Source organism: Pseudonocardia wallangbongensis, from assembly GCF_054486945.1.
In genome coordinates this window covers 222,834-278,589 of sequence record NZ_JBRERS010000008.1, presented here as the reverse complement: position 1 = coordinate 278,589, position 55,756 = coordinate 222,834, and the positions used below count along the sequence as shown (strand labels likewise).

At 73.5% G+C, this 55,756-nt stretch carries 56 protein-coding genes and 1 pseudogene (2 of these 57 only partly in view); 35 read left to right on the top strand and 22 right to left on the bottom strand.

The window, feature by feature from the left end:
- Window positions 1-646, top strand: the 3' portion of a protein-coding gene (locus ACU436_RS27805) for a sensor histidine kinase (RefSeq protein WP_459029910.1). 644 nt of this gene lie to the left of the window's left edge; only the last 646 of its 1,290 coding nucleotides appear in the window; the start codon falls outside the window, past its left edge; it ends in the stop codon at window positions 644-646.
- Window positions 646-1,275, top strand: a complete 630-nt coding sequence (locus ACU436_RS27800; RefSeq protein WP_459029909.1) for a response regulator — start codon at window positions 646-648, stop codon at window positions 1,273-1,275. Before ACU436_RS27805 ends, ACU436_RS27800 begins: the two co-directional genes overlap by 1 nt.
- On the opposite strand, the gene ACU436_RS27795 is transcribed toward ACU436_RS27800, so the two are convergent.
- The gene (locus tag ACU436_RS27795; RefSeq protein ID WP_459029908.1) at window positions 1,272-2,015 is read right to left on the bottom strand and encodes a GNAT family N-acetyltransferase; all 744 of its coding nucleotides are present in this window, start codon (window positions 2,013-2,015) and stop codon (window positions 1,272-1,274) included. The genes ACU436_RS27800 and ACU436_RS27795 overlap by 4 nt on opposite strands.
- A gap of 59 nt (window positions 2,016-2,074) precedes the next feature.
- Between ACU436_RS27795 and ACU436_RS27790 the strand changes: the two genes are divergently transcribed.
- Together ACU436_RS27790 and yidC are read left to right on the top strand one after the other, a co-directional pair.
- Window positions 2,075-2,368, top strand: a complete 294-nt coding sequence (locus ACU436_RS27790; RefSeq protein WP_459029907.1) for a DUF6412 domain-containing protein — start codon at window positions 2,075-2,077, stop codon at window positions 2,366-2,368.
- A 96-nt stretch (window positions 2,369-2,464) separates the two neighbouring features.
- Window positions 2,465-3,154: pseudogene (gene yidC, locus ACU436_RS27785) on the top strand (membrane protein insertase YidC); the annotation flags it as partial.
- Window positions 3,155-3,173: 19 nt separating this feature from the next.
- Here the strand turns inward: yidC and ACU436_RS27780 are convergent.
- From ACU436_RS27780 to ACU436_RS27770, 3 genes are all read right to left on the bottom strand, one after another.
- A complete protein-coding gene (locus ACU436_RS27780) occupies window positions 3,174-4,115 on the bottom strand; it encodes an alpha/beta hydrolase (protein WP_459029906.1) in 942 nt (313 codons plus the stop codon).
- A gap of 115 nt (window positions 4,116-4,230) precedes the next feature.
- Window positions 4,231-5,397 (bottom strand): mandelate racemase/muconate lactonizing enzyme family protein, encoded by a 1,167-nt coding sequence (locus ACU436_RS27775; protein ID WP_459029905.1) that lies wholly within the window; start codon window positions 5,395-5,397, stop codon window positions 4,231-4,233.
- The gene (locus ACU436_RS27770) at window positions 5,394-6,497 is read right to left on the bottom strand and encodes a tartrate dehydrogenase (protein ID WP_459029904.1); all 1,104 of its coding nucleotides are present in this window, start codon (window positions 6,495-6,497) and stop codon (window positions 5,394-5,396) included. Before ACU436_RS27770 ends, ACU436_RS27775 begins: the two co-directional genes overlap by 4 nt.
- A gap of 185 nt (window positions 6,498-6,682) precedes the next feature.
- Between ACU436_RS27770 and ACU436_RS27765 the strand changes: the two genes are divergently transcribed.
- Window positions 6,683-7,594, top strand: a complete 912-nt coding sequence (locus tag ACU436_RS27765; protein WP_459029903.1) for a LysR family transcriptional regulator — start codon at window positions 6,683-6,685, stop codon at window positions 7,592-7,594.
- A 58-nt stretch (window positions 7,595-7,652) separates the two neighbouring features.
- Here the strand turns inward: ACU436_RS27765 and ACU436_RS27760 are convergent, their stop codons facing one another.
- Both ACU436_RS27760 and ACU436_RS27755 read right to left on the bottom strand, forming a co-directional pair.
- Window positions 7,653-12,335, bottom strand: a complete 4,683-nt coding sequence (locus ACU436_RS27760) for an ATP-dependent helicase (protein WP_459030002.1) — start codon at window positions 12,333-12,335, stop codon at window positions 7,653-7,655.
- Window positions 12,336-12,862: 527 nt separating this feature from the next.
- Complete coding sequence (locus ACU436_RS27755; RefSeq protein ID WP_459029902.1) at window positions 12,863-13,765, bottom strand: DMT family transporter; 903 nt, start codon at window positions 13,763-13,765, stop codon at window positions 12,863-12,865.
- Between the two features lie 40 nt (window positions 13,766-13,805).
- Here ACU436_RS27755 and ACU436_RS27750 point away from each other — a divergent pair, with 40 nt between their 5' ends.
- Entirely contained in the window at window positions 13,806-14,363 is a 558-nt protein-coding gene (locus ACU436_RS27750) for a TetR/AcrR family transcriptional regulator (protein ID WP_459029901.1), read from the top strand.
- Here ACU436_RS27750 and ACU436_RS27745 read toward each other — a convergent pair.
- Window positions 14,349-15,089: an arginase family protein gene (locus ACU436_RS27745; RefSeq protein ID WP_459029900.1), complete on the bottom strand. Its 741-nt coding sequence runs from the start codon at window positions 15,087-15,089 to the stop codon at window positions 14,349-14,351. The genes ACU436_RS27750 and ACU436_RS27745 overlap by 15 nt on opposite strands.
- Window positions 15,090-15,180: 91 nt before the next feature.
- On the opposite strand from ACU436_RS27745, the gene ACU436_RS27740 reads away from it, so the two are divergent.
- From ACU436_RS27740 to ACU436_RS27720, 5 genes are all read left to right on the top strand, one after another.
- Window positions 15,181-15,987: an ArsR/SmtB family transcription factor gene (locus ACU436_RS27740; protein WP_459030001.1), complete on the top strand. Its 807-nt coding sequence runs from the start codon at window positions 15,181-15,183 to the stop codon at window positions 15,985-15,987.
- A gap of 28 nt (window positions 15,988-16,015) precedes the next feature.
- Window positions 16,016-16,330 (top strand): SRPBCC family protein, encoded by a 315-nt coding sequence (locus ACU436_RS27735; RefSeq protein ID WP_459029899.1) that lies wholly within the window; start codon window positions 16,016-16,018, stop codon window positions 16,328-16,330.
- A gap of 153 nt (window positions 16,331-16,483) precedes the next feature.
- The gene (locus tag ACU436_RS27730; RefSeq protein ID WP_459029898.1) at window positions 16,484-17,860 is read left to right on the top strand and encodes a hypothetical protein; all 1,377 of its coding nucleotides are present in this window, start codon (window positions 16,484-16,486) and stop codon (window positions 17,858-17,860) included.
- Window positions 17,861-17,940: 80 nt separating this feature from the next.
- Window positions 17,941-18,741, top strand: a complete 801-nt coding sequence (locus ACU436_RS27725) for an SDR family NAD(P)-dependent oxidoreductase (protein WP_459030000.1) — start codon at window positions 17,941-17,943, stop codon at window positions 18,739-18,741.
- A gap of 53 nt (window positions 18,742-18,794) precedes the next feature.
- Complete coding sequence (locus ACU436_RS27720; RefSeq protein WP_459029897.1) at window positions 18,795-20,027, top strand: MFS transporter; 1,233 nt, start codon at window positions 18,795-18,797, stop codon at window positions 20,025-20,027.
- A gap of 10 nt (window positions 20,028-20,037) precedes the next feature.
- Here the strand turns inward: ACU436_RS27720 and ACU436_RS27715 are convergent, their stop codons facing one another.
- Both ACU436_RS27715 and ACU436_RS27710 read right to left on the bottom strand, forming a co-directional pair.
- A complete protein-coding gene (locus ACU436_RS27715; protein ID WP_459030004.1) occupies window positions 20,038-20,166 on the bottom strand; it encodes a hypothetical protein in 129 nt (42 codons plus the stop codon).
- A gap of 342 nt (window positions 20,167-20,508) precedes the next feature.
- Complete coding sequence (locus ACU436_RS27710; protein WP_459029896.1) at window positions 20,509-21,816, bottom strand: CoA transferase; 1,308 nt, start codon at window positions 21,814-21,816, stop codon at window positions 20,509-20,511.
- 29 nt (window positions 21,817-21,845) lie between these two features.
- Here ACU436_RS27710 and ACU436_RS27705 point away from each other — a divergent pair, with 29 nt between their 5' ends.
- A complete protein-coding gene (locus ACU436_RS27705; RefSeq protein WP_459029895.1) occupies window positions 21,846-22,040 on the top strand; it encodes a DUF3046 domain-containing protein in 195 nt (64 codons plus the stop codon).
- Window positions 22,041-22,046: 6 nt separating this feature from the next.
- Here the strand turns inward: ACU436_RS27705 and ACU436_RS27700 are convergent, their stop codons facing one another.
- Window positions 22,047-22,433, bottom strand: a complete 387-nt coding sequence (locus ACU436_RS27700; RefSeq protein WP_459029894.1) for a VOC family protein — start codon at window positions 22,431-22,433, stop codon at window positions 22,047-22,049.
- 44 nt (window positions 22,434-22,477) lie between these two features.
- Window positions 22,478-23,185: a helix-turn-helix transcriptional regulator gene (locus ACU436_RS27695; protein ID WP_459029893.1), complete on the bottom strand. Its 708-nt coding sequence runs from the start codon at window positions 23,183-23,185 to the stop codon at window positions 22,478-22,480.
- 969 nt (window positions 23,186-24,154) lie between these two features.
- On the opposite strand from ACU436_RS27695, the gene recA reads away from it, so the two are divergent.
- Both recA and ACU436_RS27685 read left to right on the top strand, forming a co-directional pair.
- Window positions 24,155-25,195, top strand: a complete 1,041-nt coding sequence (recA, locus tag ACU436_RS27690; RefSeq protein ID WP_459029892.1) for a recombinase RecA — start codon at window positions 24,155-24,157, stop codon at window positions 25,193-25,195.
- Between the two features lie 2 nt (window positions 25,196-25,197).
- On the top strand, window positions 25,198-26,136 hold the full coding sequence (locus ACU436_RS27685) for a regulatory protein RecX (RefSeq protein ID WP_459029891.1): 939 nt from the start codon (window positions 25,198-25,200) through the stop codon (window positions 26,134-26,136).
- 116 nt (window positions 26,137-26,252) lie between these two features.
- On the opposite strand, the gene ACU436_RS27680 is transcribed toward ACU436_RS27685, so the two are convergent.
- Genes ACU436_RS27680 through ACU436_RS27670 form a run of 3 tightly spaced genes read right to left on the bottom strand, consistent with a single transcriptional unit; the run spans window position 26,253 to window position 28,587 of the window.
- A complete protein-coding gene (locus tag ACU436_RS27680; RefSeq protein WP_459029890.1) occupies window positions 26,253-26,981 on the bottom strand; it encodes a mycothiol-dependent nitroreductase Rv2466c family protein in 729 nt (242 codons plus the stop codon).
- A 20-nt stretch (window positions 26,982-27,001) separates the two neighbouring features.
- Window positions 27,002-28,087, bottom strand: a complete 1,086-nt coding sequence (locus ACU436_RS27675) for an SDR family oxidoreductase (RefSeq protein WP_459029889.1) — start codon at window positions 28,085-28,087, stop codon at window positions 27,002-27,004.
- Complete coding sequence (locus ACU436_RS27670; protein ID WP_459029888.1) at window positions 28,087-28,587, bottom strand: nuclear transport factor 2 family protein; 501 nt, start codon at window positions 28,585-28,587, stop codon at window positions 28,087-28,089. The genes ACU436_RS27675 and ACU436_RS27670 overlap by 1 nt, the downstream gene beginning before the upstream one ends.
- A 146-nt stretch (window positions 28,588-28,733) precedes the next feature.
- Here ACU436_RS27670 and ACU436_RS27665 point away from each other — a divergent pair, with 146 nt between their 5' ends.
- Genes ACU436_RS27665 through ACU436_RS27605 form a run of 13 tightly spaced genes read left to right on the top strand, consistent with a single transcriptional unit; the run spans window position 28,734 to window position 40,673 of the window.
- The gene (locus ACU436_RS27665; RefSeq protein ID WP_459029887.1) at window positions 28,734-29,945 is read left to right on the top strand and encodes an ABC transporter substrate-binding protein; all 1,212 of its coding nucleotides are present in this window, start codon (window positions 28,734-28,736) and stop codon (window positions 29,943-29,945) included.
- Window positions 29,942-30,709 carry an ABC transporter ATP-binding protein gene (locus ACU436_RS27660; protein ID WP_459029886.1) on the top strand — a complete coding sequence of 256 codons (768 nt, stop codon included), beginning with the start codon at window positions 29,942-29,944 and terminating at the stop codon, window positions 30,707-30,709. Before ACU436_RS27665 ends, ACU436_RS27660 begins: the two co-directional genes overlap by 4 nt.
- Window positions 30,706-31,434: an ABC transporter ATP-binding protein gene (locus ACU436_RS27655; protein WP_459029885.1), complete on the top strand. Its 729-nt coding sequence runs from the start codon at window positions 30,706-30,708 to the stop codon at window positions 31,432-31,434. The genes ACU436_RS27660 and ACU436_RS27655 overlap by 4 nt, the downstream gene beginning before the upstream one ends.
- The gene (locus ACU436_RS27650; RefSeq protein ID WP_459029884.1) at window positions 31,431-32,285 is read left to right on the top strand and encodes a branched-chain amino acid ABC transporter permease; all 855 of its coding nucleotides are present in this window, start codon (window positions 31,431-31,433) and stop codon (window positions 32,283-32,285) included. Before ACU436_RS27655 ends, ACU436_RS27650 begins: the two co-directional genes overlap by 4 nt.
- A complete protein-coding gene (locus tag ACU436_RS27645) occupies window positions 32,282-33,313 on the top strand; it encodes a branched-chain amino acid ABC transporter permease (protein ID WP_459029883.1) in 1,032 nt (343 codons plus the stop codon). The genes ACU436_RS27650 and ACU436_RS27645 overlap by 4 nt, the downstream gene beginning before the upstream one ends.
- Window positions 33,314-33,315: 2 nt before the next feature.
- Window positions 33,316-33,945 (top strand): TetR/AcrR family transcriptional regulator, encoded by a 630-nt coding sequence (locus tag ACU436_RS27640; protein ID WP_459029999.1) that lies wholly within the window; start codon window positions 33,316-33,318, stop codon window positions 33,943-33,945.
- Window positions 33,946-33,974: 29 nt separating this feature from the next.
- Entirely contained in the window at window positions 33,975-35,129 is a 1,155-nt protein-coding gene (locus ACU436_RS27635; protein WP_459029882.1) for an acyl-CoA dehydrogenase family protein, read from the top strand.
- The gene (locus tag ACU436_RS27630; RefSeq protein ID WP_459029881.1) at window positions 35,126-35,944 is read left to right on the top strand and encodes a cyclase family protein; all 819 of its coding nucleotides are present in this window, start codon (window positions 35,126-35,128) and stop codon (window positions 35,942-35,944) included. The genes ACU436_RS27635 and ACU436_RS27630 overlap by 4 nt, the downstream gene beginning before the upstream one ends.
- On the top strand, window positions 35,941-37,272 hold the full coding sequence (locus ACU436_RS27625) for a phenylacetate--CoA ligase family protein (RefSeq protein ID WP_459029880.1): 1,332 nt from the start codon (window positions 35,941-35,943) through the stop codon (window positions 37,270-37,272). The genes ACU436_RS27630 and ACU436_RS27625 overlap by 4 nt, the downstream gene beginning before the upstream one ends.
- Window positions 37,269-38,339, top strand: coding sequence for a CoA transferase (locus ACU436_RS27620; protein WP_459029879.1), 1,071 nt, complete (start codon window positions 37,269-37,271; stop codon window positions 38,337-38,339). Before ACU436_RS27625 ends, ACU436_RS27620 begins: the two co-directional genes overlap by 4 nt.
- Entirely contained in the window at window positions 38,339-39,136 is a 798-nt protein-coding gene (locus tag ACU436_RS27615; RefSeq protein WP_459029878.1) for an SDR family NAD(P)-dependent oxidoreductase, read from the top strand. Before ACU436_RS27620 ends, ACU436_RS27615 begins: the two co-directional genes overlap by 1 nt.
- Complete coding sequence (locus ACU436_RS27610) at window positions 39,133-39,936, top strand: CoA transferase subunit A (RefSeq protein ID WP_459029877.1); 804 nt, start codon at window positions 39,133-39,135, stop codon at window positions 39,934-39,936. The genes ACU436_RS27615 and ACU436_RS27610 overlap by 4 nt, the downstream gene beginning before the upstream one ends.
- Entirely contained in the window at window positions 39,933-40,673 is a 741-nt protein-coding gene (locus ACU436_RS27605) for a hypothetical protein (RefSeq protein WP_459029876.1), read from the top strand. Before ACU436_RS27610 ends, ACU436_RS27605 begins: the two co-directional genes overlap by 4 nt.
- A 36-nt stretch (window positions 40,674-40,709) precedes the next feature.
- Here ACU436_RS27605 and ACU436_RS27600 read toward each other — a convergent pair whose 3' ends face one another.
- Both ACU436_RS27600 and ACU436_RS27595 read right to left on the bottom strand, forming a co-directional pair.
- Window positions 40,710-41,195 carry a DUF1269 domain-containing protein gene (locus ACU436_RS27600; protein ID WP_459029875.1) on the bottom strand — a complete coding sequence of 162 codons (486 nt, stop codon included), beginning with the start codon at window positions 41,193-41,195 and terminating at the stop codon, window positions 40,710-40,712.
- 46 nt (window positions 41,196-41,241) lie between these two features.
- Complete coding sequence (locus ACU436_RS27595) at window positions 41,242-41,442, bottom strand: hypothetical protein (protein ID WP_459029874.1); 201 nt, start codon at window positions 41,440-41,442, stop codon at window positions 41,242-41,244.
- A gap of 145 nt (window positions 41,443-41,587) precedes the next feature.
- Here ACU436_RS27595 and ACU436_RS27590 point away from each other — a divergent pair, with 145 nt between their 5' ends.
- The 3 genes from ACU436_RS27590 to ACU436_RS27580 all read left to right on the top strand — a co-directional run bounded on the left by ACU436_RS27590 (window position 41,588) and on the right by ACU436_RS27580 (window position 44,222).
- The gene (locus ACU436_RS27590; protein WP_459029873.1) at window positions 41,588-43,354 is read left to right on the top strand and encodes a SulP family inorganic anion transporter; all 1,767 of its coding nucleotides are present in this window, start codon (window positions 41,588-41,590) and stop codon (window positions 43,352-43,354) included.
- Window positions 43,355-43,446: 92 nt separating this feature from the next.
- Window positions 43,447-43,860, top strand: coding sequence for a DUF6325 family protein (locus ACU436_RS27585; RefSeq protein ID WP_459029872.1), 414 nt, complete (start codon window positions 43,447-43,449; stop codon window positions 43,858-43,860).
- Window positions 43,861-43,907: 47 nt separating this feature from the next.
- Window positions 43,908-44,222, top strand: coding sequence for an SHOCT domain-containing protein (locus ACU436_RS27580; RefSeq protein ID WP_459029871.1), 315 nt, complete (start codon window positions 43,908-43,910; stop codon window positions 44,220-44,222).
- A gap of 80 nt (window positions 44,223-44,302) precedes the next feature.
- Here the strand turns inward: ACU436_RS27580 and ACU436_RS27575 are convergent, their stop codons facing one another.
- The 4 genes from ACU436_RS27575 to ACU436_RS27560 all read right to left on the bottom strand — a co-directional run bounded on the left by ACU436_RS27575 (window position 44,303) and on the right by ACU436_RS27560 (window position 49,191).
- Window positions 44,303-44,722 carry a DUF7144 family membrane protein gene (locus ACU436_RS27575; protein ID WP_459029870.1) on the bottom strand — a complete coding sequence of 140 codons (420 nt, stop codon included), beginning with the start codon at window positions 44,720-44,722 and terminating at the stop codon, window positions 44,303-44,305.
- A 116-nt stretch (window positions 44,723-44,838) separates the two neighbouring features.
- A complete protein-coding gene (locus ACU436_RS27570) occupies window positions 44,839-47,595 on the bottom strand; it encodes a LuxR C-terminal-related transcriptional regulator (RefSeq protein WP_459029869.1) in 2,757 nt (918 codons plus the stop codon).
- Window positions 47,596-47,655: 60 nt separating this feature from the next.
- A complete protein-coding gene (locus ACU436_RS27565; RefSeq protein ID WP_459029868.1) occupies window positions 47,656-48,132 on the bottom strand; it encodes a DUF6069 family protein in 477 nt (158 codons plus the stop codon).
- A gap of 108 nt (window positions 48,133-48,240) precedes the next feature.
- A complete protein-coding gene (locus ACU436_RS27560; RefSeq protein WP_459029867.1) occupies window positions 48,241-49,191 on the bottom strand; it encodes a LysR family transcriptional regulator in 951 nt (316 codons plus the stop codon).
- A gap of 71 nt (window positions 49,192-49,262) precedes the next feature.
- Here ACU436_RS27560 and ACU436_RS27555 point away from each other — a divergent pair, with 71 nt between their 5' ends.
- The 3 genes from ACU436_RS27555 to ACU436_RS27545 are packed head-to-tail and all read left to right on the top strand — an operon-like array spanning window position 49,263 to window position 52,661.
- Window positions 49,263-49,973 (top strand): succinate dehydrogenase cytochrome b subunit, encoded by a 711-nt coding sequence (locus ACU436_RS27555; RefSeq protein ID WP_459029866.1) that lies wholly within the window; start codon window positions 49,263-49,265, stop codon window positions 49,971-49,973.
- 1 nt (window position 49,974) lies between these two features.
- Complete coding sequence (locus ACU436_RS27550) at window positions 49,975-51,918, top strand: fumarate reductase/succinate dehydrogenase flavoprotein subunit (protein ID WP_459029865.1); 1,944 nt, start codon at window positions 49,975-49,977, stop codon at window positions 51,916-51,918.
- The gene (locus ACU436_RS27545; RefSeq protein ID WP_459029864.1) at window positions 51,915-52,661 is read left to right on the top strand and encodes a succinate dehydrogenase/fumarate reductase iron-sulfur subunit; all 747 of its coding nucleotides are present in this window, start codon (window positions 51,915-51,917) and stop codon (window positions 52,659-52,661) included. The genes ACU436_RS27550 and ACU436_RS27545 overlap by 4 nt, the downstream gene beginning before the upstream one ends.
- Here the strand turns inward: ACU436_RS27545 and ACU436_RS27540 are convergent.
- Window positions 52,631-52,837 (bottom strand): hypothetical protein, encoded by a 207-nt coding sequence (locus tag ACU436_RS27540; protein ID WP_459029863.1) that lies wholly within the window; start codon window positions 52,835-52,837, stop codon window positions 52,631-52,633. The two genes, ACU436_RS27545 and ACU436_RS27540, sit on opposite strands and share 31 nt — an antisense overlap.
- Window positions 52,838-53,018: 181 nt before the next feature.
- On the bottom strand, window positions 53,019-53,795 hold the full coding sequence (locus tag ACU436_RS27535; RefSeq protein WP_459029862.1) for a hypothetical protein: 777 nt from the start codon (window positions 53,793-53,795) through the stop codon (window positions 53,019-53,021).
- A 183-nt stretch (window positions 53,796-53,978) separates the two neighbouring features.
- On the opposite strand from ACU436_RS27535, the gene ACU436_RS27530 reads away from it, so the two are divergent.
- Together ACU436_RS27530 and ACU436_RS27525 are read left to right on the top strand one after the other, a co-directional pair.
- Window positions 53,979-54,779, top strand: a complete 801-nt coding sequence (locus tag ACU436_RS27530; protein ID WP_459029861.1) for a hypothetical protein — start codon at window positions 53,979-53,981, stop codon at window positions 54,777-54,779.
- A 12-nt stretch (window positions 54,780-54,791) separates the two neighbouring features.
- On the top strand, window positions 54,792-55,756 hold the 5' portion of the coding sequence (locus ACU436_RS27525; RefSeq protein ID WP_459029860.1) for a fumarate reductase/succinate dehydrogenase flavoprotein subunit. It continues 949 nt past the right edge of the window; the window shows 965 of its 1,914 coding nt (coding positions 1-965); it begins with the start codon at window positions 54,792-54,794; its stop codon lies off the right edge, out of view.

Below are 55,756 nucleotides of genomic sequence, written 5' to 3'. Positions count from 1 at the left end.
GGCGCGGGAGGCCGGGGTCCTCGACGAGCGGTCCCGGCTCGCGCGGGAGATCCACGACACGATCGCCCAGGGCCTCACCGGCATCGTCACCCAGCTGGAGGCGGCCGGCGCGTCCGGCGGTGATCCGGACGTGCGGCGCCGGCACATCGACACGGCGCGGGCGCTCGCCCGGGACAGCCTCACGGAGGCCCGCCGCTCGGTGGACGCGCTCGGGCCGCGCCAGCTCGCGGACGCTCAGCTGCCCGACGCGATCGCCGACATGGCGAAGCGGTGGGCCGAGACGACCGGTGCCGAGCTCGTCGTCGACCCCACCGGCGATCCGCGCCGGTTGTTGCCGGAGCTGGAGGTCACGCTGTTCCGGGTGGCGCAGGAGGCGCTGGCGAACGTGGGCAAGCACGCGAACGCCGACCGCGCCGGGCTCACTTTGTCCTACATGGACGACGTGGTGGTGCTCGACGTCCGCGACGACGGGCGCGGGTTCCGGCCCGGCGCGACGCCCGGCGCGGTGCACGGATCCGGGTTCGGGTTGGTGGCGATGGAGCAGCGGGTGCGCCGGGTGGCCGGCACCTTCAGCGTCGAGAGCGCACCGGGCGAGGGCGTGGCGCTCTCCGCGAGCGTGCCGGCGATCCCGGCGGAGGTCAGGTGATGGATCCGATCCGGGTGCTGATCGTCGACGACCACCCCGTGGTCCGCGACGGCCTGCGCGGCGTGCTGGAGGGGGAGCCGGACATGCAGGTGGTCGCCGAGGCGGGCCACGGCGCGGAGGCGCTCGCGCGGGCGCGGGCCATGCCGGTCGACGTGGTGCTGATGGACCTGCGGATGCCGGTCATGGGCGGCGTCGAGGCGATCGGGGAGCTGCGCCGCGGGGCACCGGCCGCGCGGGTGCTGGTGCTCACGACCTACGACACCGACCGCGACGTGCTCCCCGCGATCGAGGCGGGCGCCACGGGCTACCTGCTCAAGGACACCCCGCGCGACGAGCTGCTGCGCGCCGTGCGGGCCGCCCACCGCGGCGAGGCCGTGCTGTCCCCGGCCGTGGCGGGACGGCTGATGGGCCAGGTCCGCGCACCCGCGCAGGAGGCGTTGTCGGCGCGGGAGGTGGAGGTGCTGTGGCTGGTCGCGGAGGGCTCGACCAACCGGGAGACGGCGCGGCGGCTGTTCATCAGCGAGGCGACGGTCAAGACGCACCTGCTGCACATCTACGCCAAGCTCGAGGTGCGCGACCGCGCGTCCGCGGTGGCGGCCGGGTACCAGCGCGGCCTCCTGACCTCCTAGGAGGACGTCGGGATCGCGCTGCGGAGGGCGTACAGGACGTCGTCGCGCTGGTGGACGAACCCGAGCCGGGCCGCGACGCCGCGGCTGGCGGTGTTGTCCGGTGACGTGGACCAGGTGGGCACGTGGCCCCGCGCCCGGATGTCGGCGATCAGCGCGCCCGCGCACGCCGTGGACAGCCCCTTCCTCCGGTGGTCCGGCTCGGTGACCACGCCGATGTCCTCGTAGCTCCCGCCGACGTAGAACGGCACGGCGATCGCGGCGACCCGGCCGTCCACCAGCGCGCCGCGCGCGGTGCCGGCCGCGAGCATGCCGGGCACCCCGCCCCAGGTCTCCGCGATCCACGCGCTGTCGGTGCTGAGCTCGGCGAGCGCTGGCGCGTCGTCCGGGGTGAGCAGCCCGATGCCCGGATCGGGTGCCGGGGCCGGTGCGGTGGGCGGCAGCACGGCGATCAGCCGGTGCCACGGGGCGACCCGGGGGTCGGAGGCGCGGAGGGCGGGCAACCACTCCGGCGGGGCGTCGACGAAACCGGAGAGCTCCGCCAGCTCCGCGGGCGGGACGTGGTCCGGGTCGCCGCGCATCGAGAGGTTGCCGGGCAGCTCGGCGATCACCACGCGGGGGCCGGGCCAGCGGTCCACCCGCACCCGGCCGTGCCCGGTGCGCGCGACGTGCTCGAAGACCAGCGGGCCGGGCCGCTCGGGCGTGAACCAGGGGCGCAGCGGGTCGGGCGCGACGGTGAGCACGCCGTGGAGCCTGCCGCGATGCGGGGCGGGGCGCCACCGGATACCGGTAAGGTGGGGTCGTGGCTCCGATCCTGCGACTCGTCGCTCTCGCCGGAGCCGTCTTCGCGATGCTGGCCGGCACCGCGGTCGAGCCCGCCGTCCTCGTCGGTGCCCTCGGCACCCTCGTCGTCGCGTGGGCCATCGCCTCCGAGGTCGCCACCGTCCTGCCCGCGCTCAGCGGGTCCGGGCCGGTCATCGCCGCCCGCGACCACCACCGGGCCCTCGCCCGCAGGCCCGTGCCCCGCCATCGCGACCCGGACGCCCCCGGGCACACCCGCTCCCGAGCGCCGTCGGAGATCCTCCCGGCGGTGTAGGCACATTTCCACGCCGCCGGTCGACGCGTCCCCCGACCCGGCTTCCCGTGGAGTGCTGCCTTGTTCGATCCTCTCTATTACGCCGTCTCCGGTGTCATGTGGTGCTGGCACCAGCTGTTCGGATCCGTCTTCGGCCCGGCGAGCGGCGCCACCTGGGCCCTGTCCGTCGTGTTCCTCGTGCTCACGCTGCGCGCGCTGCTGATCCGGCCGTTCCTGGCCCAGGTGCGGTCCGGCCGGGTGCTGCGCGAGCTGGCACCACAGCTCGCCGAGCTGCGCACCCGCCATGCCGACGACCCCGCCCGGATGCTGCGGGAGACGGGCGACCTGCAACGCCAGCACGGCGTGGGAGCGGGAAGCATGCTCCTGCCGATGCTGCTGCAGGTACCGGTGTTCTTCGGCCTGCTGCACGTGCTGACCGGCTTCCACACGGGGCTGGCCAACTACGCGTTCGGTCCCGACGAGGTCGGCTCGTTCCTCGATGCCCGGCTGTTCGACGTCCCGCTCTCGGCGTACCTGAGCATGCCGCTCGACGCGCTGGGCGGGCTCGCCGACCGCTGGGACATCGCGATCGTCACCGTGCCGCTGATCCTGCTCGCCGGCCTGGCCACACACCTCACGGCCCGGCTGTCGGTGCGCCAGCAGCCGGCCGACGGCCCGCTCGCCGGCATCATGCGGTGGACGCCCTGGGTGTTCCCGCTCGGCGTCCTGGTCGGCGGGGCCTTCTTCCCGTTCCCGGTGGCGATCCTCCTCTACTGGCTCACGAACAGCGCGTGGACGCTCGGACAGCAGTGGCTGGTCCTCGGGGCTACAGCCCCAGCGCCCGGCGCAGCACCACCAGCTGCTCGTCCAGCTGGCGGCGGCTCACCGCGGCCTGCTCCACCATCGACGAACCGTGGAACGTCCCGGGGTACGCGTGCAGCTCGACGGAGACGCCGGCCTGCATGAGCCCCTGGGCGTAGGCGATGCCCTCGTCGCGCAGCGGGTCGAACTCCATCACCGAGACGTAGGCGGGCGGCAGCCCGGCCAGGTCGGTGGCCCGGGCCGGGGCGGCGTAGAACGGCACGTCCGGGCCACCCCGCTTCCCCGCGCCGAGGTAGGAGTCCCAGCTGACGACCGCGTTCGGCCGGTTCCAGATGGGCGTGTCGGTGAACGCCTGCATGCTCGGGGTGCCGAGGCGGTCGTCCAGCTCGGGGATGCCGAGGTACTGGAACGCGACCCGCGGGCCGCCCCGGTCGCGGGCGAGCAGCGCCAGCCCCGCGCACAGCCCACCGCCCGCGCTCTCGCCGTGGATCACGATGCGGTCCGGGTCGACGCCGAGCGCGTCGGCGTTCTTCGTCGTCCACACGAGCCCCGCGTAGCAGTCCTCGAGGGGAGCGGGATAGGGGTGCTCGGGAGCGAGCCGGTACTCCACGGTGACGACCACGACGCCGAGCTCGCGGGCGAGCCGCACGTTGATGGTGTCGAAGATGTCGATGGTCCCGACGATGAAGCCGCCGCCGTGGACGTCGTAGATCGCGGCCGGCGCCGCCACCCGGTCCGGCGTGAAGATCCGCAGCCGGACGTCCGGCGCGCCGTCCGGGCCGGGGACGAGCTCGTCGCGGACCTGCACGCCCGACCGGTCGGGCTCGCCGAACACGGCCGCGAACGTCTCGGCCATCTGTACCCGGGCGCTCGGGATGTCGGCCATCTCGGTGGGTGGCATCGCCGCCACGGCCTCGGCGAGCTCGGGGTCGAACGGGTAGCTCATGGGTTCCTCCGCATCGACGGCGGTCACGGCGCCGTGCCACCGATCTTCCCCGGCGAAGCGGCTGCCGTCATCCGACGAGTTGGCCGAACCCCCGGCCCGCATGGCGGCGCGCTCCTCAGCCGGCCAGGTCGGCCATGAGCGAGTACAGGTCGGCCTTGCCCTCGAACCCGATGCCGGGCAGGTCCGGCATCGTGATGCATCCGTCCTCGACCACGACACCGTCGGGGAACCCGCCGAAGGGCCGGAAGAGGTCCGGGTAGGACTCGTTCCCACCCAGGCCGAGGCCCGCGGCGATGTTGAGCGACATCTGGTGCCCGCCGTGCGGGATGCACCGGGTCGGCGACCAGTCGTTCTCCCGGAGCATGTCGAGGGTGCGCAGGTACTCGACGAGCCCGTAGCTCAGCGCGCAGTCGAACTGCAGCCAGTCCTCGTCCCGGCGCAGCCCGCCGTAGCGGATGAGGTTGCGGGCGTCCTGCATGGAGAACAGGTCCTCTCCCGTCGCGAGCGGCGGGCCGTAGGCGGCCGCGACCTCGGCCTGGAGCTCGAAGTCGAGCGGGTCGCCCGGCTCCTCGTACCAGAACAGGTCGTACGGGGCGAGCGCCTCGGCATAGCGCAGGGCGGTGTCCCGGTCGAACCGGCCGTTGGCGTCCACGGCGAGGCGCTGGCCGGGCTCCAGGACGTCGAGGACGGCCTCGATCCGCCGCCGGTCGGTGTCGAGGTCGGCGCCACCGATCTTCTGCTTGACGACCGTGTACCCGCGGTCGGTGTAGCTGCGCATCTCGTCCTGCAGCGCCGTGAGGTCCTGGCCCGGGTAGTAGTACCCGCCCGCGGCGTAGACGAAGATCCGCCGGTCGGGCTCCCCGCTCCCGTACCGCTGCGCGAGCAGCTGGAACAGGGGCTTGCCCTCGATCTTCGCGACGGCGTCCCACACCGCCATGTCGATCGTGCCCACGGCGACCGAGCGCTCGCCGTGCCCACCGGGCTTCTCGTTCGTCATCATCGCCGCCCACACGGCGGCGGGGTCGAGGTTGCCCCCGGTGTCGTCGAGCAGGGTCGACGGTTCGGCCTCCAGCACGCGCGGGACGAAGCGCTCGCGCATCATCGCGCCCTGGCCGTAGCGCCCGTTGGAGTTGAACCCGTACCCGACGACCGGCCTGCCGTCCCGGACGACGTCGGTGACGACGGCGACGAGGCTGAGCGTCATCCGGCTGAAGTCGATGTAGGCGTTGCGGATCGGGGAGCTGATCGGGAACGTTCGCTCCCGGATGTCGACGATCCTCATCGGACCGCCACTTCCCGCTCGTCGAGCAGGGCTGAGACCAGCGCAGATGTGACGTCCTCGGTCGTGGCCGACCCACCGAGGTCCTTCGTCCGGGTGCCTGCGGCGGTGGTGACGTCGATCGCGGCGCGCACGGCGTCGGCCGCCTCGGGGTGGCCGAGGTGGTCGAGCATCAGTGCGCCGCTGGCGACGGCGCCGATCGGGTTGGCGACACCGCGCCCGGCGATGTCGGGAGCCGAGCCGTGGACGGGCTCGAACATCGAGGGGTAGCGCCGCTCGGGGTTGAGGTTGGCGCTGGCGGCGATCCCGAGGCTGCCGGCGAGGGCACTGCCGAGGTCGGACAGGATGTCGGCGTTGAGGTTCGAGGCGACGACCACGGACAGGCTCTCCGGGTCGAGGACGAACCGGGCGGCCATCGCGTCGACGAGCACGGACTCCGTCTCGACGTCCGGGTAGTCGGCGGCCACGCGGCGGAAGACGTCGTCCCACAGGACCATGCCGTACTGCTGGGCGTTGGACTTCGTCACGCTCGCGACCTTCTTGCGGTCGCGGGTGCGGGCCAGGTCGAACGAGAACCGCATGATCCGCTCGCAGCCCGTCTCGGTGAACAACGAGCTCTGGACCGCGACCTCGCCGCCCTCGCGGGCGGAGAAGTTGCGCCCCCCGAGCCCGGCGTACTCGCCCTCGCTGTTCTCACGGACGACCACCCAGTCGAGGTCGGCCGCGTCGGCCTTGCGCAGCGGGGAGGTCACCCCGGGGTGGAAGACGACCGGACGGACGTTCGCCCACTGGTCGAAGCCCTGGCAGATCGCCAGGCGCAGGCCCCAGAGGCTCACGTGGTCGGGCACGCCGGGCCAGCCGACGGCGCCGAAGTAGATCGCGTCGAAGTCCTCGAGGGTCTGCAGGCCGTCCTCGGGCATCATCCGGCCGGTCTCGCCGTAGTGGCGCGACCCCCAGGGGAACTCGGTCCACTCGAACACGAAGTCCTCGCCGACGCTGCGGACGGCCGCGTCGAGGACGACGCGCCCGGCGTCGACGACCTCGCGGCCGACACCGTCGCCCGGGATCGTCGCGATGCGGTAGGTGCGTGCGGTGCTGGGCATCGTGTCTCCGGTTCGGAAGGGGCGGTCCGGAACGGAGTGAACCGCCGGCGGCGCGGCGGTGTCCAAGACCAACATCCGATAGCATTGATAATCGGTGCTTATCCGTTGGCGCCGACACGGCGCCTGTCGCCCGAACGGGCGGCATATCACATAGGTTGCACCGCATCGACCGGTAGCGTGCCGCTGTGGACGTCCGGCAGCTCCAGTACTTCCTCGCCGTCGTCGACGAGGGCGGTGTCCACGCCGCCGCGGAGAAGCTCTTCGTCGCCCAGCCGTCGGTCTCGCAGGCGCTGCGCTCGCTCCAGCGCGACCTCGACGCCGAGCTGTTCACCCGGACCGGCCGCCGGCTGCAGCTGACCGCCGCCGGCCAGGCGCTCATCGCCCCGGCCCGCCAGGTCCTGCACTGGATGGAGCTCTCCCGCGCCCACGTCGAGGCCGTCAACGGGCTGCGAACCGGGCGCCTGCTCATCGCGACGATGCCGTCGCAGGCGGTCGACCCGCTGCCGGCCGTCATCGACCGGTTCGTGCGCAGGTACCCGATGGTGCAGATCTCGATCCGGGCGGCCGGGACCCCGCAGACCGTGATGTCCCTCGTGCGCTCCGGTGGCGTCGAACTCGGGATCATGGCCGTGACGGCCACACCGGACGCCCAGGACCTCGTCGTGCACCCGCTGACCCGGCAGGGCTTCATCGTCGTCTCCTGCCGGGAGGCGAACCTGCCCGCGCGCGGCCCGCTGACCTACGACCAGCTCGAGGGCCACCGGCTCGTCATCGGCCAGCCGGGCACCGGGATGCGCCGGGTGGCGGACCAGGTCATCGCGGCGAACCGGTCGACGATCGCCGTCGTCGAGACCGAGCACCGGGAGGCGATCCTGCCGATGGTGCTGGGCGGCACCGGAATAGCGATCATGGCCGAGGCGTGGCGGGCCCTGGCCCGGGAGGCCGGGCTCGTCGTCCACGACCTCGTCACCGACGAGCGGCTCGAGGCCTCGATCGTCCACCGCGACGTCGACCTCTCTCCCGCCGCCCGAGCGTTCCTCCTCGTCGCCGCCCCCGCCCCCGCCCCCGCCGCCGCCCCGCAGCAGGCCGGCGGCTGACGGCAGTCCGCTCGGACGGCGAGCGGAGATGACCGCCAACGCCGAAGCCCGCGGCCGGTCACGCCCGCAGCCGCAGCCCCTTCGGCGTGACCCGGAACCCCGCCTCGGTGAGCACCTCGGCCAGGTCGGAACCGAGCGAGCCGACCCCGTCGGCACGCTCGACCGCGAGGCTCCCGAGCCAGCCCTCGTGCACGGCGCCGGCGAGGGCGTGGGCGGCCGCGACGAGCTCCTCCCGATCCGTGGAGAACGACAGCAGCGACCGGCCGCCCCGCTCGACGTACAGCACCGGGGCACCCTCGACCAGCACGACCAGCGCCCCCGCCTTGCGGCCGGGCCGGTGCTTGCTCTCGCCCACCGTGGCCGGCCAGGCCAGCGCCGCCCCGTAGGGTTGCGCCGGGTCGGCGGCGGCGAGCACCACGCCGGCCCGCTCGCCCCCGGACGCGCCGTCGGGACGCGACAGCGCCCGGAGCCGGTCGATCGCCCCCGGCACCGCGAACTGGGCGGCCCCGAGCCCCTCGACGACGTACCCGCGGCGGGCCCGGCCGGAGTCCTCCATGGCCCGCAGCACCCGGTACACGCCGGCGAACCCGCCGCTGACCCGCTCGGTGCCGAGCGCGCCGCGGGTGAGCACACCGTGGCGCTCCAGGAACGCCTCGGCGCGGGCGTGGGCGCGGCGGGTGGGGTCGGGCTCCCGCTGGACGGCGAGCGACCAGCGCCCGCCGACCGACGGCGGCCCGGTGCGGCTCGGCATGGCCGGGCGCCCCGCCCGCAGCTGGGCGTACCGGCCACGGCCCGCGGTGCGCCGCGTGCGGTGGACCGGCGCGGACCGGCCACTGCCGGACAGGCGCGCCCGCAGCGGGGCGAGCGTGTCGTTGGTGAGCAGCCCGGCCCAGACCAGGTCCCAGACCGCGGCGACCACGGCGTCGTCGGCCGGCGCCTGCGCACCGGCGTCCAGCAGGGTGCGGCCGGTGCGGTCGGTGAGCTCGCGGAAGAACAGGGCGCCCCCGCCGACTGGCGGCGCGTCGAGGTCGGGCAGGCCCAGCGCCGTGAGGACCGCCCGGTGCAGCGGGGTGGTGGCGGGGTCGGCCTCGGGTTCCGGCAGCAGCAGGTCGGCGACGTCGGCCGGGGCCACGGCGAGCCAGCCGTCGGTGCCGCCCAGCGGGCCGCACCCGGACCAGGTGACCTCGCCCGCCGCGGTGAGCTCGTCGAGGAGCGCGGGCGTGTAGCCGGGCAGGCGGGCGGGCAGGACGAGCGACTCCAGCGCGCTCGCCGGCAGCGGGGCCCCGGCGAGCTGCTCGACCACCCCGAGCACGTCCTCCGCCCCGGGCGCGCGGCGCATCCGGCCGCGGCGCTCCCCGCCCGGTGCGGCCTGCACGCCCTGCCACGCCGGCAGGAACCGCCCGAGCGCCTGCTGCTCCACGGGCTCGACCTCGGCCCGCAGCCGGGCGAGCGACGCCCGCCGCAGCCGGCGCAGCACCTCGGCGTCGCAGTACTCGACGGGGTCGGCACCGTGGGTGGTGTCCGGCTGCAGCGCGAGGGGCCGCAGCTCGCCGCGGACCAGCCGGCCCGACCCGACGAGCCGGTCGAGCATGCCGGCCACGACCGCGACGCCCAGCCCGAAGCGGGCCGCGCACTCGCTCGCGGCGAACGGCCCGTGGGTGCGGGCGTAGCGCAGCACGAGATCCCCGAGGGGATCGGCCACCGGCTCGGTGAACGTCTCCGGTACCCCGACCGGGAGCGCGGCGCCGAGCGCGTCGCGCACCCGGCCGGCGTCCTCGATGGCGATGAAGCGTTCCTCGCCCGCGATGCGCACCCGGATGGCCCGCCGGGCGGCCTCCAGCTCGTGCAGCCACTCCTCGCGGACGCCGCGGGCCCCGGCCTCGGCGATGCCGAGGTCGCCGAGGAACCGCAGGAGGTCGGCGGCCCCCTCGGCGTCGCGGGCGTGCCGGTCGGGGGCGAGCCGCTGCAGCTGCGCCTCGACCTCGGCCACCACTTCCGGCTCCAGCAGCTCGCGGATGGCCTCGGAGCCGAGCAGCTCGGCGAGCAGCGTGGAGTCGAGCGAGAGGGCGGCGGCCCGGCGCTCGGCGAGCGGCGCGTCGGACTCGTACAGGAACATCCCGACGTAGCCGAACAGCAGGCTGCGCGCGAACGGCGACGGGGACGGCGTGGTCATCTCGACCACCCGCACCTTGCGCCCCTGCACGTCGGCCATGAGCTCCCGCAGGCCGGGCAGGTCGTACACGTCCTGCACGCACTCGCGCATCGCCTCGAGGGTGACCGGGAACTGCTCGTAGCGCCCGGCCACCGTGAGCAGCTGCGACGCCCGCTGCCGCTGCTGCCACAGCGGGGTGCGGCGGCGCGGGTCGCGGCGGGGGAGCAGCAGCGACCGGGCGGCGCACTCCCGGAACCGGGACGCGTAGAGCGACGACCCGCCCAGCTCGGCGACGACGACCTGCTCCACCTCCGCCGGGTCGAGCAGCACGTCCTCGGCGGTGGGCATGACCTCGGCGCCGGAGTCGTCGAAGGCCTCGGGCAGCCGCAGCACGATCCCGTCGTCGGCCGCGGAGGCGTGGACCTCCACCCCGCGCCGCTCCCGCATCCGGGCCGCGATCGCCAGCGCCCACGGCCCGTTGACCTTGGACCCGAACGGCGAGTGCACGACCAGCCGCCAGTCGCCCAGCTCGTCGCGGAAGCGTTCGACGAGGACGGTGCGGTCGCTCGGCACGTGGCGGGTGGCCTCGCGCTGCTCGTGCAGGTAGGCGAGGAGGTTGTCGATCGCCCACTCGTCGAGGCCGGCCGCCGCGGCCCGCTCGCGCGCGGCGTCGGTGGACAGGCCCGCCATCTCGCGCACGAACGCCCCGACCGCCCGCCCGAGTTCGAGGGGCCGCCCGACCTGCTCGCCCTTCCAGAACGGCATCCGCGCGGGCTGCCCCGGCGCGGGGGTGACGATCACGCGGTCGTGGGTGATGTCCTGGACCGTCCAGCTGGAGGTGCCGAGCAGGAACGTGTCGCCCACCCGGGACTCGTAGACCATCTCCTCGTCGAGCTCGCCCACCCGCGAGCCGCGGCCGTCGGCCCCGCCGGGCGTCATCACGGTGAACAGGCCGCGGTCGGGGATGGTGCCGCCGGAGGTGACGGCGAGCCGCTGCGCGCCGGGACGGCCGTTGAGGGTGTCGGTGACGCGGTCCCACGTGATGCGGGCGCGCAGCTCGCCGAACTCCTCCGACGGGTAGCGCCCGGCCAGCATGTCGAGCACGGACTGCAGCGCCGACTCGGGCAGCGCCGCGAACGGCGCCGCCCGCCGGACGACCCGGGCGAGGTCGTCGAGCTGCCACGGCTCGAGGGCCGTCATCGCGACGACGTGCTGGGCGAGCACGTCCAGGGGGTTGCGCGGGTAGCGCATCGACTCGATGGCGCCCGCCGTCATCCGTTCGGCGACGACCGCGCAGGACACGAGGTCGCCCCGGTACTTGGGGAACACCACGCCGCGGGAGACGGCGCCGACCTGGTGGCCCGCCCGGCCGACCCGCTGCAGCCCGGACGCCACGCTCGGGGGCGCCTCCACCTGCACGACCAGGTCGACCGCGCCCATGTCGATGCCCAGCTCCAGGCTGGAGGTGGCCACGACGCAGGGCAGCCGGCCGCTCTTGAGCTCCTCCTCCACGAGCGTGCGCTGCTCGCGCGACATCGACCCGTGGTGGGCCTTCGCGACGGTGGGCAGCGCACCGCCCCCGATGCCGGACTGCCCGATCGCCTCGGCCGGGAAGGCATCGAGATCGACCGCCTCCTCCGCCTCCTCGGCCGCCAGCTCGTTGAGCCGGGCCGTGAGCCGCTCGGCCAGCCGCCGCGAGTTGGAGAACACGATCGTGGACCGGTGCTCCCGCACCAGCCCCAGCAGCCGCCGCTCCACCGCGGGCCAGATCGACGGCCGCTGCGCGGTGCCCGCCGCGGACCCGACGACCTCCTCGTCGGAGCTGCCCACCGCGGGCTGCTCGTCGAGCGCGGCGAGGTCGGGCACCGGCACCTGGACGGCCACCTCGATCGTCTTCGGGATCGGCGGCTGGATCACCTCCACCGGGCGCGCGCCCGCGAGGAACGTGGAGACCTCGTCGACGGGGCGCACGGTGGCCGAGAGCCCGATCCGCTGCGGCGCCTCCGGCAACAGCTCCTCGAGCCGTTCGAGCGACAGCGCGAGGTGGGCGCCGCGCTTGGTGCCGGCGACGGCGTGCACCTCGTCGACGATCACGGTCTGCACACCCCGCAACGACTCCCGCGCCGCCGAGGTGAGCAGCAGGAACAGCGACTCCGGCGTGGTGACGAGCACATCCGGCGGCGTGCGGGCGAACTGGCGGCGCTCGTCGGCCGGGGTGTCGCCGGTGCGCATGCCCACCGTGATGTCGGGCACCGGCAGGCCCAGCCTCGTGGCGGCCTGGCGGATGCCGGCGAGCGGCGAGCGCAGGTTGCGCTGCACGTCGACGGCGAGGGCCTTGAGCGGGGACACGTACAGCACCCGGCAGCGGTGGGCGGCCTCGGCCGGCGGCCCGGCGGCGAGCCGGTCGAGCGCCCACAGGAACGCGGCCAGGGTCTTGCCCGAACCGGTGGGCGCGACGACCAGCGCGTGCCGCCCCGCCTGGGCGGCCGCCCACGCCCCCTCCTGCGCGGCCGTGGGCGCGGCGAAGGCCCCCCGGAACCAGTCCGAGGTGGCGGGGGAGAACCGGTCGAGCGCGCTCACGGACTCCATCATGCGCTCGGGGTCCGACAATCCGGGGCGCGCCGGATTGCCGTTCCGCCGAGACGAACTGGTAGATCATGGTGGCTGATCGTCAGGATCGGGACATCAGCTGCGACCCGTGATCGATGCGGGCAGCACCCCGCTGCGGCCGCGACCACGCTGAGGTGCGACTCGCAGCGCGTGATCAGCCCGAGCAGCGCGCCAGCGCGAGGACCGCGACCGTGAGGTGTTGCTAGGCCGGTCGGCCCGGCGGGCGCGGGCGCCACGTTCCGCGGAACACTCCGGCGTCCATCCCGCGGCAACCATGATCGTCGAGTGCGGTCACAGAGCCGCACGGGTGCACTGCACGGGTGCGGCCTGAGAACCGCATGCGCTGATCAAGCCCGGGCAGCGCGCCCCGATTCGGCAACACCCTCCTCACGCAGTGGTGAGCGCAGCGGATCGCTGATCGAGGGCAGATGGCGGTCTCCGATGGCGACCATCTGCCGTTGGTCACCGACCCGCCCGGGTGCACCGATCAGTTCGGGACCACTCGCCTATCCCACGAACGCGCCGCTCGTCGGATCCGCGGCCCGCCTCCGCGGGGGCCTCAGGGTGAGGGCCACTCCCACCGCGCAGAGCGCCACCCCGGGCAGGGCGAGCGGGCCGGGCCACTCGCCGAACATGAGCAGCGCCCACACCATCGTCGTCGGCGGGGTGAGGTAGAGCAGCGTGCTGACGCGCAGGGCGCCGCTGCGCCGCAGCACCAGCAGGTAGGCGCCGTAACCGCCGAAGGACGAGAGCACCACCACCCACGCGACGGCCCACCAGAACGCGGGGTCGGCGGGCGGCTGCAGGTGCCCGCCCGCCCCGGCCGCCGCGACGAAGACGCCCGCCGCGAAGACCGTCTGGAGCGTGAGGGCCTGCAGCGGCGACTCGGCGGGCCGCCACCGCCGCTCCAGGAGCGTGCCCGTGGTGAGCGCGGCCATCCCGCCGATGGGGAGCAGGAACGCCCACCACGGGGCGTTGCCCGGGCCGATGTCCCCCGCGACGACGAGGGCGACCCCGACCAGGCCGAGCACGAGCCCGGCGCGTTGGCGCGGCGCGATGTGCTCGCCGAGGACGGGACCTGCCGCGGCGGCCACGAGCAGCGGCTGCACCGAGGCGATCAGGGCGGCGGTGCCGGCGGGAACGCCCAGCCCGACGCCCGTCACGACCCCGCCCAGATACAGGCACTGGCACAGCAGACCGAGCGTGCCCTGGCGCAGCAGGGCCCGCGGCCGCAGCCGGGTGCCGAGCGCGACGGCGAGCCCACCCAGCAGGGCTGCTGCCACTACGTATCGCCAGGCCAGCAGCGTGTCGGCGGGGGCGTACCGGGTGCCGAGCTCCGCCCCGACGAAGCCGGAGCTCCACAGCACGACGAGTGCCGCGCCCGCCGTTGCGTCCGCGCGTCTTTCCATGCCGGCGAGATAACCACACCGGTCTGTATACTCGCAGTGGATGACCACCGAGTTCTACGTCGCACCGCTCACGCCCGCCGGGGAGCGGCTCCTGGATGCGGCGGCCGACCTGTTCTACCGGCGGGGGATCCGGGCCGTCGGCGTCGACCTGATCGCCGACGTCGCGGGCACCACGAAGAAGACCCTCTACGACCGGTTCGGGAGCAAGGACGCGCTGGTCGCGCTGTACCTGCGGCGGAGGGCGCAGCGGTGGCAGGCGTTCGTCCACGACCGCATCGAGCGGGTTCCCGCCGGCCCGGGGCGTGCGCTCGCCGTCTTCGACGCGCTCGAGGAGTGGCTCGCCGAGCAGGACCGCGGCTGCGCGTTCGTCAACGCCAACGCCGAGATCGGCGGCACCGGCCACCCCGGCGAGGCGGTGATCCGCGCCGAGAAGGCGGCGATGCGGGCGCTGCTCACCGAGCTGGTGGACGGCGACGGGGACATCGGCGCGCAGTTGCACCTGCTCTACGAGGGGGCGAACGTCGTCGTGACGGCGGGCGGGCAGGCGGACGGGATCGAGCAGGCGCGCCGGGCCGCCGCGCGGCTACTGCGCGGCTGACAGCTCCGCCACGAGGCCGGCGAGCCGGTGAGCGGCCCCGCTGCCCTGCCGGTAGGTGCACGCGATGCCGACCGCGGCCACGCCGCCCGCGGCGACGACGGTGCGGACGGCGGTCGTCACCGCCGCGAGCCCCGGCCCGCCGGCCGCCGGGAACAGCAGTCCCGGGAGGTCGTCGGGGTTCGTGACGTCCACGTCGACGTGCAGGTAGACCGGTTCTTCGACGGCGCCCACCCGATCGACCGGCACCCGTTGGATGCCCGACCGCGCGAGGTACTCGACCTCCGGCGGGTCCAGGTCCCGGGCGTCGACCAGCACCACGTCCCGCTCGGGCACCGGGCGCAGCCCGAGCCGCTGCGGTGCGGTGCGGTCCGATCCGCCCACGAGCTGGCGCACCGGGAACCCGCCCAGGTATCCCGACGACGACGTCTGCGGCGTCTGCACGTCCCCGTGGCCGTCGAACCAGACGACGCGCGGGTCGCGGCCGGCCCGCTGGAGTCCGGCGACGACGCCGAGCGAGGTCGTGCAGTCGCCCGAGATCACGACCGGGACCCGGCCGGCGCGGGTCTCGGCGGCCACCGCCTCGGCGACCTCCTCGTAGAGCGCCGCCATCCGCTCCCGCGGGGTGCCGGGCGGGAGGTCCGGGGCGATCGTGCGGTCGGCGACGAGCGGGAGCTGCAGGCCGGGCAGGTGCTCGTCGAGGTGGAACGGGACGGCGATCACGGTCACGCCGCCAGTCTCGCGGCGCGGTTGACATGCAGCCAACCGGCTGCCTATCGTGAAAGGCAGCCGGACGGCTGCATGAATGACCGGGGTGGGGATGGACGAGATCTTCAAGGCGCTGGCCGACCCGAGCCGCCGCCGGCTCCTCGACGGCCTGAACGCCCGCAACGGGCAGCGGCTCAACGAGCTGTGTGCGGGCCTGGACATGGCCCGGCAGTCCGTCAGCAAGCACCTCGCGGTGCTCGAGGAGGCGAACCTCGTGACCACGGTCCGGCGCGGCCGGGAGAAGTGGCACTACCTCAACGCGGTGCCGATCCACGCGATCGCCGACCGCTGGATCAACCGGTACGACCGGCGGCGGGTGGAGGCGCTCGCCGACCTCAAGCAGGCATTGGAGGCCCCGATGGGGGAGCCCGCGTTCGTCTACACGACGTTCATCACCACCACGCCGGAGCGGCTGTGGCAGGCGCTCACGGACCCGGCGTTCACCCGCCGGTACTGGGGCGTCACGTTCGAGACCGACTGGCGACCGGGATCGGCCATGGTCTGGGAGCAGGACGGCCACCGCGTCGTCGATCCCGAGCAGGTCGTGCTGGAGGCCGAGCCGTACCGCAGGCTCGCCTACACCTGGCACACCCCCACGCCGGGATGGGCCACCGCCAACGGCATCGACGAGGAGGTCCGCGCCACGCTCGCCGCCGAGAGCCGGTCGAAGGTGACGTTCGAGATCGAGCCGTTCGGCGAGACGGTCAAGCTCACCGTGGTCCACGACGACTTCCCCGCCGGCAGCACCATGCGCGCGATGGTCGGCACGGGCTGGCCGCACCTGCTCTCCGACCTCAAGACGCTGATGGAGACCGGACAGCCGATGCCGGCGGTGCCGGCCGAGGCGTGGCGGAGCTGACCGTGATGCCGAACGTCGAGGCGTCACGGTGCGCCGGGAGTGGGAGATGTACGGGGTCGGGGACACCGTGCGGGTCAAGGATTTCGAGGAGCCGGAACGGCTCGTACTGGAAATGGGTGTCGGCGGTGGGACGATTGCGGAGTTCCGGTTCGTCCGACGGGAGGAAGGGGCCGTGATCACGGTCGTCGAATCGGGCTTCTCCGGTCCGGCCGACGAGGCGATCGCCTATGTCGCGGGCTCGACGGGTGGCTACACCACGGCCCTGTGCGCGGCGAAGGCCCTGCTCGAGCACGGGGTCGAGCTCGGGGCCGTCCGCGACGAGTTCCCGGACAGCTGGGTGTAGGACTCGCCGGAATTCGCATTCATGAACGACACGCGAATTTGGTGACGCCCGCCTGTCGCGGATCGTCGACGCCGTCTGGCAGCCTCGCCTTGCTGAGGCGAGGAGTCGGCAATGATCTATCGCTCACCATTCCGGCCGGTCGGTCATGTCCTGGTGATCTCGACGGTCCTCGTCGCGATGAGTTTCGCCGTCGCGATCACGAATCCGGACCCGGACGCGCGCAACGAGCTCGCCCGCTGGCTCGACGCGCTCGGCGGGAACAGCCTGCCGGCCTGGTGGAGCAGCGCGCTGCTGCTCACGGTGGCGCTCGCGTTCGCGGTGACCGGCGCCGCCGCCCGCGCCGGACGCGCGGCCGGGGCGGGCGCCTGGTTCACGGCCGCGGGGATCGTCGCGGCGTTCTCGATGGCCGACCTCACCGGCGTGCACCGCAGGCTCGGCGGGATCGGCCGGCTCGTGTTCGGGGACGGCGTGCTCACCCGGAACTGGTTCGCGATGGCTGCCGTCCTCGTGCCGGCGCTCGTCGCGGTGCTGGTCGTGCTGGCGGCCCGGATCGGCGCCCCGTCGAGCGGCCCGCTCGTGGGCGGCGGGGTGCTGCTCGTGGTGTCGGCGGTCGGCGGGCCGGTCGCGGCCGCGTTGCTCGGCGGGCGCACCGCGGGCGTCCTCGTCGCGCACCTCGGGCAGCTGGGCGGGAACGCCGGTGCCGCACTGATGCTGGTCGCGGCCCTGCGTGCGCTGGTGCTGTCCGGTGCCGGGAACGCGCTGCAGGTGCGGCACCGCGCGGCGATCCGCGGCGGCGACGGCGTGCCGGTACGCCGCACGGCCGTCTGGTGGTGGCTCGGCGGGGTGAGCGTGGCGCTGGCGTTGCTCAGCCTCGGGTTCGTGCTCGCCGACCCCGCGCAGCCGGTGCTGCGCGACGTGCGCCTGTTCGTGGACCTGCTCGTCGAGCACAACCTGCCCACCTGGTGGAGCGTGGCCCTGCTCACCACCGCGGCGCTCGTCCACCTCGCGGCGTTCGCGGCGGCGCGGAGCGCAGGAGCGCCCGAGGCTCGGTACTGGATGGTCACCGCGGCCGTCCTCGCCGTCCTCTCGCTCGACGACCAGAGCCAGCTGCACGAGCGCTCCGAGCAGCTGGGCCGCCTCCTGGTCCCGGAGACCGGTGACTTCCCCTTCTACTGGCTGATCCCCGGGGCCGTCGCCGGCGTGGGCGTCGCCGCCGCGGTGGTGGCGCTCGCCGCCCGGGTCCATGCCCGCGCCCGCGCGCTGCTCGTCGGTGGCATCGCCCTGCTGCTCGCCACCGGGCTGGGGCTCGAGGCCGTGCAGGGGCTGTTCATGGCCGCGGGGAACGAGGGGATCGGCTTCGTGATCGGCTACCACGTCGAGGAGCTCGGCGAGGACGTCGGGGTGATCCTCCTGGTCGCGGCGGCGGCCGCCATGACCCGGGTGTCGGGCGACGGCCGTCTCGCGCTGGTGTACGCGGACCGGCCCGCCCTGCTGCCGGACCCGGTTCGGGCCCCGGCCCGCTCGGGATAACGGGAATCGGCCGTCGGCATGCGCCGTCCGATCACCGCCAGATCGGCCGCCCCCGGGGCCGCAGTCTCGACGGCGTGGACATGAAACTGATCGACAAGGTCGCCGTCGTCACCGGCGGCAGCAAGGGCATCGGGCTCGCGACCGTGCGGACGCTGCGGGCCGAGGGCGCCCACGTGGTCGTGGCGTCCCGCAAGAGCAGCGCCGAACTCGACGCGCTCGCCGGGCCCGGTCTCGTGCACGTGCCCGCCGACCTCACCGACCCGGACGCGCCGGCCGCCGTCGTCGCGCGGGCCGTCGACGTCTTCGGCGGGCTGGACATCCTCGTCAACAACGCCGGCGGGCCGCCGCCCGGCGTGTCCCTGCCCCGCTTCTCCTTCCTCCCGCTCACCGACGCCGACTGGCGGGACATGTTCGAGTTCAACCTGTTCTCCGCGGTACGGGCGACGCGGGCGGCCATCCCCGTGATGGTGGAGCGCGGTGGCGGCGCGATCGTCAACGTGTCGTCGTCGAACGCGCGCCAGCCCGGTGCGATGAACGCCGACTACGCCGCGGCGAAGGCGGCGCTCACCAACCTGACGAAGGCCCTTTCCGAGGAGTTCGCGCCCCAGGGCGTGCGGGTGAACACGATCTCCCCGGGCCCGGTCCGCACACCCTGGTGGACCGACGAGGGCGGTGCCGCGGACGTCCTCGCCGCCGCGTTCGGCGCCGATCGCGACGAGGTGCTGGAGCGGGTGGCGCCGGAGGCCATGGCCCTGAAGACGGGTCGGCTGCTCGACCCGCAGGAGGTCGCCGACGTGATCGTCCTGCTCGCCTCCCCGCGCTCGGCGAGCACGACCGGCGCGGACGTGATCGTGGACGGGGGCTTCCACAAGGCGGTGTAGACCGCTTCCGGAACCCACTGGCGTCGCCGGCCGGGGGACATCAGGATCGGTCCGTGCCCGTCGAGATCGCTGTCCAGCGCCGGATCCTGCTCGTGCTCGCCGCCGCCCAGGTGCTGGGTGGGGTCGGGGTGTCCGGTGCGATCGCCGTCAGCTCGCTCGTGGCCAGCCGGCTGTCCGGGTCGGAGGCGGTGGGCGGGCTCGCGCAGACCGGCACGGTGCTCGGCGCGGCGGCCGCGTCGTTCGTCGTCGCCCGGGTGGCCGCGCGGGCGGGCCGGCGGCCCTCGCTGAGCCTCGGCTACGGCGTGGCGGCGCTCGGCGGGGCGGGTGCGGTGGTGGCCGTGTCGATCGGGAGCGCGCCGGCGCTGCTCGTCGCGTTGGTGCTGGTCGGGGCGGCCACGGCGGCGGGCCTCGCCGCCCGCTTCGCCGCCACCGACCTCGCGGCCCCCGACCGCAGGGCCCGGGCACTCTCGATGGTCGTCTGGGCGACCACGGTGGGGGCGGTCGCGGGCCCGAACCTCGCCGCCCCGGTACAGGCCGCGGCCGGGGGTCTCGGCCTGGAGCCGGCCACCGGCCCGTACCTGCTCTGCACCGGAGCGTTCGCGGTGGCCGCCCTCGGCACCTGGGCCGGCCTGCGGCCGGACCCGCTGCTCGCCGCCCGGGCCGCGGCGGAGCCCGAGCCCGGCAGGCCGCCCGGGGCGCCGGAGGTGCGGGCTGCGCTCCTGTCCTCGCCCGCCGCGCTGCTCGGGCTCGGCGGGATCGTCGTGGGCCACCTGCTGATGGTCGGCCTGATGTCGATGACGCCGGTGCACATGGACCACGGCGGTGCCACCCTCGCGATCGTCGGCCTGGTGATCAGCCTGCACGTCGCGGGGATGTACGCGTTCAGCCCGCTCTTTGGCTGGCTCGCCGACCGCGCCGGACGCCCCCGCGTCCTCGCGCTGGCCGCCGTGTTCCTGCTCGCGGCCGGGATCCTGTGCGCGCTGGCCGGACCGCACGACACGGGGATGCTCTCCGCCGGGCTCGTGCTGCTCGGCCTCGGCTGGTCGGGCGGCCTGGTAGCCGGGTCGGCGCTGCTCACCGAGTCGGTGCCGGCCCGGGTGCGCACCGGTGTGCAGGGCCTGTCCGATGTCGCGATGAACGTGAGCGGTGCCGTCGGGGGCATCACGGCCGGGCTCGTGTTCGCCGGGGCGTCCTACGCGACGCTCGGCGTGGCGGCCGCGGTGCTGGCCGTGCCCTACCTGGTGGCGGCCGGGTCGGCCGGGCTGCGGACGCGCCCGGCCACCTGACGTCCGGTCGTCAGCGGCGGCGGTTGTACCACCACCAGCGCAGCATCACGACCAGCGCCGCCAACAGGCCGAACAGGACCACCAGCCGGCCGACCGGTGACGAGAGGCCGGTGGGGTCCTGGGCGATAACGGACATCACGGACGTCGACGCTACCGGTAGAACGCCCGAAACGGGGTGGTGGTCGCCGCGGCTCCCCGGACAGTGATCACGGGTTCGGAGCTGAGGCGGCCGGATGCGCCGGGCAGGCCGGGGCCTGCCCGGTGGGGCGCGCGGCGCCACCGGAGGCGGCTTTCCATGATCACCTGGGCGTGGCTGCCCTTGGGTGGGCGCTGTGGCGGATGTCGGTCCGATCGTGATGCGTTGATCGTTGCGATATCCCGCGCAGCGTCCTCCGGGTGGCGGGTGCGCACAGCTCGGATCGATCGACACGGAGGGGTGCGGGACCGGCCGGATGTGGCCGGCCGCGCACCGAGCCGATGCTCACGGCCGGGAAGCGCCGTCCCAGGACGGCCGCGCCGTGCCGTACGACGGGGCCGGGGCGGGCCAGGTCAGGGCCCGGCCGTCGACCGTGCCGGGCGGGAGGGCGAGGGTCAGGCGGCCGCCCGGGGCGTCGAGGTCGACCAGGTGCGGTGCCGGGTCGGCGTCGGGAACGTCCTGCGGCGCCGCGCGGGGGAGGGACTGCAGCCACGCCGCCGTGCCGGCCAACGCGAGGCGGACGTGGTGACTCCCGCCGGCCCGGCGCTGCTCGGCGAGCGCGAGGAGGGCCCCGGCGGCCGCGAGGTAGCCGGTGGCGTGGTCGAGCACCTGGGCGGGCAGGGCGCCGGGCACGCCGTCGGCGCCCTCGGCCTCGGCGATCCCGCACGCGGCCTGCACGATGCTGTCGAAGCCGCGCCGGTGCGCCCAGGGTCCCTCGTGCCCCCACGCCGACAGCGTGACGACCACCAACCCGGGGTGCCGGCGCGCCAGCTCGGCGGGGGCGAGCCCGAACCGGTCGAGCGCGCCGGGGCGGTAGCCGGTGACCACTACGTCGGCGCCGGCCAGGAGCTCCTCGAGAACCCGGTCGTCGGCGGCGAGGTCGAGCAGGGCGCTGCGCTTGCCCGGCAGCGTGTCGTAGGCATGGAGCGGGATCTCGGGCCGGGCGGGTGCGTCCAGGCGCAGGACGTCGGCGCCGTGGGCGGCGAGGGTGCGCGTCGCGACGGGCCCGGCGATCACGCGGGTGAGGTCGAGCACGCGCGGCCGACGTGCCGGGCGCGGCGGGGCGGCACCCAGCACGCGCCGCTCGACGAGCGGTGGCGGTGGTCCCGCCGCCGCGCGCCAGGCCTCCCGGGTACGCACCGCTGCCCCGATGCCGCCCGCCTCGTGCAGCGCGTTCTCCAGCTCGAATGCGCCGCGCTCCGCGATCGCCGCCGGCACGTCGGCTTCCGCGCAGCCCAGCACGCGCAGGGCCGCGGCCCGGTGCCACGGGTAGTTGGCGTGCAGCCGAAGCCAGCCGTCGGCCGTGCGGTGGAAGGCCGACAGCGGGTCGAACGGGCTGCCGACCGCCCGGCCGTCGAGCCGGACGTGGCGCTCGCTGCGCAGGCTCACCGCGAGCGCGCCGGTGTCGACCGCGACCGGCACGCCCGTGCCCGCGGTGGCCGCCAGCAGGCTCGCGCCCACCGCGGCGGCGCCCACGTCGGTGACCGGGAACGTCGAGCGCAGCACCGCGGGAGGCCCGCTGATCGTGATGCGGTCGAGCTCGTCGGGAATGCCTCCGAGGGACGCCCACACGGCGGGCAGCAGGTCCGGCACACCCGAAGCGTGCCACTACCGTTGGTCGGGTGCGACTGACCTACTTCCGGGAGTTGATGGAGACCGAGTTCGGCGTGGCCCGCGCCGGGGCCCTGGCGCGCGACCACGTGTTCTCCGAGCTCGGCGGCCGCACCGTGGAGGATGCGCTCGAGGCAGGGATCGAGCCGCGCGCGGTGTGGCTCGCCGTCTGCGACGCCTACGACGTGCCACCCGCGCGCCGCTGACGCCCCTCAGGCCGACGGTGGGCTGAACACGCCGAACCGGTTGCCGGACCGGTCGAGCAGGTGGGCGAAGACGAGCCCGTTCTGCGTGGTGACGGCGGGACCGAGGCTCTTGCCGCCGAGCTGTTCCGCCTGGGCGCGCGCGGCCGCGACGTCCTCGACGAGCACGAAGAACGTGGCGTGGTTCTCCGCACCTCCGTCGGTGTGTGCGATGCCGCCCGTCGGCCCCTCGGCTCCGGCGTAGCTGACGAGGTCGTAGCCGGGCAGGTCCGGGTCCTCGGCGACGTTCCAGCCGAACAGGCCGCCGTAGAACTCCTGGGCGGCCGCCGGATCGTCCGTGCCGATCTGGAACCAGGCGACGGTGTTCGGTGCGGGGGCGGTGGTGTCGTTCGTCATGGCGCCACCGTGGACCCGCCCCGCGACAACCCCCTGTCGGTGTTTCAGACCAGGTTCAGGGAGCGGACCACGATGTCGTCCGGAAGGTCGTGCTTGAGCTCCTCGAAGCTGCGGTGCGGAGCCGTGTCGTCGAGCAGGACGGCGTCCCGGATCCGGTCGGTGCGGAACACCCGGCCCTCCCCGCGCAGGCGGCACCAGCCGATGAAGTACCAGCAGCGGTTCCCCGCGGTGAACGCGACGGGTTCCACCTCGCGTTCGGTGACCGCGCCGGAGCGGTCGACGTATCCGAGCCGCACCACGCGGCGCGCGGCCACGGCCTCCTCCAGCACCGCGGGCACCGAGGCGGGGACGTCCGGCTCGGCGGGGGACATGAACCGGATGCGGTCGGCCAGCTCGCGGGCGGCCTCGCCGTCGACCGCCGACATCGCCGAGAGGATCTTGTGGAGGGCCGTGCGCGCGGCACGGCTGTACGGCGAGCCCTCGCCGCGGCTGAGCGTGATGGCGACCGCAACGGCCTCGGCCGGGGTGAAGTTGAGCGGCGGCAGGGTGCGGCTCTTGTCGAGGGTGTAGCCGCCGGTGCGGCCGACGTCGGCGTAGATCGGCACGCCGGCCTGCTGGAGGGCCGAGATGTCCCGCTCGACGGTGCGCGCGCTCACCTCGAACCGGGCGGCCAGCTCGCGCGCGCTGACGCGGCGGGGAGCGCATGCTCGCAGCTGTTCGACCATGGCGTAGAGGCGGTCGGTGCGGTTCACGGGGCGACGGTAGGGCGGCCCACCGACAGTGTGGCCTCCCGCGGAGGTGAGCCGCCCCCGTGATCGCTGCGAGGTCGCGCCGCGCGGCCCTCGGCAGGGCGTTGCAGCCCATCTGGGTTGGATCACGCGCCGGAGCGTCCCGTGTCGACTGTGATCGTCGAGTGCGGTCGCAGAGCCGCACGGGGAGGGTGTTGCCGAATCGGGGCTGCGGCACCCGTGCATCGTCGTGCGGAACGTGCGCGGCCGGAGGGCGGTGACGCCCGCGGCGGTATCGGTTGTCCATGGTTGTGGCAACGACGATGTGCACCCGATAACGGCAGGCCACGGCAACGATCAAGGACTGATGGTCGCTGTTGAAGATCAACTAGCGACCATTTCGCCTTGACCGCCGAACGCCCGGCGCGGCCGATTCAGCAACACCCCGGCCACCCACCAGGGGTGGCGGGGTCGGGATCGACCGGAGCGGACACACGCCAGGCCCGGACGAGGTGTCGAGGCAGGCCGCGACCGGTCGGGCACGGCGCGCCCACCGCAGCGGTGCACCGTCGCGACAGGCTCATCGGCGATTCGGCAACACCCTCCGGGCGCGGCCTGAGAACCGGATGCGCTGATCATGCCTGGGCGGCGCGCCTCAATTCGGCCCGTGGCCGCCACGCCCCGGGGCGCGCGCTCGACGGGCCGGTCCAGGCCGCCGCCGGGCGCCGCATCCGCACCACCCGGCGTGTCCCGTGGTCGATCGAACACGTGTTCGCTACGATTCCATTCACATCGCGGTGCGGCTGTCCACAGATCGTCACCGCCCCGCGCGGATCGTCGGTGGCGCCCCCTACCGTCGACGCCGACGACAGACCCGTCCGAGCACTGAGGTGGAGACCCGGCGATGAGCGAGCTTGCGAGCGAATCAGAGTCACAGCGCCTGCGCGCTGCGATTATTCCCGATGGGCCGACCGAGCGCAGCGAGGACGAGCGATGAGCACACCCGACCGCGAGAAGGCGCTGCAGCTCGCCCTCGCGCAGATCGAGAAGAACCACGGCAAGGGGTCGGTGATGCGCCTCGGCGACGACACCCGCCCACCGATCGGGGTGATCCCCACCGGGTCGATCGCGCTCGACCTCGCGCTCGGGGTGGGCGGCCTGCCCCGCGGTCGCGTCGTGGAGGTCTACGGCCCGGAGTCCAGCGGTAAGACCACCGTCGCGCTGCACGCGGTGGCCAGCGCGCAGGCGGCGGGCGGCGTCGCGGCGTTCATCGACGCGGAGCACGCGCTCGACCCCGAGTACGCCAAGGTGCTCGGTGTCGACACCGATGCCCTGCTGGTGTCCCAGCCCGACACCGGTGAGCAGGCGCTCGAGATCGCCGACATGCTGATCCGCTCGGGCGCGCTCGACGTCATCGTCATCGACTCGGTCGCGGCGCTCGTCCCGCGCGCGGAGATCGAGGGCGAGATGGGCGACAGCCACGTGGGCCTGCAGGCCCGGCTGATGAGCCAGGCGCTGCGCAAGATCACCGGCGCGCTGAGCAACTCCGGCACCACGGCGATCTTCATCAACCAGCTGCGCGAGAAGATCGGGGTCATGTTCGGGTCCCCGGAGACCACGACCGGCGGCAAGGCGCTCAAGTTCTACTCGTCGGTCCGCCTGGACATCCGCCGCATCGAGACGCTCAAGGACGGCTCCGACATGGTCGGCAACCGCACGCGCGTCAAGGTCGTCAAGAACAAGGTGGCGCCGCCGTTCAAGCAGGCCGAGTTCGACATCCTCTACGGCGTCGGCATCAGCCGCGAGGGCTCCTTGATCGACGTGGGCGTCGAGCAGGCGATCATCCGCAAGTCCGGTGCCTGGTACACCTACGAGGGCGACCAGCTCGGGCAGGGCAAGGAGAACGCCCGCAAGTTCCTGCGCGACAACCCCGACGTCGCCAACGAGATCGAGAAGCGGATCAAGGAGAAGCTCGGGATCGGTGCGCAGGTCGACGCCGAGGTCGCGCCGCTGCCCGCCCCCGTCGACTTCTGAGCGTGGCCGACGCGCCCGAGCCGGCGGGCGGCCGGGTCGCCCGGCTCGACGGGATCGGTGGCGAGGGAGCGGACGGCACGCCGGTCGCGACGTTCGGCGAGCTGCTCGCGCCGGAAGCCACTCCGGAGGCCGCCCCGCCGGAGCTGTTCGACAGCCCCACGATCGGTGCGGGCCGCGAGGACGTCACGGTCGTCGAGTTCGGCCCCGGTGCGCTGAACCGGCGTGCCGCTCGGCGCCGCACCGGCGACACCGAGCGGGGCCCATCCCGCCGGGCAGCGGGCCGCGCCCCGGTGCGGCCCGCCTCGGAGCCTGTCGCCGAGCCCGCCACGGAGGCGCGGGAGCCGGGTGGTCCCGAAGCGGCCGAGCCGCGCAAGCGCCCGCGCGGGCGGCGCGGACGCGAGCCCCAGGAGCTCGACCCCGACGCCGACCCGGTGGCCGTTGCCCGCGAGGTGTGCCTGCGGCTGCTCACCGACCGAGCCCGCACCCGACAGGAGCTGGCCCAGGTGCTGCGGCGCAAGGGCGTGCCGGACGAGGCGGCCCACTCGGTGCTGGAGCGGTTCGACGAGGTCGGGCTGATCGACGACGCCGCGTTCGCCGGGCAGTGGGTGCGCTCGCGGCACAACCACCGCGGCCTCGCCCGCCGCGCCATCGCCATGGAGCTGCGGCGCAAGGGCGTGAGCGACGAGGACGCGGGGGAGGCGCTCTCCGAGGTCGACGCCGAGTCCGAGGAACGCCGGGCCCGGGAGCTGATCGACCGCAAGCTGCGCACGGTCGCCGTCAGCACCGCCGAGCAGCGGGCCACCGCGGGGCGGCGCCTGGTCGGCATGCTCGCCCGCAAGGGCTACGGCCCCGGCATCGCCTACCGCGTGGTCAAGGAGGCACTCGCCGAACGGGGCGCCGAGGACGACGAGCTCGGCGGCGGCGAGGCCGTCGACGACTAGGCCGTGTCCCGGTCCGAGTTGTCCGGGCCGCAGGGACTCGATGTCGAGCCCGTGGCACCGCGCCATACACCTGGACGCCGCTCGCTATGGCCGGAGACGTTCAGGACCCCACGCGCCTACTTCTTCAGCCGCCGGCTCCCGCCGTGCCAGTCCTCCAGGTCACCGACGTCGCCGTCGCGCCAGCCGAGTGCGCGCAGCTGCACCCGCTCGCGGAGGCTGCGCTTCAGCTCCGCGAAGCCGGGGAACCGGGTCAGGCCGATCACGTGGTCCCACAGCTCGGCGGCCTGCTCCTCGGTCGGCAGCCGGCTGATCACCGGTCCGAAGAACGCCACACCGTCCGGCGGCTCGAAGTGCAGGATGGGCGTGCCGACGTCCTTGCCCGTGAGCGAGAGCGCCTCGTCGGTCTCGGCCTGGATCTCGGCGTCCCACGACGCATCGTCGAGGGCGTCCGCGAGCGTGGGCGGGAGCCCTACCGCGGTCAGGACCGGCTCCACGAACTCGCGGGTGCCGCGCACCTCGCGGGCCGCCGCGTCGTTCCGGGCACCCACCTGGTCGAAGATCCTCGTGCCGAGCGCCGCGTAGAGCGGCCCGATCACCTCCCGCCCGTACTCGGCGCGCGTACGGGCGGCCATCCGGAGCAGCCGCAGACCCGACGTGTGGCCCGCCTCGTACTCCGGCGGGAAGTGCTCGGCGTAGTCCACGTTGGCGTTCACCAGGCGCAGCGAGATGAACCGCCAGTCCACCCGGTAGTCGCGCTGCGCCTGCACCATCCGCACCCACTTGCTGGTCATCCAGGCGAACGGGCACACCGGGTCGAAGTAGAAGTGGATGTCGGCGTCGGCCATGTGCTGACCGTAGCTCCTGGTCAGGCAGGCGGCAGCACTTGCCGATCGATGAGCACCCGCAGCCAGTGGCGCACGGACTCCTCGGTGTCCCACGTCCGGCAGAACCCGGCCTGCTTGATCTTCACGGTGCTGACGAACGCGGGAGCCGGCATGCGCTTCGCGCCGTAGGCGAAGCAGTAGTCGGCGTAGTGGTGCGACTCGCCGAGCAGTTCCGGCAGGCCGAGTGGCCGCAGGTGGTGCGTCCGGACGACGTCGTCCCACACGCCCGACCGGGTGGGGAGGAACTCGCCGAGGCGTACCGGCTCGTCCGGGCCGGGTTCCACGCCGAGCACGTCGGCGAGTGCCGGCCACAGGTCCCGCCACTCGAACACCTCGCCGTTCGTCAGGTTGAAGTGCTCGCCCCACGCCCGCGGTTCGGTGGCGGCCCAGAGCGCGGCGTCGGCGACGAGCCGCACGTCCACGGCCTCCGTGACGTACGAGAGGCCGCCGGGGAAACCGAACGGGCGGTGCTGCGCCCGGCAGATCGCCGCGTAGGCGCCGATCACCGGCGGCAGGTTCATCGCCACGCCGTACGCGGGCCCGACCACGAGCTGCGGGCGCAGGATCGTCCACCCGACGCCCCGCTCGGCGCAGACCTGCCGGAGGTGGTCCTCCTGCAACCAGTAGAAGTTCGGGTGGTCGTCGCGCGAATGGCGTTCACGCGCGGGGATCCGGATGGAGTGGCGGTGCACCCCGTACGCCTTGGTGCCCTGCAGCAGGGTGACGTGCTGCAGAGGCGCGACCTCGGTGAGGGGGTCGAGCAGGTTGCGGAGCATCGCCAGGTTGGTGTCCATCTGGTCCTGCTCGCGCCAGCCCGCGATCAGCCCGGGCTTCTCGTAGAGCGCCGTGTAGACGACGTGGGTGACGCCGGACAGCTCGGGAGCCGCGGCGCGGCACGCGGCCGGGTCGCGCAGGTCGAGCGCGAGGTGGCGGAACGGCCCGGTGCTCGCCACTTCGGGCCGGCGGCGGGAGAGCGCGACGACGTCCCACCCCGCGTCGAGGAACGCGTCGACGGCGGCCACGCCGACCAGCCCGCTCGCGCCGGCCACGAGGGCGGGGCCGGGCATCAGAAGGGTGCGTCGAACCCGGCGGACAGCCGCGCGATCCGCCAGATCCCGTCGGATTCGCGCACGAGCTCGAACCGGTACGGCCCGGTGCTCACGGGGTTCATGACGCCGCCGCTCGCGGCGGTGAGCACGATGTAGGCGTGCGCGCTCGCGTGCGCCGGGGCGAGCTCGTCGACGACGACGTTCGTGAACACGTGCCGCCGCTGGTCGCCCTGCTGCTCCCAGAACGCGACGAGGAAGTCGACGATGGCTTCGCGGCCCTCGGCGGGGCCGACGCGGTCGTGGCCCATGATCAGGCCCTCCCACACCCCGGCCGGGGTGAAGCACTCGGCGAGCGCCTCGCGGTCGCGCTCGTCGTAGGCCCAGCCGTAGCGGGCGATCCGCTCGGCGACGAGCAGCCGGTCGGTGGCCGGGTCGGGCCGGTCGGTCGCGCGCGGCGGCTGCAGGCGAACGTGGTCGCACGACCGTGCCCAGCCCGGCGTCGGACGGAGATCGCTCATCGCGACATACTTGCGGGTATGTCGCGAGCAGTCAATTGTTCGGCGATTTTTCGAGCTCGTCTTGACCTGATCACATAGGCGGCTCTATACAGCAACCTACGCAGTAGTACGGCCACTCGATCGTCGGACTCAATGGGGAGACGCGTGTGAAGGGCTCGAGGAAGCTGCTGGCCGCCGCCGTGGCGCTGGCGGCGTTGAGCGCGGGTTGTGCCAACACCGGGAGCAGCCCGGACACCGGGTCCGCCGCCCCGCCGGAGGACTCGGGCCCGCTGAAGGTCGGGGTGATCGTGCCGCTCTCCGGGCCGGCCGGCCCGAACGGCGCCCACGTCCTCGAGGCCATCGAGGTCATGTCCGACCTGATCAACTCCGAAGGCGGCTGCGCGGGCCGGCAGATCGAGGTCGTGTCCCGCGACGACCAGAGCACACCCGCGGCCGGCGTCAGCGCGGCCAACGATCTGATCGCCGAGGGTGCGGACGTCGTCATGGGCGGCTGGAACAGCCCGGTCACGCTCGCGATCCAGCCGGTGCTGGTGCGCGCGGGAGTCCTGAACATCACCAGCATCCCGCAGAACGCCTCGATCCTCGGCGGCGCCGACCCGGCCGCCGTGCGGATGAACGCGGGCAACGAGGTGGGCGCGCACGTGGCCGCGCGCTACATCGCCGACACCCTGCACGCCCGCCGGGTGGCGATGCTGCTGCAGAACGACGCGTACGGCAACGACGCCGGCGCCGGCCTGCGGGCCGAGCTCGACAAGCGGGGGATCGAGGTGGTGGCGGAGCAGAAGTTCGCGTTCACCGACACGGACTTCCGCATCCCGCTCTCCAACATCGCCGCCGCGAACCCGGACGTGGTCTTCTCGGCCAATGCGGCGGAGTCGTCCGGGATGCCGGCGATGGCGCGGCAGTACGCGGAGTCGCGGATTCCGGCGACGCACTTCGCCGGCACCGGGACGGTCTCGCCGACGGTCATCGACCTCGCCGGTGGCGCCGTGATCGACGGGCTCGTATCGGCCGATCTCTACTTCCCCGACGTCGAGCCGTTCCGCAGCCTCCCGCGCAACCAGGCCTTCGTGCAGGCCTACACCCAGCGCTCCGGCGGCGAGCTGCCCGACAAGTACCGCGCCCTCGGCGCGCAGAGCGTGGACGTCTGGTGCAAGGCGGTGACGAAGGTCGGCGGCACGGACCGGCTCGCGGTCGCCGACGCCATCCAGGGCGAGACCTTCCCGGGGACGATCCTCGGCGACGTCCGGTTCAGCGCGGACGGCCAGCAGGAGTTCCCGATCTACGCGTTCACGGTGGAGGGTGGGAAGACCAAGGTCCTCGAGGAGATCCCGGTCGACGACGCGGTGTGGGGATGACCGCTCCCGCCCTGGCCGTCGAGGGGCTGACCGTGCGGTACGGCAGCCTCACCGCCCTCGACGACGTGTCCTGGACGGTCGACGACGGTGAGATCGTCGGGGTCATCGGCCCCAACGGCGCGGGCAAGAGCACCAGCTTCGCCGCGATCACCAACACCGTGCCGCACGAGGGCGGGTGCCACCTGTACGGGGAGAGCACGGCGGGGATGTCGACGCAGGCGCTGGCCCGCAGGGGCCTGCGCCGGACGTTCCAGCAGAACTCGTTCTTCACCGGCCTGACCGTGCTCGAGAACGCGATGGCGAGCGTCCAGGTGGAGCGCGCGACGCGGCTGCTGCCGTGCATCGTCACGCCCTGGCGGGAGGGGGCGGCACGGGCCGGGATCCGGCGGGACGCGGCCGCGCTGCTGACGGGGTTCGGCATCGCGGCGCGCTACCACGAGCTGCTCCCGGACGACCTGCCGTACGGGCTGCAGCGGGTGCTGTCGATCGTGCTCGCCTACGGCGGGGGCACGCGCGTGCTGCTCGTCGACGAGCCCGCGGCCGGGGTGGGCGGCGAGGACATGCGCAACCTGGCCGACCTGCTGGGGGAGCTGCGCGGCCGTGGCCTCGCGATCGTGCTGATCGAGCACCACATGGACCTGGTGATGGAGATCGTCGACCGGCTCGTGGTCGTCGACCGCGGCGAGCAGATCGCCCACGGCCTGCCCGCCGACGTTCAGCGGCAGCCCGCCGTGCTGGAGGCCTACCTGGGGAGGACGGCATGACCGCCCTGCTCGAGCTGGCCGGCCTGGAGGTCCGCTACGGCCACACCGCCGCGCTGCACGGCGTGGACCTCACCGTGGGGGAGAGCGAGCTGGTGGCCGTCGCCGGGGCGAACGGGGCCGGCAAGAGCACGCTGGTGAACGCGGTGGCGGGCTGGTCGCGCGGCCGGCCCGTGGTGTCCGGCGCCGTCCGCCTCGACGGCGCCGACGTGGGCGGGCTGCCCGCGCACCGCCGCACCGGGCGCGGCATCGTCCTCGTGCCGGAGGGCAAGGGCGTGTTCGAGGGGCTCACGGTCGAGGAGAACCTCAAGCTGGTGAGCCCGCCGAAGGGCGCCACGGGCAGGCGGTACGAGGTGGCCGACGTCTACGGGGTGTTCGGCCAGCTGGAGGCGCGGGCCACCCAGAGGTGCTCGACGCTGTCCGGCGGGGAGCGGCAGATGGTCGCGATCGGCCGGGCGCTGCGCGCGGCGCCGCGCCTGCTCATCCTCGACGAGCCGTCGGTCGGGCTCGCGCCGCGGCTCGTGCTGGACGTGCTGCGCCACGTCCGGGAGCTGGTCGACGGCGGGCTGTCCGTGCTGCTAGTCGAGCAGAACGTGAAAGCGGCGCTGGAGGTCGCCGACCGGCTCTACCTGCTCGAACAGGGCGCGGTCGTCGCGTCGGGCCCGGCGGCGGAGATGCGCGACGACGAGCGCATCGCCGCCGCCTACCTGGGAGGGCTGCGCCGGTGAAGGTCCTCGACCAGCTCGTCAACGGGCTCGCGCTCGGCGCGGGCTACGCCCTGCTGGCCGTCGGCTGGACCGTGCTGCTCGGCGCCGCCCGGCTGGTCAACTTCGCGCACGGCCAGCTCTACATGCTCGGCGCGTTCGTCACGTGGTGGGTCACCACCTCGCTCGGTGTGCCCTACCTGCTGGCCATCCCGATCGCGCTGGTGGCGGTCGGGGTGCTCGGCGCGGTCATGCAGCTGGCGATGACCCGGCTCGTCCTCGAGCAGAACATCGTGAGCCTGATGCTCGTGACGCTGGCGTTCGGCTACCTGGTGCAGGGCAGCGCCGCGCTCGTCTTCGGGGGCAACCCGCAGCAGATCCCGAGCCCGTTCAGCAGCGAGAACGTGGCGATCGGCTCGGCCCGGTTCACCCAGCAGGACGTCCTGATCATCGTGGCCGCGCTCGTGCTCTACGCCGTGACCTTCTACGTCCTGCGCCGCACGGGCGTCGGCCGGATCGTGCGCGGGGTGGCGGAGGACCCCAAGCTCGCCCAGCTGTACGGCATCAACGCAGCGCGCGTCTACGTCGGGGTGTTCGTCTTCGCCGCGGTGAGCGCCGCGCTCGCGGGCGCGATCATCGCGCCGCGCAGCCCGATCCTCACCTCGATCGGGTTCGACGAGGTCATCATCACCTTCCTGGTGGTCGTGCTCGGCGGTATCGGCAGCATCGTGGGCAACCTGGTCACGGGCTTCGGCCTCGGTTTGTTCGTCGCCCTGTTCGGGGCGTTCTTCCCGCCGGCCTACTCGATGGCGGCCGCGTTCGCCGTCCTGCTGATCGTCCTCGTGGTGCGCCCCGAAGGGCTGAGGATCCGATGACCGTGAGCGAACTGGAGGCCCGCGAGGAACGGGCCCCAGGCCGGTCGGGCGGCCCGGCGCTGCCGGCCGCGCTCCGGATCGCGCGCTGGCCGGTGCTGATCGTCCTCGGCTACCTGGTGCCGGTGCTGCTGGGCGGCTCGGACCGGATCTACGCGACCGTGGTCCTGATCGCGATCTTCGGGATCATGTCCTACGGCATCGACGTCGTGCTGTCCTACCTGGGGGAGGTGAGCCTCGGGCACACCCTGTTCTGGGCGGGCGGGGCGTACGCCACCGCGGTGGTGGCCGTGAAGTACGGGTGGGGGCCGCTGCCATCGCTGGTCGCGGCGATCGCGGTGGTCACGGTCCTCGCGGTGGTGCTCGGCCTCGCCACCATCCGCACGCGCGAGTTCGTGTTCTCGCTGGTGACGTACGCGGCGGCGGTCATCGGGCTGACCGTCGTGTCCAACAGCGGCTTCCTGGGCGGCACGGACGGCCTGGTCGGCGTCCCGCTGCTCGCGCTCCCGGCCGTCGGCGGGCAGTACGTCGCGCGCACGAACGCGGAGATGTGGCCCATCGCGTTCGTCCTGCTCGTGCTGGTCGTCGCGGTCATCGCGCGGTTCCGCCGGTCGCGGCTGGGCGTGACCGCGCTGATGACCCAGATGAACCCGGACCTCGCGACGACCCTCGGCGTCGACGTCCGCCGGACCCGGGTGCTGGTGTTCGTCCTGTCGGCGCCGATCGCCGGGCTGGCCGGCTGGCTCTACGCCTACCAGCGCAGCTACGTCAGCCCCGACCTGCTCTCCGCGCACTTCCTGCTGTTCATGCTCGCCGCCGTGATCCTGCCGGGGCGGCGGCTGCTGCTCGGGCCGCTCGTCGGGGCCGCCATCCTGACGACGCAGCAGGAGCTGTTCTCGTTCGGCGGCGACGCCGACAAGATCGTTCTCGGCGGGGTGCTCGCCGCGATCCTGCTGCTGTCCCCGAGCGGTCTGGTGGGCATCTGGCGGGCGGCCGTCCGCCGGATGCCGGGGCGTAGGGAGTCGTCGTGACGATGCAGTCCGGCCTCGGCCGGAGGGGGCCTGCGGAGGCGGGCCGCATGGAGGTGCTGAACGCGGCGGCCACCGTGTTCATGGAACGCGGCTTCACCGCCACCAGCGTCGACGACATCGCCGAGGTGCTGGGCGCGACGAAGGGCCGGATCTACCACTACTACCGGTCCAAGGCCGACATCTTCCTCGACGTGCTCACGCTCTCGATGCTGGACCTGCTCGAGCGGATCCGGCCCATCGCCGAGCGGCGCGACCTGCCGCCGGACGAGCGGCTGCACGCCGCGGCGCGGATGCACGCGATGGTGATGATGACCCAGAGCGCCCGGTCGCGCGTGGCGGTGCAGGGCACGGAGATGCACCTCATGGAGGAGGCCGGGGTGAAGCAGCGCCGGGCGCTGCAGGCGTTCGTCGACATGCGCGACGAGTACGAGCAGTACTTCGCCGACATCGTGGCCGACGGCACCCGGGCCGGCCTGTTCCGCGACGTGGCGCCCCGGCTGGCGACGAAGCCGATCCTCGGCGCGTTGAACTGGATCAACATGTGGTACCGGCCGCGGCCGGACAGCGACATCGATTCCATCGCCGACGAGTTCGCGACGTTCGTCGTGAACGGTCTCCGTCCCACCGGATGAACCCACATTTTCGAGAGATCGGAGCGCGAATGGCTGTGGTGTGGTCCCCCGAGCTCGACGACGACGGCCGGAAATGGCTGAACACCGCCAAGGATCTCGCCGAGCGGAACTTCGCCCCGTTGGCCGAGGAGCTCGACCGGGAACAGCGCTACCCGGACGAGAACGTCGCCCTCCTCGTCGAGTCGGGGCTGGCCGGGCTCTTCGTGCCCGCGCCCTTCGGTGGCGCCGGCGCCTCGTTCGCGACGACCTGCGCGGTGATCGAGGAGATCTCGCGCGCCTGCGCGTCCACCGGCGCGATCCTCACCGCGTACGCGCTGGGCGGCACGCCGATCCTCCTGGCCGGCACGCAGGAGCAGCAGGCGCGCTACCTCGGCGGCATGGCCCGGGGCGAGGCGGTGAGCTTCGCGCTCACCGAGGAGGGTGCGGGCAGCGACGCGAACGCCATCCGGGCCACCGCGGAGCGCGACGGCGACGGCTACCACCTGCGCGGCGAGAAGATCTTCATCGGCAACGGGGGCGCGTCGCGACACTACGTGGTGTTCGCGCGCACCGACCCGGACGCGGGGTCGCGCGGCATCAGCGCGTTCTTCGTCGACCGCGAAGCGCCCGGCGTGGTGATCGACCGTTACGAGGACAAGATGGGCATCCGCGGCACGAAGACGAGCAACCTCAAGCTCGACACCCGCGTGAGCGACGCCGACATGCTCGGCGAGCCCGGTCGCGGTCTCCGACTCGCCCTCAACACGCTGGGCGTCGGGCGCATCAGCGTGGCCGCCCAGTCCACGGGTGTGGGGCTCGCCGGCTACGACGTCGGGGCGCGCGAGGCGGCCCGGCGCACGACCTTCGGGCGGGCGATCATCGAGAACCAGGGCGTGTCGTTCCCCCTGGCCGACGTCGCCACGGAGCTCTCCGCCGCGCGCCTGCTCACCTTCCAGGCCGCCGAGACCTACGACCGGGGCGGCGACGTCTCCGTGCTCGGGGCCATGGCCAAGCTCTACGCGAGCGAGGCCGCGCACCACGCCGTCGACGTGGCCGTGCAGGTGCACGGTGGCGCCGGGTACTGCAAGCCCAACGCCGCCGAGCGGCTCTACCGCGACCAGCGGATCCTGGAGATCTACGAGGGCACCTCGGAGATCCAGCGCCTCGTGATCGGGCGTGCGGTCGCGCAGGAGGCGGCCGCATGACGTGGGAGATGCAGGTCCCGTTCCCCGCGGCCGGGCCGATGCGCGTGTTCGACCTCGCCCAGCAGATGTACACGGGGATCCCGCACCACCCGGCGCACCCGCCGTACAGCTTCGTGCTGACGAAGCGCCACGGCGACGTGGTCTACCCCGGGGGCGTCTCCGGCTCCGCCGCGATGATCACCACCGGGGACCACGTCGGCACCCACGTCGACGGGTTCGCGCACGTCGCGAAGCTGGGCAAGATCTACAACGGGGTCGAGATCACGGACCACCAGTCCTTCTCCGCGGGCATGGCGGTCCAGTCGGTGCACGAGATGGCGCCGATCGCGGCCTCGGGCCACGTCGTCGACATGCCCACGCTGCTGGGCCGGGAGCTCACGCCGGCCGACGGCGTCACGGGCGACCACCTCGCCACGTGGTTCGCCGACCACGGGCCGGAGCCCGCGGCCGGGTCGGTCGTGCTGGTCCGGACCGGGTGGGACCGGTACTGGGACGACCCGCCGCGGTTCCTCGGCACCGACGGCGCGGCACCGGGCGTGGCGCTCGACGGCGCGCGCTGGCTGTCGGAGCGCGGGGTGCGCGCGAGCGGCTGCGACACCGTCGCCTACGAGCACCTGCCGAGCCCGTCGCTCGACGTGCACGTCCACCTCCTCGTCGAGAGCGGGATCTCGATCATGGAGGCGATGAACCTGGAGCCGGTCGTCGCGGTGTCCGAGTGGAGCTTCTTCTTCCTCGCCGCCCCGCTGCGCATCAAGGGCGGCACCGGGTCGCCCATCCGACCCCTGGCCTTCGTGCCTCAGGAGCCGCAGCCGTGAGCCGGCCCTTCTCCGAGCTCTACTGGGACGAGGCCGAGACCTGGTCGCGGGAGCGCATCGCCGGGCACCAGCTGGCGCAGCTGCGCACGCAGCTCGCCTACGTGCACGAGCACAGCGACTTCTACCGGCGCCGGTGGCAGGACGTCGGCTTCACACCGGGCGACCTGCGCTCGCTCGACGACCTGCGCCGGCTTCCGCTGGTGGCGAAGTCCGACTACGTGGAGAGCCTGCGGGAGAGCGGCCCGTGGGGCTCGGGGCTCGCGGCGCCGCTGCCCGACGTCCGCCGGGTGCACTTCTCGTCGGGCACCACGTCGAGCCCCACCCCGGTGTGCTGGACCGAGGCCGACCTGGACCGCTGGGCCGGCCTCTACGCGCGCGCCGCCTACAGCCAGGGCACCCGCGACACCGACGTGTTCCAGTGCCTGTTCACCTACCCGTGGTTCGTCGGCGGGCTGGGCTTCACCAGCGGGTACGGCCGCATCGGCGCCACCGTGATCCCCGGCGGTGCGGCCGAGACCGAGCGGCAGGTCGACACGATCTTCCGCTACGGCACCACCGCCGTGGCCGGCACGCCGTCGTTCATGCTGCACATCGCCGACACGGCCGAGGCGATGGGCCGCCCGCTGCGGGAGTCGGCGGTCCGCAGCGTCACCGTCGGCGGCGAGCCGGGCGGGGCCGTGCCGGCCACCCGCGCGCGCATCGAGGAGCTGTGGGGCGCCCGCTGCTACGACGGCTACGGCAGCCTCGAGTTCCAGCCCATCGCCTGGGAGTGCGCCGAGCAGGCGGGCGGGCACCTGCCGGAGGACTTCGCCTACGCCGAGGTGCTCGACGCCGACACCCGCGAGCCGGTGCCCGACGGCACGCCGGGCGTGCTCGTGCTCACCCACCTCGACAAGCGGGCCAGCCCGCTCGTGCGCTGGTGGACCGGCGACGTCGTCGTCCGCGACAGCTCGGCGTGCGCGTGCGGCCGCACCCTCGCGCGGCTGCCCGGCGGGGTGGTCGGCCGCGCCGACGACATGCTCGTGGTCAAGGGCGTGAACCTGTTCCCGAGCGCGGTCGAGGACGTCGTGCGGCGCACCGAGGGCGTCACCGGCGAGTACCGCATCGTCCTCGACGCCGAGGTGACCGACGGCGGCACCGGCGCGCTGACCGGGATCAAGCTGCGGGTCGAGGCCGAGCACGGGCGGGCCGACGAGGTGTGCCGGCGGCTCGCCGCGGCGGTGCGGGCCGAGCTGACGGTGCGCGCCCTCGTGGAGGCCGTCCCGCCGGGCACACTTCCGCGCCACACCCACAAGGCCCAGCGCGTGCTGCGCGAGGGTCCTGCATGACCCCGCCGGCCCCGCTGACCGGGCGCACCGTGGTCGACCTGAGCCAGTACATCGCGGGCGCGGTGTGCGGGCAGCTGCTCGCGGACTTCGGCGCCGACGTGCGCAAGGTCGAGCCGCGCGGCGGGGACCCGACGCGCGCGCTGCCCGGCACCCGGTTCGGCAGCATCTACTACCGCTCGTTCAACACCGGCAAGACCACGCAGGCCCTGGACCTGCGCAGCACCGAGGGCCGCGCCCGGCTCGACGCGCTCCTGGCCGACGCCGACGCGCTCGTCATGAACTTCGGCCTGCGCACCCTCGAAACCCTCGGGCTGACCTGGGAGGCGCTGCACCGCGCGCACCCGCACCTCGTGGTCACCCTCGTCTCCGCGTACGGGGCGGACGACCGGCGCACCAGCTTCGACTCGATCGCGCAGGCCGTCAGCGGCTACGCGCTGACCAACGCGGCGGAGGACGGCACCCCGCGCATCTCCGCGGGCTGGCCGACCGACGTGATCAGCGGGACGTACGCCGCGTTCGCCACCGCGATGGCGCTCGCCGACCGCGACCGGGCCGACGGGGTGCTCGTCGACGTCCCGATGCACGACGTCGCCATGATCGCGCTCGTCGGCCCGGCGGTCCTCGCGGCGGCCGAGGAGGGCACCTTCCGGCCCGGCACGGGCAACCGCGACGCCGCCACGTCACCGTCCAACGTGTACCGCTGCAGCGACGGGCACGCCTACATCTACGCCGGGCTGGACAAGCACTGGGCGCGGCTGCGGGCCCTCGTCGAGGGCCCGGCCGGCACCGCGGCCGAACGCCTCGCCGACGCCGACGGTTACGACCGCGTCGTCGAGGCGTGGACGTCGCGGCACCCGGTGGACGAGGTCTGCGAACGCATGGCGGAGCTCGGCATCCCGGCCGGCCCGGTGCGCGACCCGGTCACCGCGCTGCGGGAGGTCGCGCGCGAGCGGCCCGGCGCCGTCGTCGCGACCACGCCCGACGGCGAGGCCGTCCCCCAGTTCCCCGTCACCTTCTGCGGTGCCCGTCCGGTGCGCCGGCCGGCACCCCCCATCGAGGAGTTGTGATGAGCACGCAGGTCATGCGCGACGACACCCTCGCCGGGATGTCCGCCGTCGTCACCGGCGCGGGCAGCGGGATCGGCCGGGCCATCGCGCTGCGCCTCGTCGAGCTCGGCGCGGCCGTCACCGGTTTCGGCCGCCACGAGGAGACGCTCGCCGAGACCGGCGCTTCCGCGAAGGGTTCGGGCTCCTACGACCACCGGGTCTGCAACGTGCGCGAGACCGACGCGGCCACCGCCGCGCTCGTGGAGGTCGGCGAGGAGCGCGGGCTCGACCTGCTCGTGAACAACGCGGGCGGCCAGTTCTTCGCCCCGGCCGTCGACATCTCGCCCGGCGGCTGGAACGCCGTGGTCGACCTGAACCTGACCAGCGTCTTCCACCTCACCCGCGCCGCGCACCCCTACCTCGCGGCGCGGCGCGGCAGCGTCCAGAACATCTCGCTGTCCGGCGTGGAACGCGGTGGGACGGGCATGGCGCACTCCATCGCCGCGCGCGCCGGCGTCCTCGGCCTGACCCGCACCCTCGCCCTGGAGTGGGCGCGCGACGGGATCCGGCTGAACTGCATCGGGCCGGGCACCGTGCTGACCCACGCCCTCTCCGACGAGGCGAGCGGGCACGTGCTCGGCAACCTCGTCGACAAGGCCACCCCGATGCAGCGACCGACACCGGTCGAGGACGTCGCCGAGCTCGTCGCGTTCCTCGCCGGCCCCGCGGGGGCGCTCATGACCGGCCAGCTCCTGCAGATCGACGGTGGCGCCCACCTCGGCCGGGGCCTGCACATGCTGCCGGAGGCGTACGCGTGACGGACGTGCTCGGCCTGGCCGACGCCGTCCGCGCCCACGTCCGCCCGGGCGCCCGGGTGTATCTGGGCAACTTCGGCGCGCAGCTGTTCTGCGTCGGCCACGAGATGATCCGGCAGCGCGTCCGCGACGTCGACCTCGTCATCGCCTCCGGCGGGCTGCTCATGGACCAGCTGCTCGGGGCCGGTGTCCTGCGCTCGGCGACCTTCGGGCACTGCTGGAGCCCGGTCGGGCCGGTCCCGGCGTACAACTTCCGGCGTGCCGCCGAGGGCGGCAGCGCGGTGGTGCTGCACGAGATGAGCCTCGGACTCCTCACCGCGGCCCTCACGGCGGGAGCGTGGGGCGTGCCGTTCCTGCCCGTGCCGGACCGGACCGGCACCGGGTACGTCGACGAGGACTGGACGGTGGGCCGGCTGGACACCGCGACCTGCGCGTTCGGCACGAGCTGGGTGGTGCGCGCCGAGATGCCCGACGTCGCGTTCGTCCACGTCGACCTCGCCGACGCGGCCGGCAACGGTGTGGTGCGCGGCCCGCTCGGCGAGACCCTCGTCGCCGCGCAGGCCGCCGGCACGGTGGTCCTGGTGGCCGAGGAGCTCGCATCCGGCGACACCGTGCGGGCCGAGGGCATCACGATCCCCGGGCTGCTGGTCTCCGCGGTCGTGCACCGGCCCGGGGCGCTGGCACCCGACGGGGCGCTGGGCCGCTACGACCGCGACGTGGCGGCCTACGAGCGGTACGCGCGGCTCGCGGCCACGCCCGAGGGCTTCCGGTCCTGGCTGGACGAGGAGGTGCTCGGAGCATGAGCACCCTCGACTTCCTCGTCCGCGCCGCGCGCGAGTTCCGCCGGGGCGGCTGGGTCTTCACCGGGTTCCACTGGCCCGTGCTGGCCGGGCAGCTCGCCCACCGCCTCCCGGGGGGCGAGTTCGTGCAGGCCTTCGAGGCGGGCGCGAGCACGCACGGGCCCGGGCGGCTCGTGCCGACGAGCACCACCGACTACCCGGCGTACGGCAACGCGCTCGGCTACGTCGCGGACAGCGCGTCCGTGCTGCTGGCCATGGCACGCCGCTTCGACCGGGCGGTGCTCGACGCGGGCAACGTCGACGTCCTGGGCCGTGTGAACTCGTCGTTCATCGGCGAACGCCTCCGGCCGACCGTCCGGCTCCCCGGCGGCGGGGGAGCGCCGGACATCGCCGCCGCGGCCCGCGAGCTGGTGTGGCTGCACGGCGGCGCCGACCTGCGGCGGATCCAGGCCAGGGTCGAGCACGTCACCGCGGCGCCCGGGCCGCACACGCTGGTGCGCCTGCACACGCGCTGGGGCATCGCCCGCCTCGGCGCCGAGCCCGCGCTGGAGGAGATCGCCGACGTCGAGGGGGCGGCGGCGTTCGTCGCGCACCTCGACGCGCTGGGCGCCCGGACGACCGGCGCGGCGGCGCGGGCTCCGGTGGCGGCGGGGGAGCGGGCCGCGGCCGCCGCGCTCCTTCGCGAGGCGGCGGAGCGGGGCTACGCGGTGGCGCGACGGGCGCTCGAGGAGACGACCTGAGGCCCTGGCCTGTCACCCGGCACCCGCGCCGACGCCTCACTCCGCGAAGGTCGTTCGCAGGGCGTCCTCCTGCTCCTGGGACAGGTTGGTCGAGATCAGCTGCGGTCGCTGCCCGGCGAACGCGTCCTGGACCTTGTCCATCACCGCGCCGGAGGTCATCACGAACAGCGCGGACGTGCCCGGGGTGACCTGGTCGCGGATCTGCTTGATGAAGTCGTCGTCGATGCCGACGTCGGTCAGCGCCCCGCCGAGCGCGCCCGTGGCGGCGCCGATCGCCGCGCCCAGCAGCGGGATGAAGAAGATCAGGCCGAACAGCAGGCCCCAGAACATGCCGCCGAGCGCGCCGGCGCCCGCGAGGTTGTGCAGCTGCCGGGTCTTCGGCCGCTTGGCGTCGGACTTCCAGGACACCGTCGCCGCGTCGTGAACCATGACCAACTCTTGCTTCTGCAGGTTCTCGAGGGTGCGGACGGCATCGTCGGCGCCGGTCTCGCTGTCGAACTTCCAGACGGTCAGGGTGGCCATGTCGACTCCTTCTGGTGTGCCGGCCCGGCGCGCGTCGCGCCGGGGGTCAGTCGGGGAGGCGGTGCATGTCGACGACCTCGAGCTCGAGATCGCCGAACCTCGCGAGCAGCCCGTCGAGGTGGGCCCGGTCGATCACCGGCCCGTACAGCGTCGTGCCCTTGCACGAGGCGCGGGAGGCCCGCAGCTCGGGGAACGCGGCGATCGTCGCCTCGGGCAGTCGCACCGCCACGGTGAACTCGTAGCGCATCCGAACCTCCCGCCGGCGACGGTCTCTCCGCACCGTGAGGTTGGGTGAGGACGGCCCGGCCCCGCGTCACCCGTTGCGCATGACGTGGGGGCGTCGGCGGCGCGTCGACCATGGCTGGAGACCGGCGACGCGGGGGAGGGTGCGGGTGGGACGGCGCAACGATCGGGACTCGTCGTCACCCGCCACTGCCGCGAGCCGTCCGGGGATCCGCCGGGTCCTCACACCGATCTCCGAGCTGCGCGCGCCGTGGCGGCGCGCGACGCTCGGCGCCGACGCACGAGCGGGCGTGGTGCTCGGGGTCGAGAGCGTGCCGGACGGCCTGGCGAGCGGGCTCCTCGCCGGCGTCAACCCGGTCGCGGGGCTGTACTCCTACCTGTTCGGGGTGGTCGGCGGCGCGCTGTTCACGGGCACGGCCTTCATGGCGGTGCAGTCCACCGGCGCGATGGCGATCGTCGTGGCCGACGTCGATCTCGCGTCCCGCGCCGATCCGGAGCGGTCGCTGTACACGCTCGCCCTCCTCACCGGGATCGTCATGATCGCGGCGGGGGCGGCCCGGCTCGGGCGGCTGCTGCGCTTCGTCTCCACCCCGGTGATGACGGGCTTCATCACCGCGGTCGGGGTCAACATCGTGCTCGGCCAGCTCGGGAACTTCACCGGCTACGAGGCCCCCGGGGAGGGCAGGCTCTCCCGGACCGTGGCGCTGTTCCTCGCGATCGGGAAGATCGACCTCGCCCCGACCCTGGTCGGTGTCGTCACCGTCGCGCTCATCCTGGCGCTGCAGCGCACCCGGCTGCGGTCGCTCGGCCTGGTCGTCGCCGTCGCGGCGGGTTCGGGGCTCGGTGTGCTGCTGCGCGGCCTCGGCGCGCCGGTACAGCGGCTCGCCGACATCGTCGACGTCCCCCAGGCCCTCCCGTTGCCGGTGCTGCCGGCGTTCGCGGAGATCCCCGGCCTGCTCGTGCCGGCCCTCTCGCTCGCGTTCGTCGGCCTCGTCCAGGGCGCGGGGGTGTCGGCGGGGGTCCCGAACCCGGACGGGCGGCGCCCGGACACCTCGCAGGACTTCATCGGTCAGGGCGCCGGGAACCTCGCCGCCGGCCTGTTCCAGGGAATGCCCGTGGGCGGGTCGATGTCTGCGAGCTCGCTGCTCGTCACGGCCGGGGCACGGACCCGGCTCGCCCCGCTGGTCGCCGGGATCGTGATGGCAGTGGTGATCCTGGTGTTCGGCGGCGTGATCGGCTACGTCGCGATGCCGGCACTGGCCGGCCTGCTGATCGTCGTCGGCTCCGGATCGGTGCGGCCGCGCCAGGTCGTCTCGGTGGCCCGCACCGGGGCCGTCCAGGCGGCCGTCGTGGCGACCACCTTCGTGCTGACGCTGGTCGTCCCGCTGCAGTACGCGGTCCTGGTCGGGGTCGGCCTCTCGGTCGTCCTGCACGTCGTGCGGCAGTCCAGCCGGATCCAGATGCGGCAGCTGCATCTCGGCGACGGGTACCGGATGCGGGAGTCGCCACCGCCGGCCGTCGTGCCGGGCGGGCAGGTCGTCGTGCTCCAGCCGTACGGCAGCATCTTCTTCGCGACGGCCCCCGCGCTCGAGGATCAGCTCCCCGCCGTGACCGGCTCCTCGGCCGGTGGAGCCGTGATCCTCCGGCTGCGTGGCGTCGACGACGCCGGGGCGACCTTCATCGACGTGATCGCGCGGTACGCGGCGATCCTCGGACGCGTCGGAGCGAGGCTGATCCTGGTCACGGACAGCCCGCGGATCCGCCGGCAGCTGCAGGTGACCGGTGCGCTGCACGTCCTCGGGGAGGAGAACCTCTACCAGGGCGGCGAGTGGGTCGGGCGCACCCTGCGGCGGGCGCACCGGGACGCCACGGCCTGGGTGCGGGAACACGGCGAGGACGACGGGCAAGGCCCGTGACACCCCGACTCGTCCCCTGCGGGTGAAGCCGGTGGCCGGCGGACGGCCCTACCGTTCGGCCCGGATGCCGGTCGCACCGGAGGAGTGAGCCGATGACGGGACCCGTCGAGATCCTCGTCCTGACCTTTCCCGAAGCGGCGATCCCCGCCACCGTGGTCGAGGGGGTTGCCGAGCTCGTGGACCAGGGCACCATCACGGTCCTCGACCTGATCTTCGTCGCGCCACGGCCGGACGGCGACATGCAGGTCGTCGAGATCGGCGAGGACCTCGATCGGCACGGGCTCGGCCGGTTGGCGGTGCGTGGCGACCCGCTCGTATCGGCAGACGACCTCGAGACGATCCTCGGCGGGATCCCGCCCGGCTCGTCGGCCCTCGTGGCCGCCTACGAACACACCTGGGCCGGCCGGGTCGGCGCCGCGGTCGACGCGGCCGGTGGCGAGGTCGCGCTGCACGCGCGCATCCCCGTCGCCGATGTCGAGGCCGCATATGCCGCGGGCATGGCCTGAACCTCGGGCCTGAACGTCGCACCTGAACCTCGAGAAGGAGGCACGCGATGATGCCGTTCCGCCGCCTCGGACGGCCGGGGCTGCTCGGCACGATCGCCCGCACGGCGGTCGTCGCCGGGACAGCGCAGATGACCTCGAACGCGATCAACCGGCACGCCCAGCAGCGCGCGGTGGACGAGCAGGCCGCGATGGCCGCTCAGCAGAACGCGGCGCCGACCCCACCACCGCAACCGCGCCCGGCCGCGCCGCCCGGCGGTGCCGACCTCGTGTCCCGCCTCGCGACGCTGGCGAAGCTGCACGGGTCCGGCGCGCTGAGCGACGACGAGTTCCGGGCGGCGAAGGACCAGCTCCTCGCGGGTTGATGGCCGGATCACGCCCGACGTCGCGGGCGATCACCGACTGGTACTGCTGCCGGTCGTCGCGGCCGTGGTCGGGCCGGAGCTCACGCGGGGTCGTACACCGCCAGCGCCCAGATGACGGCGACCTCGAGCGCGATGATCAGCAGCGACCACACCGGGTAGTACGGCACGAACAGGAAGTTGGCGATCATGCTCAGCGCGACCAGGCCGATGCCGGTGAACCGGGCCCACTTCTGGCCCGACATCACCCCGACGCCGACGAGGACGAGCAGGATGCCGAGTACGAGGTGGATCCAGCCCCAACCGGTGAGGTCCATCGAGTAGACGTAGTCGGGCGTGGTCACGTAGACCTCGTCGTGGACGAGTGCGGCGATCCCGCCGAACACCTGGTACACGCCGGCCACGATCATCATCACGCCGGCGAACAGCGCGAGACCGGTTGCCCACGGGCTCGGGGGCGCCACCGGGGTGTAGCCGGCGCTCTGCGACTGACTCGTGCTCATGATGTATCCCTTCTCCACGAGGGTCGGGGTTGCCGACGCTAAGCACGGTGTCGCGAGCGTGCCTCGCCCTTCCCGAGTGAAATGGGCGCATTCGCCGCCTGGCGGCGGCGCTCCGGCTACAGCAGGCAGAGCCGGCGCCCCGCGGCTACCGCCTCGCGCCGGTTGGGTGCCCCGAGCTTGCGGTAGAGCGAGCGGAGGTGGGTCTTGACCGTGTTCACGCTGACGGTGTGCAGGGCGGCGATCTCCTCCGCGGTCAGCATCGAGGGCAGGTCGCGCAGCAGTTCCATCTCACGGGCGGTGAGCGGCACCGCGAGACTGACCTGGTGGCGGCTCGGGTCCCCGTGCGCGGCCGTGCCGCCGACCGTGGCCTCCTGCCATTCCTGGGTGGCCGTCCACGCGGTGAGCAGGTCGCCCAGGAAGGGGTCCAACCACCCGGCGCGTCCCACCGTCGCGGCCAGCAGGTCCCGCAAGGGCGTGCCGAGGTCGTAGAACGGTCGCATCACGCCGCTGTGCACGCCGATCTCGAGGGCGCGCAGGACTGCTCGGTGCGCGGCCTCGGGCATCCCGACACTGGTGGTCGCGAGCGCCTCGACCAGCCACGCCGTCATCTCGGTGGACACGACGGCCACCGGGCGCTCGCCGGACAGGACGGGGGACAGCGCGGCCCTGGCCTGGTCGTGGCGGTGCCGGTCGAGCGCCATGAGCGCGCGCATCACGTTCGAGTCACCGGTGTCGGGCAGCAGCTCCTCCACCCGGGTGACCACCGCGGCAGCCTGAGCCCGCTCGCCGAGAGCAAGGCTCATCCGCAGCTCGGCGTGCTCGGCGTACGCGATCAGCGCCGGCGACGGGTTGGTGTCCGGGATGTGGTTCCACAGCAGCCGCATCCGTTGCAGGGCCTCGTGCCGCTGCGGGTACCGGTCGAACGTGATGATCGCTTCGCCGGACCGCGCCGCACCTTCCACCTCGGGCTCGACGGCACCGCCTCCCTGGAGCACGGCCACCGACACCGACGCGCGCCGCGCCGCCTCCTCCACGTCCAGCATCAGGTGTGCGCACCAGGCGGCGATCAGGTGGGAGTACGCCAGCCGCGGGGAGGACGCCCACCCGCGCTCGGCGGCGAAGGCGATCGCCTCCTCCGCCCACCGGCGCGACTCCTCGACGAGGCAACACCCGGTCGTCGCCCCGGCGAGCTGGTTCAGGCAGTCCAGGGTGAGGTGGTCGTAGCCGTGGCGGCGGCTCAGCTCGAGTGCCGTCAGCAGATCGGCGTGTGCCCGTTCGTAGTCCCCGGCCGCGATCCGGATGGTGCCCCGGTTGGCGAGCAGGAGCAGCTCGAGCTCCGCGTCGTCCGGACCGGCCGGCTCCGTCGGCGTCCGGTGCGTCGGGTCGGAGATGCCGGCGAGCGCGGTGTCGAGCATGGTGTCGAGCACGGTGGAGTCGGCGCGCAGGCGAGCGCGGTAGAGGAGCGCCACCTCGCGCAGCCGACGGACGCGGTCGCTCCCGTGCGCGTGGGCGGTGGCAGGTACGCGCGCGAGTGCCGCCTCGCCGCCGACCAGGTCACCGGACTCCAGCGCCGCGGTCGCCGCGAGGAGCCCGACCTCGGGGATGTCGAGCACCCGGGGTGAGCAACCGGCCAGCACGCCGCGCAGGCGGGACCCACCGCCGGAGAGCAGCAGCCGCAGCCCGAAGCGCGAGAGGAGGGAACGCACCATCGAGTCCTCGCCTGCGGCGGCGGCGTGCTCCAGGGCGGGTTCGGGTTGGCCGGCCTCGGTGTACCACTCGGCGGCCTGCCGGTGGCGCGTGCGTGCCGCCGCTTCGCCCCTCCGGCGCAGCTCCCCGAGCAGGTAGCTGCGCAGCAGGGCGTGGAAGCGATACCACTCGCCCGCCCGGCCGAGCCGGTGCACGAGTGCGTTGGCCTGCTCCAGCCGCTCCAGGAGGGCACCGGCGTCATCCCGGCCGGAGAGCGCCGCCGCGAGCTCGGCGGTCAGGTCTTCGGCGACACAGGTGTCGAGCAGGAACTGCTGTACGTCCTCGGGTTGCCGGTCCAGGATCTCCGCGACGAGGTACACCGACACCGCGCGGTCGTCGCCGGCGAAGTGCGCGACGAACCGCGACGGTGTGCGCTCCTCCGCGAGCGCCATCGACGCCAGGCGGACCGCGGCGGGCCACCCCTCGGTGCGTTGGCACAGCAGCGTGAGGTCGTCGTCGCCGAGGTCGATACCCTGCGCGGACAGCACCGCGCCGGTCTCGTCGCAGGTGAACGCCAGCTCGTCGGCACGGATCTGCAGCAGCCGGTCCTCGAGCTGCAGCCGGTGCAGGGGGAGGCCGGGGTCGCGCCGGCTCCCGATCACCAGCCGGAGCTGGTCCGGCAGGTTCCGGAGCAGGTCGGACAGGCCGGTGAGCGTCCGGCGCCCGGCCAGCTCGTGCGCGTCGTCGAGCACGAGCGTCGTCGGTGTGCTGCCGGCGTCGACCGCCTCGACGAACTCGGCGAGGAACGCCGGATCCATCGTTCGCGGGGGTTCCAGCGCCGCGAACGGGTCCGGCCCGGGGGTGGAGCGGGTCATGGCCGACGAGAGCGCGGCGAGGATCGCGTTCCACAGCAGGACGGGGTCGCCGTCGTGGCGATCGCAGGTCACCCAGCCGACCGGATGGCCGCTGCCCCGCAGCGCACGCGCGTACGAGGCGAGCAGGGTCGTCTTGCCGTAGCCCGCCGGTGCGCACACCTCGACGACGACACCCGGCCCGCCGGGGTTCGGATCCTCTCCGCAGCCCATCGCGGTGAGCAGGCGATCCCGGTCGAGGACGGTCGTCGAGACCCGTGGGAGCTGGATCTTCGGTGGTGGCACCAGCCGCCTGACCGATGCGGTCGCTGTCACCGGATCAGCGTCGCTCCCGGTGTGAGGTGCGTCATCGTCCTTTCCGGATGAGGTCTCGGCTCACGCCTCCCGGCCGGGCGACCCCCTGCCCCACGCGATCGACGTCGTCCTCGACAGGACGGAGGACACGAGGCTGAGGATGCAGAGTCCGATGACGAGATCGACGACAGCGGTCGCCACGCTCCCGCCGAGCGAATCGCCGGTGGTCAACGGGAGGACGACGCCCACCACGGTCGCGAGCCCGACGATCCAGGCGAAGAACGAGCGCGGCCGCGGCGCCGTCACGGCCAGCAGGTGCGCGAGCGCGGTGGCGACCAGCGCCAGTACGGCCGCGGTGATCGCGTAACTCGCCGCGAACGAGTCGCCGACGGGCAGCAGGGGTGGCGCCGTCATGTCCAGGTCCAGGGCCCCGTTGCCGATCAGCACGCCGACCAGCGCGACCAGCGCTGCCACGACGGCGGTCGCCACCCCGCCGGCCCAGAGCCGGGCGGCGTCGACGACGAGTCGCGGCTCGGATCTCCTGTCCGCCGGGTTCATCGGTCTCCTCCTCGTGGGCGTCGGGTCGGGTCGACCGCTGCCGGAGACTAGGGATGCCGGCCGCGGAGAGCCTCGCCCTACGCGGGCTATGTCGCGACGGTGCGGGTCTCAACCGTTGACGGGCCGCAGCACCTGCACGTCGCCCGTGAACCCGTCGCCCGCGGAGAGCACCGCGAGGAACGACAGCAGCGTGGCGCGGAAGGCGCGCATGGCGTGGGTGGGGGTGAGGTCGGCCCGCCGGGCGAGCGCGACGGTGCGGAAGAGCGGCGGCGTGAGCACCGTGCGGCGCAGGCGCGGGCGGCCGGCGAACACGAGGTCGGGCACCACCGCCACCCCGGTGCCGGCCTCGACCATCCGCAGCACGGCGTCCATCTCGCCGCCCTCGACGGCGAACCGGGGCTCGACGCCGGCGTCGGCGAACGCCGCCAAGGTGGTCTCGCGCACGTCGTAGCCGCGGCGGGGCACGACGAGCGACCTGCGGCCCAGCTCGCGCATGCTCATCGAGGCGCGCGCCGTGGGGGCGCGCTCCGAGGTCGGTGAGGCCACCGACAGGCGCTCGCGCAGCACCGGGGTGGTGTGCAGGGCGGGGTCGACACCGGCCGCCGGCACGATCACCAACGCCACGTCCAGCTCGCCGCGCGCGAGCGAGCGCACGAGCGGCTGCGAGCCGTCCTCGGCCAGCTCGAGGTGGATGTCCGGGTGCTGCTCGTGGAACACGCGCAGCACGTCGGCGAGCACCCCGATGCACAGCGACGGCGTGCCGCCCACGCGGATGCGGCCGCTGCGCAGCCCGACGATCTCGGCGACGGCGGTGCGGGCGCTGTCGGCGTCGGCGAGCATCCGCCGGGCGAGGGGCAGGAGCGCCTCCCCGGCGGGCGTGAGCACCGGGCCGGCACGGGCGCCGCGGTCCACCAGCTCGGCGCCGAGTTCGGTCTCGAGCGCCTTGAGCTGCCGCGACAGCGTGGGCTGCGCCACGCCGACGGACTCCGCCGCTCGCGTGAAGCTGCGCACGTCGGCCACGGCCAGGAAGTACGCGAGCTGCGTGAACGTCACGCTCATAGCCTACGGACATCGCAAGGCCGCGTTCGATGCATTGGACGGCAGGTGCCTGCGCTATCGACCCTGAGCGCATGGTGACCGTGGGACAGCGCCCCGCAGCGCGCGCGGGCCGCGCACCGCGCCGCACGTCGATGCAGCTCAAGTTCGTGATGGCGGCCACGGGCGCGGTGATGCTGCTCTACCTGGTGGTCCACATGGCGGGCAACCTGAAGATCTTCCTGGGGGCGGATGCCCTCGACACCTACGCGGCCTGGCTGCGCGAGGTCGGCGAGCCCGCGCTGCCGTACGAGACGCTGCTCTGGCTGATCCGGGTGGTTCTCGGGGTCTCGCTGGTCGCCCACATCGTCTCCGCGACGATCCTGGCGCGCCGGGCCCGCCGCGCCAGGCCCGTCCGCTACGCCCACCGCAAGCCGGTACAGGGCAGCTACGCCGCCCGCACGATGCGGTGGGGCGGCGTGATCATCGCGCTGTTCGTCGTCTACCACCTGCTCGACCTCACGACCGGTACGCTCAACCCACACGGTGTCCACGGCGAGGTGTACGCGAACGTCGTGGCCGACTTCGCGCCGCAGCGCTGGTACGTCACCCTCGCCTACACGCTCGCCGTGGTGGCCGTCGGCTTCCACGTCCGGCACGGGGTGTGGAGCGCACTGCAGACCTTCGGCCGGTCCAGCGCCGCCACGCAGCGGACGCTCCAGGGCGTCGCACTCGGGGTCGCGGTCGTGCTGGTGGCCGGCTTCCTCGCCGTCCCGTTCGCCGTGCTGACCGGATTGGTGGCGTGACATGAGCTCCTACACCGACTACACCAGCGGAACGCCGCTGGTCGACACCGCGGCCCCGGACGGCCCGATCGAGACCCGCTGGGAGCGCCGCCGGTTCGGCGTCAAGCTGGTGAACCCGGCCAACAAGCGCAAGATGAAGGTCATCGTCGTGGGCACGGGCCTCGCCGGCGGGTCCGCCGCGGCCACCCTCGCCGAGCTGGGGTACCAGGTCAGCTCGTTCTGCTACCAGGACAGCCCGCGGCGGGCGCACTCCATCGCCGCGCAGGGCGGCATCAACGCCGCGAAGAACTACCGCGGCGACGGCGACAGCATCTACCGGCTGTTCTACGACACGGTGAAGGGCGGCGACTTCCGCTCGCGCGAGTCGAACGTGCACCGGCTCGCCGAGATCAGCGTGCAGATCATCGACCAGTGCGTGGCGCAGGGCGTGCCGTTCGCCCGCGAGTACGGCGGCCTGCTCGACACCCGGTCGTTCGGCGGCGCGCAGGTCTCCCGCACCTTCTACGCCCGCGGCCAGACCGGCCAGCAGCTGCTGCTCGGCGCCTACCAGGCCCTGGAGCGCCAGATCGACGCCGGGAACGTCACCATGCACTCGCGGCACGAGATGCTCGAGCTGATCGTCGTCGACGGGCGGGCCCGCGGGATCGTCGCGCGCGACCTGGTGACGGGGGAGACCGAGAGCCACCTCGCCGACGCGGTCGTGCTCGCATCCGGCGGCTACGGCAACGTCTTCTACCTCTCGACCAACGCCAAGGGCTGCAACGTCACCGCCAGCTGGCGCGCCCACCGCAAGGGCGCCCACTTCGCCAACCCCTGCTACACCCAGATCCACCCGACCTGCATCCCGGTGAGCGGCGACCACCAGTCGAAGCTCACGCTGATGAGCGAGTCGCTGCGCAACGACGGGCGCGTCTGGGTGCCGAAGGAGGAGGGTGACCCGCGGGCGCCCGGCGACATCCCGGACGCCGACCGCGACTACTTCCTGGAGCGCCAGTACCCGGCCTTCGGCAACCTCGTGCCCCGCGACATCGCCAGCCGCGCCGCCAAGAACGTGTGCGACGCGGGCCGCGGCGTGGGCCCGACCGGCCTGGGCGTCTACCTGGACTTCGCCGACGCGATCGCGCGGCTGGGCCGCCCGGCCGTCGCGGCGAAGTACGGGAACCTGTTCCAGATGTACCAGCGCATCACCGGCGAGGACCCCTACGAGGTCCCGATGCGCATCTTCCCGGCCGTGCACTACACGATGGGCGGGCTGTGGGTCGACTACGACCTGCAGAGCAGCATCCCGGGCCTGTTCGTGGTCGGCGAGGCGAACTTCTCCGACCACGGCGCCAACCGGCTCGGCGCGTCCGCGCTGATGCAGGGGCTCGCCGACGGCTACTTCGTGCTGCCGAACACCATCGGCGACTACCTCGCCCGCGGCGTCGAGCCGGTGGCCGCCGACGCACCCGAGGTGCGCGAGGCCGAGCAGGCGGTGGCCGACCGCGTCGCGAAGCTGCTCGCGATCGACGGCGACCGCACCGTCGACTCCTTCCACCGCGAGCTCGGCCACCTCATGTGGGACCACTGCGGCATGGAGCGCACCGCGGAGGGGCTGCGCAAGGCGCTGGACCGCATCCCCGAGCTGCGGCGCGAGTTCTGGCAGAACGTCAAGGTGCCCGGCTCGGCCGCCACGCTCAACCAGTCCCTCGAGAAGGCCGGCCGGGTGGCCGACTTCCTGGAGCTCGCCGAGCTGATGTGCCTCGACGCGCTGCACCGCGAGGAGAGCTGCGGCGGGCACTTCCGCGCCGAGTCCCAGACCGAGGACCACGAGGCCGCCCGCAAGGACGACGAGTTCTCCTACGTCGCGGCCTGGGAGTTCACCGGTCGGGGCAGCGCCCCGGTCCTGCACAAGGAGGACCTGAACTTCGACTACGTCACCCCCAGCCAGAGGAGCTACAAGTGAGGCTCAACCTCCGCGTCTGGCGGCAGGACGATCCCGAGGACAAGGGTCGCCTGGTCGCCTACCGCGTCGACGACGCCGACGAGGACATGTCGTTCCTCGAGCTCATGGACGTCCTCAACGAGAAGCTGATCCTCGACGGCGAGGAGCCGGTGGCGTTCGACCACGACTGCCGCGAGGGCATCTGCGGCGCCTGCAGCATGGTGATCAACGGTGAGCCGCACGGCCCGCAGAAGGCCACCACCACCTGCCAGCTGCACCTGCGGCACTTCCGCGACGGCGAGACGATCACGGTCGAGCCGTTCCGCGCGGCCGCGTTCCCCGTGGTCAAGGACCTGGTCGTCGACCGGGACGCGTTCGACCGGATCATCGCCTCCGGCGGCTACGTCTCCGCGCCGACGGGTGCCGCGCCCGAGGCGCACGCCACGCCCGTGCCGAAGCCGAACGCCGACCGCGCGTTCACCGCGGCCGCCTGCATCGGCTGCGGCGCCTGCGTGGCGGCGTGCCCGAACGGGAGCGCGTCGCTCTTCCTCGGAGCGAAGATCACGCACCTCGGCGAGCTGCCGCAGGGGCAGCCGGAGCGCTCCGACCGCGTGATCCGCATGGTGAAGACGCACGACGCCGAGGGCTTCGGCGGCTGCACCAACACCGGCGAGTGCGCGGTGGCGTGCCCCAAGGAGATCCCCCTCGACGTGATCTCCCAGCTGAACCGGGACTACCTCGCCGCCACGACCCACCGCCGCTGATCCCCGCGGGCCCACACCCCGCGGTAGCGCACCGCGAACGCGAGCAGGACGAGCACCGCGGCGCTGCCGTCGGTGACGAGCGTCGGGAGCACCCCCGCCGGTCCGTACAGGTCGATCGACGCCTGCAGCACGGCCGGCGGGACGAGCCCGGCGACCACGCCGGCCGCCTGCGTCACGTGAGGAGGTCTTCGAGCTCGGGATCGAGGTCATCCTGGACGGGCTGGCCGCGCGTGTGTCCCCCGGCCCCTATCAGCACTATGGATCCGTACTGCTGATTTGACGGCCCGCAGATCGCGTTGTGGCTCCATAACGCGCCCCGATCTTTGGTAGCGAGCATCTCCCCGCCGCTCTGGGGCATCACGCCGCCGGGTCGGACCAGTACTTCCGCAGCGAGTCCAGGTCGGCGCGGTTGTTGCCGGTGGGACGGGTCAGGGCGATGTTGCCGGTGCAGCCCGAGGAGTCCTGGTCGAAGTACAGGCGGGGCACGCCCTCGCGGTCGACGAAGCGCACGCGGACGCCCTCCCCGCGATCCTTCTCGGGTGGGGGGATCCCGGCGCGGGTCTCGGGCTGGTCGCCGACGTAGCGCCACCGCACCGACACCACGGTGCCGGCCCGGGCGTCCTGGCCGGCGAGGACGGCCTGGCGCTGGTCGCGCATCGCGTCGGGCGTGACCATCCGGGAGAAGACGGCGGTGCGCCCGTCGCCGAGGTCGCAGGCCACGCTCTCGGCCACGCCGGCGGCCGGGTCGCGCTGCTCGCACGAGGTCGCGGGCCCGGTCAGGAACGGCTCGGCGAGGGTGCGCAGGTCCGGGTCCTGGAACACGGCGGGTGGCGCGGGCCGCTCCGCCGTGGGGGCAGCGGTCGGTTCGGCCCCGGTGGGGTCGGTCGGCGGGGCCGCCGGGGGCGTCGCCAGCCCGGGAGGCGCCGCGACGGGGCCGAGCGGGGTGCCGCCGGTGGCCGACCCCGCCGTCAGCGAGAGCGTGCCGACGACCGAGGCGACGATCGTGCCGGCGACGAGGAGCGCGGCGAGCAGCACGAGCAGCGCGGGTGGTCGGGCGCCGCCCGGCGCGAGTGCACGCCGCGTGGCGGCCATCGCGTCGCCGCCCGCGGCGCGTCCGTGCGCCTCGCGGTCCACGCGGGCACTCTAATGTCTCCAGGCCCCTTGCTGCGTGAATCGCGTCACGATGGGGAACGTGCAGAGACAGCCCGGCACACCGCGCGCGGCCGGTCGTCGTAGGCTCCGGCGAGATCCAGACGTCTCGACGCCGTGGCCTGGAACGCGGGCGGCGTCGTACCGCACAGAACTAAGGAACCTGACGTGTCATCCACCACAGACGCGTCCGTCGGCCGGGCGCAGATCACGGCACGGACGCTTCGCACGGACCGGTGGTGGCTGCCACCGCTGGCCACCTTCGCGGGGCTCGCCGCATGGGTTCTGTACGCCACCGTGCGTTCGTTCCTGCAGAGCAACTACTTCGTGGCGGAGTACAACTACCTCACGCCGTTCTACTCGCCATGCGTCTCGTACGGGTGCGACCCGCACGCCTCGCACTTCGGGCAGTTCCTCCCCGACGTCTGGTTCCTGCCCTACGCCGCGGTCTCCCTGCCGTTCCTGCTGCTCTTCCGGCTGACCTGCTACTACTACCGGAAGGCGTACTACCGGGCGTTCTGGCTCTCGCCGCCGGCGTGTGCCGTGGCGGAGCCGCACGCGAAGTACACCGGGGAGACCCGCTTCCCGCTGATCATGCAGAACCTGCACCGGTACTTCTTCTACATCGCCGCGATCATCTCGCTGATCAACACCTACGACGCGATCTACGCGCTCGGGAAGGCCGACGGCAGCTTCGGGCTCGGCCTCGGCAACATCATTCTGTTGGTCAACGTCGTGTTCCTGTGGGCGTACACGATCTCGTGCCACTCGTGCCGCAGCATCATCGGCGGCAGGCTGAACCACTTCTCGAGGCACCCGCTGCGCTACAAGCTGTGGGTCCAGGTCTCGAAGCTCAACACCAAGCACATGCAGCTGGCCTGGATCACGCTCGGGACGCTCGCATTCACCGATTTCTACATCATGTCCGTGGCGGCGGGATGGATCCCCGACCTGCGGATCATCAACTGAGGGTGGTGGCAGATGACTGAAGAGATCGAGCGCTACGAGTTCGACGTCGTCGTCATCGGCGCGGGGGGCGCCGGCCTGAGGGCCGCGATCGAGGCGCGCCTGCAGGGCAAGCGCACGGCCATCATCTCGAAGTCGCTCTTCGGCAAGGCGCACACGGTGATGGCCGAGGGCGGCTGCGCGGCGTCGATGGGGAACGTCAACCCCAACGACAACTGGATGGTCCACTACCGCGACACGATGCGGGGCGGCAAGTTCCTGAACAACTGGCGGATGGCCGAGCTGCACGCCAAGGAGGCCCCGGACCGCGTCTGGGAGCTCGAGACCTACGGTGCGCTCTTCGACCGCACCAAGGACGGCAAGATCAGCCAGCGGAACTTCGGCGGGCACACCTACCCGCGGCTCGCGCACGTCGGTGACCGCACCGGCCTGGAGATGATCCGCACGCTGCAGCAGAAGGTCGTGTCGCTGCAGCAGGAGGACTACGCGGAAACCGGCGACTACGAGGCCAACATCCGGGTCTTCCACGAGACCACGATCACCGAGATCTTCAAGGATGACGGCAGGATCGCCGGCTGCTTCGGCTACTACCGCAGCACCGGCACCCTGGTCCGGTTCGACGCCCCGGCGATCGTGCTGGCCACCGGCGGCGTCGGCAAGAGCTACCAGGTGACGTCGAACTCCTGGGAGTACACCGGCGACGGCCACGCGCTCGCCCTCCGCGCGGGCGCCACGCTGATCAACATGGAGTTCCTGCAGTTCCACCCGACGGGCATGGTCTGGCCGCCGTCGGTGAAGGGGATCCTGGTCACGGAGTCGGTGCGCGGCGACGGTGGCGTCCTGCGCAACTCCGAGGGCGAGCGGTTCATGTTCCGGTACGTGCCGGACGTGTTCCGGGAGCAGTACGCCGAGACCGAGGACGAGGGCGACCGCTGGTACACCGACGCCGACAACAACCGGCGTCCGCCCGAGCTGCTGCC

Bases quoted from the DNA above. Each gene is read 5' to 3' on its own strand.
- ACU436_RS27800 (WP_459029909.1), top strand. From the start codon at position 646: ATGGATCCGATCCGGGTGCTGATCGTCGACGACCACCCCGTGGTCCGC.
- ACU436_RS27780 (WP_459029906.1), bottom strand. From the start codon at position 4,115: ATGAGCTACCCGTTCGACCCCGAGCTCGCCGAGGCCGTGGCGGCGATG.
- ACU436_RS27775 (WP_459029905.1), bottom strand. From the start codon at position 5,397: ATGAGGATCGTCGACATCCGGGAGCGAACGTTCCCGATCAGCTCCCCG.
- ACU436_RS27770 (WP_459029904.1), bottom strand. From the start codon at position 6,497: ATGCCCAGCACCGCACGCACCTACCGCATCGCGACGATCCCGGGCGAC.
- ACU436_RS27760 (WP_459030002.1), bottom strand. From the start codon at position 12,335: ATGGAGTCCGTGAGCGCGCTCGACCGGTTCTCCCCCGCCACCTCGGAC.
- ACU436_RS27755 (WP_459029902.1), bottom strand. From the start codon at position 13,765: ATGGAAAGACGCGCGGACGCAACGGCGGGCGCGGCACTCGTCGTGCTG.
- ACU436_RS27750 (WP_459029901.1), top strand. From the start codon at position 13,806: ATGACCACCGAGTTCTACGTCGCACCGCTCACGCCCGCCGGGGAGCGG.
- ACU436_RS27740 (WP_459030001.1), top strand. From the start codon at position 15,181: ATGGACGAGATCTTCAAGGCGCTGGCCGACCCGAGCCGCCGCCGGCTC.
- ACU436_RS27725 (WP_459030000.1), top strand. From the start codon at position 17,941: ATGAAACTGATCGACAAGGTCGCCGTCGTCACCGGCGGCAGCAAGGGC.
- ACU436_RS27700 (WP_459029894.1), bottom strand. From the start codon at position 22,433: ATGACGAACGACACCACCGCCCCCGCACCGAACACCGTCGCCTGGTTC.
- recA (WP_459029892.1), top strand. From the start codon at position 24,155: ATGAGCACACCCGACCGCGAGAAGGCGCTGCAGCTCGCCCTCGCGCAG.
- ACU436_RS27680 (WP_459029890.1), bottom strand. From the start codon at position 26,981: ATGGCCGACGCCGACATCCACTTCTACTTCGACCCGGTGTGCCCGTTC.
- ACU436_RS27675 (WP_459029889.1), bottom strand. From the start codon at position 28,087: ATGCCCGGCCCCGCCCTCGTGGCCGGCGCGAGCGGGCTGGTCGGCGTG.
- ACU436_RS27670 (WP_459029888.1), bottom strand. From the start codon at position 28,587: ATGAGCGATCTCCGTCCGACGCCGGGCTGGGCACGGTCGTGCGACCAC.
- ACU436_RS27660 (WP_459029886.1), top strand. From the start codon at position 29,942: ATGACCGCTCCCGCCCTGGCCGTCGAGGGGCTGACCGTGCGGTACGGC.
- ACU436_RS27655 (WP_459029885.1), top strand. From the start codon at position 30,706: ATGACCGCCCTGCTCGAGCTGGCCGGCCTGGAGGTCCGCTACGGCCAC.
- ACU436_RS27645 (WP_459029883.1), top strand. From the start codon at position 32,282: ATGACCGTGAGCGAACTGGAGGCCCGCGAGGAACGGGCCCCAGGCCGG.
- ACU436_RS27640 (WP_459029999.1), top strand. From the start codon at position 33,316: ATGCAGTCCGGCCTCGGCCGGAGGGGGCCTGCGGAGGCGGGCCGCATG.
- ACU436_RS27635 (WP_459029882.1), top strand. From the start codon at position 33,975: ATGGCTGTGGTGTGGTCCCCCGAGCTCGACGACGACGGCCGGAAATGG.
- ACU436_RS27630 (WP_459029881.1), top strand. From the start codon at position 35,126: ATGACGTGGGAGATGCAGGTCCCGTTCCCCGCGGCCGGGCCGATGCGC.
- ACU436_RS27620 (WP_459029879.1), top strand. From the start codon at position 37,269: ATGACCCCGCCGGCCCCGCTGACCGGGCGCACCGTGGTCGACCTGAGC.
- ACU436_RS27615 (WP_459029878.1), top strand. From the start codon at position 38,339: ATGAGCACGCAGGTCATGCGCGACGACACCCTCGCCGGGATGTCCGCC.
- ACU436_RS27605 (WP_459029876.1), top strand. From the start codon at position 39,933: ATGAGCACCCTCGACTTCCTCGTCCGCGCCGCGCGCGAGTTCCGCCGG.
- ACU436_RS27600 (WP_459029875.1), bottom strand. From the start codon at position 41,195: ATGGCCACCCTGACCGTCTGGAAGTTCGACAGCGAGACCGGCGCCGAC.
- ACU436_RS27595 (WP_459029874.1), bottom strand. From the start codon at position 41,442: ATGCGCTACGAGTTCACCGTGGCGGTGCGACTGCCCGAGGCGACGATC.
- ACU436_RS27585 (WP_459029872.1), top strand. From the start codon at position 43,447: ATGACGGGACCCGTCGAGATCCTCGTCCTGACCTTTCCCGAAGCGGCG.
- ACU436_RS27580 (WP_459029871.1), top strand. From the start codon at position 43,908: ATGATGCCGTTCCGCCGCCTCGGACGGCCGGGGCTGCTCGGCACGATC.
- ACU436_RS27575 (WP_459029870.1), bottom strand. From the start codon at position 44,722: ATGAGCACGAGTCAGTCGCAGAGCGCCGGCTACACCCCGGTGGCGCCC.
- ACU436_RS27565 (WP_459029868.1), bottom strand. From the start codon at position 48,132: ATGAACCCGGCGGACAGGAGATCCGAGCCGCGACTCGTCGTCGACGCC.
- ACU436_RS27560 (WP_459029867.1), bottom strand. From the start codon at position 49,191: ATGAGCGTGACGTTCACGCAGCTCGCGTACTTCCTGGCCGTGGCCGAC.
- ACU436_RS27555 (WP_459029866.1), top strand. From the start codon at position 49,263: ATGGTGACCGTGGGACAGCGCCCCGCAGCGCGCGCGGGCCGCGCACCG.
- ACU436_RS27550 (WP_459029865.1), top strand. From the start codon at position 49,975: ATGAGCTCCTACACCGACTACACCAGCGGAACGCCGCTGGTCGACACC.